Raw genomic sequence first — 57,671 nt, forward strand, 5'->3', positions numbered from 1 at the left:
ACAAACAATCGAAAAGATGAAACCTCATTTTGAAAAGATTTCGAATAATCCTTACTTGAGAGCGATTAGAGATGGCTTTATCAGCCTTATACCAGTGATTCTTTTTTCAAGTTTCTTTTTGTTAGCTGCTTATGTTCCAAATGCTTTCGGTTTCCATTGGGATACATCAATCGAAACGATTCTAATGAAGGCTTACAACGGATCAATGGGTATTCTAGGTTTGCTTATGGCAGCTACTGTGACAAAAAGTTTGACGGAGACTTTTAATAATAAACTACCTAAAACCAATCAAATCAATCCTACTTCAACGATGATCGCAGCATTTATTGGATTTGTGATTATTGGCGTGGATGCGATTGAAGGCGGTTTCTCTTCTGATTTTATGGGAACAAAAGGATTGTTGACAGCTTTTGTAGTCGGATTTATTGTCCCAAACGTCTATCGTTTCTGTGTCAAAAACAATATCACTGTAAAAATGCCTGAAGAAGTTCCAGGGAATATTTCGCAGACATTCAAAGATCTTATCCCAATCACGTTAGCAACTGTCTTTTTTTGGTTATTCGACTTAGGGTTCAGGCATTTAGCAGGAACAGGATTCTCAGAAAAGATTATTGAATTGTTCCAGCCAATTTTTAGTGCTGCAGATGGATATTTAGGACTGGCATTGATTTTTGGGGCAATGGCTTTTTTCTGGTTTGTCGGTATCCACGGACCTTCTATCGTAGAACCTGCAGTTGCGGCAATCTATATTACAAATGTTGAAGCGAATCTTCAGCTCTATCAAAGTGGTGAACATGCACCACGGATTCTTTCTCAAGGGATCCAATATTTTGTCGCTACTTTAGGTGGTACAGGGGCTACGCTTATCCTAACATTCATGTTTGCTTTTTTGGCAAAGTCGAAGCAAATGAAAACGATTGGTCGTGCTTCTGCTATCCCTGTGTTATTTGGTGTGAATGAACCGATCCTATTTGGTGCACCAGTTGTTTTGAACCCGATTTTCTTTATTCCTTTTGTGACTGCGCCAATCTTAAATGTGTGGATTTTTAAGTTTTTCGTTGATACTTTAGGGATGGATGGATTTATTTATAATTTGCCATGGACAACGCCTGGACCAATTGGTTTGATTTTAGGAACAGGATTTGCTGGATTAGCAGTTTTATTAGTCATACTATTACTGATCGTTGATTTTTTAATATATTTTCCATTTTTCAAAGCATATGACAATGAATTAGTGGCAAAAGAAACCCTTGAGGAAGTAAAGGCTGAACCGATTTTTACAGAAGAACCTCCTATAGCTGAACAAGTGACTACAGGGTTAATGGAAGAAGGTGGTCAAAAAAATGTATTGGTTCTATGTGCAAATGGTGCAACAAGTTCTATGTTGGCTAATGCAATCAAAAAAGGTGCTAAAGCTCGAGCTATCGATATTGAATCTACAGCAATGGCTTATGGGCAACACAAAGATTTAATCAATGAATTTGATTTGATCGTTTTAGCTCCACAAATGGCTTCAATGTTTAAAGAATTGGAAGAAGATGTAAAAAATTACAAAACAAAAGCTGTTTCTACTAGTGGAGCGGAGTATGTGGCTTTAGCGAAAGCGCCGAATCAAGCAGTAGATTTTGTTTTTAAGAATTTAATTTAAGGAGGTAAAGAATGAATAAGTTTCCGGAACATTTTGTTTTTGGTGCTGCGACAGCTGCTTTTCAAGCAGAAGGTGCACTATTAGAAGGAAATCGAGGGAAGAATTATTGGGATGATTATTTAAAAGAGCAAGGTATGTTTGATCCAAGTCTAGCAAGTGATTTTTATCATAAATACCCAGAAGATCTAGAATTATGCCGTACATTCGGTATCAATGGTCTTCGTATTTCTATTGCTTGGTCACGGATATTTCCTTCAGGTGTCGGAAAATTTGATCCATCCGGTGTCCAGTTTTATCACAAATTGATTGATGAATGTATAGCTAATGGAGTGGAACCCTTTGTTACCTTGCATCACTTTGACACCCCTTTATCTTTGTTCGAAAAGGGCGATTGGCTTTCTCAAAAAACGATTATTGCTTATGTTGATTTTGCGGAGTTTTGTTTCAAAGAATATGGGAACAAAGTAAATTATTGGATCACGTTCAATGAGCCTTGGTCTGTAGTAGCTGGTCAATACATTATTGGTCATTTTCCACCGAATATAAAATACGATCTTCCAAAAGCAATCCAAGCTATGCATAACATGATGGTTGCTCATGCAAAAGTAGTTGAAAAGTATAAAAAGGCGGAGTACCTAGGAGAAATCGGTATTGTCCACATCTTGGAATCAAAATATGGTATCACTAATCATCTTGAAGATACACGTTCTGCAAGAAAAGAACATATTTTAGCAAATCAATTTTTATTAGATGCTACTTATAGGGGACATTACGCTGAAGATACTTTGGAGAACATTGAAGAAATTCTTCGCGAAAATAAAGGAGTGTTGAAGACTACACGTGAAGAATTTGAGATGTTAGCTTATGCAGCTGATCAAATTGATTTTATTGGAGTCAATTATTATGCTAGCCATTTCGTAAAAGCTTATATTGGTGAATCTACTATCCATCACAACGGTACGGGAGAAAAAGGAAGTAGTCGTTTTGCATTGAAAGGGGTTGGAGAAAGAGTCAATAACCCTGAAGTTCCAACAACAGACTGGGATTGGCCAATTTATCCGCAAGGGCTAGAGGATATGTTGGTCTTTATCAAGGAACGGTATCCAAACTATAAAAAAATCTATGTAACAGAAAATGGAATGGGCGAAAAAGATGTGTTATGTGACAAGCAAGTGCAAGATGATTCTCGAATCGCTTATATTTTCGTACATTTGAAAGCCATTTTAAAAGCTATTGAGCGCGGGGTAAATGTAGAAGGTTACTTTGTATGGTCATTGATGGACGTGTTTTCATGGACAAATGGCTATAAGAAACGCTATGGTTTATTTTATGTCGATTTTAAAAATCAAAATCGATATGCGAAAAAAAGTGCCTATTGGTATAAGAAAATCAGCAACAGCAAATTGCTTGAATAAGGAAGAGAGGTAAGAAGATGCGTATAGTAATCGGTTCGGATAAAGATGGAATGCAACTGAAAGAAGTGATCAAGAAAGATCTAATCGAAAAAGGATTTATGATAGCAGATAAAAGTGAGACACCTTCTGAAGATTTTGTAGCATCTGCTTTAGCCGTCGCGAATGATCTAATGAATAATGAAGGAAGTTTAGGTATTACAGTAGACGGTTACGGAGTAGGAAGCTTCATCTCAGCAACAAAAGTCAAAGGGATGATTGCAGCAGTAGTTTCAGACGAACGTAGCGCTTATATGACTAGAGAGCACAATAATTCTCGCATGATTGCTCTTGGGTCGAAGATCGTAGGAGAAGAGTTAGCGTTATCAATCGTAAAGGAATTTTTACAAGCAACTTACGCAGGTGGTAGACATCAAGTTCGTGTAGATATGTTGAATAAAATGGCATAAAAAAGGAGAAAGTATGAAAATCGCAATTGGTTGTGACCACATCGTCACAGATACTAAAATGGCTCTATCAGATTTTTTGAAAGCAAAAGGACATGAAGTATTAGACATAGGAACCTATGATTTCACACGGACTCATTATCCTATTTATGGAAAAAAAGTAGGAGAAGCAGTAGTGATGGGAAAAGCAGATCTAGGGGTCTGTTTATGTGGGACCGGGGTAGGAATCAATAATGCAGTAAACAAAGTTCCAGGTATTCGGAGCGCATTAGTGCGTGATATGACAACAGCTATCTATGCAAAAGAACAATTGGATGCAAATGTGATCGGGTTTGGCGCTCGGATTACTGGAGAATTTTTGATTTGTGATATTCTTGATGCTTTCATTCAGGCAAAATATCAAGAAACGGATGAGAACCAGCAACTGATTGCTAAAATCAAACAAATCGAAAAAGCTAATGAGTATCAAATTGATCCGAATTTTTTTGATGAATTTATCGAAAAATGGAATCGCGATGAATACCAAGATTGTGAGGCTAATCAATGATTCTAACGATTACGATGAATCCTTCAATCGATGTTTCTTATCCATTAACAGAATTTAGTTTAGATGCAGTCAATCGTGTGAAAAATGTGAAAAAAACAGTCGGTGGGAAAGGATTGAATGTCACACGCATTTTGAAACAATTAGATGCAGAAGTGATGGCGAGTGGATTAATTGGTGGGGTTTTAGGGGAAGAAATCAAAGAGAGGTTAACACAAGATAATATCCTTCATGAATTTTTGTCCATCAAAAGCGAAACACGAAATTGCATCGCTATTTTACATGAAGGTCAGCAGACGGAAATCTTAGAAAGTGGACCAATTGTTTCTACACAAGAGGCTTCTGACTTTCTCAATCATTTAGGAAAATTGGCAGTAAAAGCTGATGTTATTTGTTTTTCTGGTAGTTTGCCTCAAGGACTTCCGATAGATTTTTACCAGCAAATGATACAAGTCTGCAGACCCAAGCCGGTCATGTTAGATTGTTCTGGCGAAGCATTGATGACAGTACTTAAAGGAGAGTCTAAACCGTATTTGATTAAGCCAAACATACAAGAACTAGCGGAGTTATTAGATCAGCCTATCACTACAGATGTGAAGCAACTGAAAGTAGCTTTATCGGATCCGTTATTTGCTGGTATTGACTGGGTTGTAGTCTCGATGGGTAGAAAAGGTGCATTTGCTAAACATTCGAATCGATTCTATCATGTGATGATTCCTTCAATCAAAGCCGTAAACCCTGTAGGTTCTGGTGATGCAATGTTAGCTGGTTTAGCGGTTGCTATTGAAAAAGAAAAATCAGTTGATGTGGTGCTGAAGCAAGGAAATGCTCTGGGAATACTAAATGCACAAGAAGAAACCACGGGTTATATTGAGTTAGTAAATTATCATACATTAATTAAGCAGATACAAATAAAAGAAGTCTAGGAGGATATCAATTTGAATGAAGAAAAACGACGATTTATCAATCGCTTATGTAGTAGCGAGGGGATAATTGGTGCTTTAGCAATCGACCAACGTGGTGCATTGAAGAAAATGATTGCTCAATTCAAGGGAAGTGAAGCAGAAGACACAGAGATTGTAGAATTTAAGAAAATCGTTGCCTCTGAATTAACGGAATATGCATCATCTATTTTATTAGATCCAGACTACGGGCTACCTGCTGCTGATGTAAAGAACGAAAATTCAGGATTATTGTTAGCTTATGAGAAAACCGGCTATGATACCTCCACTCCTGGACGCCTCCCAGATTTGTTAGCTTCTTGGTCAGTCAAGCGCTTGAAAGAAGCTGGTGCGGATGCATGTAAAACCCTGCTATATTATGATATTGATGAATCTGAAGAAATCAATCATCAAAAGCACGCCTTTATTGAACGAATTGGTTTGGAGTGCCAAGCAGAGAAGTTACCATTCTTTCTAGAATTGCTGTCTTATGATGCAACCATTCCTGATTCAACATCGAAAAAATATGCACGCGAAAAACCCCATAAAGTGATTGAAATGATGAAAGAATTCTCTAAAACACGTTACGGGGTGGATGCACTAAAAGTAGAAGTGCCAGTCAATATGAAATATGTCGAAGGGTATGGGATAGATGAAGCTATTTATACAAAATCAGAAGCAGCAGCTTTTTTCAAAGAACAAGCTGAATCTACTCCTCTGCCTTACGTTTTTTTGAGTGCTGGTGTAACCTCTGGATTGTTCCAAGAAACCTTACATTTTGCAAAACATGCCGGTTCTACTTTCAACGGTGTTCTTTGTGGTCGTGCCACTTGGGCTGATGGAATCAAACATTATGTCCTTGATGGAAAAGAGGCAGCAATTGAATGGATGAATACACAAGGACGAGCAAATATCGAAAGCTTAAATACCGTATTGAAGGAAACCGCGACACCTATTGATTTTAATAGGTTCTAATATTTTTTCTGTTATTACTACGGGAGCGATGGAATATCATCAACGACAAAGAAAATCCCTGTTAATTATAAGGATAAGTAAGAGCAGTAGATCCATTTATTGTGGATATGCTGCTTTTTTGCTGTGAAGAATAGTCAGCGAATGTTTATTTGATCGATCGATTCATAACATAGGGAGTACTAGATGCAAGCGTTTATTCTTTTTTTATCTGATACTGTCAAAAAATAATATAATATGTATTTTTTATTTACTTATAATAACTATTGATTGCAGTCTTGACAGTCAAGTCATATTTGATGGATGGGGGTGTGAGATGTACAAATGATTTTAAAGACTATGACAGCTACAGTTCTAATTTTAATTGCATCAAGCGGCAATAGAAAAATAAGAATCAAAACGGACTGATAATCATCTAACAACTAATCGACATATATGAGCAGATACGGAACGATATTCTTCTCTCTCATAAGTTCCGTAAAGCAAACATGTGCTATGGATCGATTGTATATTTATTAAAAAAGAAAGAGGAATGGCAATGATGAAAAAAGAAACTATATTAGTGGCAACGATGTTATTCAGTATGGCAGTAAGTACGACTTTCGTCTCTGCAGCTGAAGTATACCCAAAGGAATATAACACAGACGGAACAATCACATTTGAAGCAGGAGATGAGGGAATAACTCCTCCAGTTGATCCGGAAGATCCTGATCCCAACGTCCCTGTCGATCCAGTAGACCCTCCAAGTCCTGGAACAGGAGGAGCATTATCGATTGACTATGGATCAAAATTCAAATTTGGGACTCAAAAAATTTCTACTGCAGATAAAACGTATTATGCATCTGCTGATGAAATGACTGATGGTTCTAAAAAACCGACATATGTCCAAGTGACAGATAAAAGAGGAACACTATCTGGGTGGAAATTAAGTGTAGCCCAACCAGAACAATTTAAAACTGCCAGTGGGGACGAACTAGTTGGAGCACAGCTGAAGTTTACGAAAGGGCAAGCTGTTTCTTTGGTTGATCCAACATATACACCTGAAACGGTCAATTCTGAATTAACGCTGACACCAGGAGGAAATAATACGTTAGCAATCAATGCTAAATCAGGAACAGGTGTGGGGACTTGGGTCTATCGATTTGGTGCGAATGAAAATGAAAATAAAGATGCGGTACAGCTTTCGGTACCTGGTACATCTGTCAAGTTAGCGCAACAATATTCTACTAAATTAATTTGGACATTAGAAGATACACCCAATAACTAGTTTACTTACAAGAACAGTTGAAAATAAGCATGCAGTCAAACGGTTTTGTGAAGACAATCTAAACAAAGGTTGGTAAAGGCCAAGCTATATTAGTTTGGACAGGAACAGTTCATCTGGGAATTCAACAATCAGGAGGAAAAGATATAGTGAAAAAGAGAAGGATCGTGCTCATTTTAAGCAGTCTATTAGCGACTAATATCTTTCCGATTATAGGGTATTCTTTGGAATCGAATCAGTTGGTCAGTGATAATAGAAGAGTCGAAGAAAGCAAAGAGACTTCGACACTCGATCGTTTAACAGAATCCAGCCAGATCCAAGAAAGCAGTGAGAATTCAAGTACTACTGACAGTAAAGAGACCACTGACAAAGAAGAATCTGAAGAGTTAATCAAACAGCCATTGGAGAATGCCCCGACTTATCGAGTGGGGCTGCCTGATGATCCCAATATTATTTCTATTGATAAGATTTTTCAACAACCTATCGGTACCAGCACGTCCATATTGGAAAACGGGAAGCTATTGCAACTGAATCCAGCAGAGAGGTCTCAAAGAGGAGCTATTTGGTCAAACAATAAAATCGATTTACGCTCAGATTTTACATTTAAATGTTATTTATATTTAGGAAATCAACGAGATAAAGCAGGAGATGGTATGACTTTTACATTGACTGGTGATTCTAGAATGGCTAATGATCCCAGTCAAGTTATCGGTTCCCCAGGTATGGGAATTGGTTCTTATTCGACTCGATCAGGACAGCCTTATGTCGCAAATGCACTCTCGATTGAGTTCGACACATATAAAAATAGTGGTTCTTCTGATCGAATGGATCGTGAAATAACTGCCGATAATAAGGGACATGGGCATGTCGCCTTTGTCACTCCTAAACCAAATAACAACAATTATTCCGGAGAGCATACTGGCGTAACAGTAGCACCTACCTTTCTCTCTGATGGTACATGGCGTACATTAATCATTCAATGGGACGCGTCTCAAAGAAGTCTCACCTATGATCTGGAAGGTGTCGGACGCTCTTCTCACATTGTACCTGATCTCATCAGTCAATTCGGTTCTACACAAGTAAATTGGGGATTTACTTCTTCAACAGGTACATTTTTTCAAGAAAACGCTATTGCTATGACGCAACTTCCATCTAATGTGTCATCAACAGCTGATGTAAAAGTCAATGATAGTGATTATGGGGCCATCGCTGAAGTTGAAAGAAACGATAAGATAACTATCAGAAATACATTGAAAGTTACTGGGAATTTTCTTGAAGATAAGAAATTGGAGACTAGTATAGACCTAGCACAAGAATTAAATATTCCTGAGCGTATCTTGATCAACGGAAATCAAGTTGATACCAAAGATATCCTGATAACAGGAAACCGAGTCACACTCAATCTAGGAGATTATTTTGTTCTTGGAGATACATTGATTATTGAGTTGGAAACAGATTTGCGAGAAGCCATTCCCGAAAAGGTACTCACTATGCACTTTGAATATCTTGAGGATGCAAAGTTAATTGAGCAGTCAAATGATATAAATCTGACGATTGCGAAGCTGAAGGAAATAGATGTCCATGTTTACTATAAAGAGAAAGAGAGTCAAAATGATCTCGCAGAAATGAAAACAATCACTGGAAAAATCGGAGAGAATTATAAAGAATTTCCTATTGATATTGAGGGATATGTTTTTGACTCTGATTCAGCGAATACAGAAGGTGTCTTTTCCGAAAATACAGCGGATATCTATTTTTATTACAGAAAAGGAAAGCTTTATCTTTCAGCGGCTCCTCAGTATGTTGATTTTGGGCAACACAAAATATCTAATAAACCATTAAGTGTATTTGGGCAGTTCTCAGGTGGATTGAAAATCATGGATGAACGGGCTTCTGGAGGTTGGACATTACAACTGAAACAAGAAAAAGTTCTTACAAATGGAACGTTTGAACTCCCGGAAGCTCTTTCGTTTGTTACTTCTGAAGAGACAACGGTTATAGGGTCATCTGCTGTTACGATTTTTGAAAGTGACCAAAAAGGCGAAAGTGATTTGTCTGCTATTTTAGATTCTACATCTCAACATGGAATCAGAATAGATATTCCTGTAGAAAATCAAAGGATTGGAACATTTGAGGGGAAACTATCCTGGATTCTTGCAGATGTTCCAGAAAATTAATAAAAAGAGAAGATGAGGACAAAAGCATGGTGCACCAAGGACAACAGGAACCATAAATACTTATTTCCTGCACAGCTTAAAATGGCAGAGACACGCTTTTGTTCCCATCTTTTCTTACATATGATGAAAGGAGCGATTTACTTGAAACCAAAACAGCAATTATTTGTAACACTCCTAGTTATTATAGGGACACTTTTTAACCATTTACCAGTGACAGCTAGTGCATTCAATTTTTCGGTGACGCCAATAACTTCGGAGAATCAAATCGATAAAAGAAAAACTTATTTCGATCTCCAACTTGTTCCAGATCAGGAAGTAGAATTAAAAGCAGAATTGAGAAATGATACGGAAAAAGAAGTGAAAATCGACATTTCTGTGAATAGCGCAACGACTAATTCAAACGTGATGGTTGAATATGGAAAAAATGAGATTGAAAAAGACGAAAGTCTAATCTTTGATCTGATCGACTATGTGAGTTATCCAGAGACAGTGACACTGGAACCTAAAAGCGTTCAAACCGTGGTTTTTCATGCTAAGATGCCAAAAGATCGATTCGATGGTGTATTGGCCGGTGGGATCACATTCAAAGAAATTGTGACGGAAAAGGATCAAACAGAAAACAAGGATCAAAGCTTATCGATTGAGAATGAATACGCCTATACTGTTGCCTTGTTAATGCGACAGACACTGAATGAAGTTGCTCCTAACTTAGTTCTCCATGAAGTTAAACCTGATCAAATCAATGCAAGAAATGTCATTTTAGCAAACGTTCAAAATGATCAAAAAACCTATATCAATCAGGTAGTTATTGAAACAAAAATTACAAAAAAAGGGCATTCTGAAGTTTTATATCAGGAGGAAAAAGAAGGATTGCAGATTGCGCCGAATACAAACTTTTCTTTTCCAACAGCTTTGAATGGTCAGCCACTAACTCCAGGCGAATATCATCTCACAATGACCATTCTAGGAAATGAAAATGAAAACGGAAAATTCTCAAGAAAAAAAGAAAATACCATCATCAACTATACCGACCAATGGATATTTGAAAAAGCGTTTATGATAGACGAGAAAGAAGCCAAGGAATTGAATACGAAGGATGTGACGATTAAAAAGGCCAATAATTGGATCTACATCTTAGAAGCGCTGATTTTCTTGTTGTTCGTTTTAATACTTATCCTTTGGTTTATTTTGAGAAAGAAAGAAGAGAAAGAAAAGTAAGATCAAAATAATAAATATTTTCCTTATTGCGTGATATTTACGTTCTTTTTCGATAGTATAAAACGCTTTTGTATTAGCGTAGATGCCTATAAGTAAATGATATAATCATTATAATAGGTCTAACAGCAAGAATGGTCAATAAACGGATCCTCCAGTTTGTGTAGCGTACAGTTGGGACGATGTAGGAAATACGAATAAGAAGGGATAGTAGCAGTGAAGGAATGGAAACAGCAATATACGTAGAAAGAGCTGATCGCTAATGAATTATGAGTTTTTTTTAAGCAAGGAAGATTATAGAAGTTATTCATTACTTAAATATTTAGAAGCAAGCTCAAATTTATCAGAATCAATCTCGGATATTCAAGAGAAACTATCGTTATCGACATTTCTCTTGAAAAAAACTATCGATAAGCTAAAACATGATTTACAAATGTTCGATTTAGAGAAAAACTTTCGTCTAACTGTTAGTGAATTGGTGATATGTTTGGAAATCAATGGTAAAAGTTCTAGTAATGCCCTATTATCTCGCTATATAACAGATTCTTTATCCATGAAAATGGTATTGGCTTTCTTTCAGGAAAAATATATCTCAATAGAAAATTTTGCTGAACAGCATCATGTGAGTTATTCTGTGGCTTATAAAGTATTGCAAGGGCTGAAAAGAAATCTAAAAAAGTATCAAATTTTTTTTGAGAAGAGAAAGTTGACAGGAAATCCTAAAAACATCCGCCTTTTTTTATATAATCTTTTTAACTCAACAGAAATAAGTGTTGAAAAGTTGTATGCGCTACCTATAATTATAAAAACAGAAAAAATGGTAAAAAATTTAAATCGGTATTATCCTCTTTCCGCTTATGAAAAAAAGAAATTATTCCACTTTTTAGCAATCAATCTATTGTCTGAACAAGAAGATTCTTTAGATATTGCCAACAATCAGCCGCTGTTTTTCTCAGATATAGGATTTTTCTATCTAAAAGGAGTACTGGAGACAGAATCAGTTGTTTTTATCTGTAAGACACTCTCGTGGCTTTATCTCCATGATAAGTTAGATCAAAAGTATTTGAGGAAAAAAGAAGATGAAACAATCGAATGGTTGAATGAGCGGTTCATTGAAAGTTTTGAAAAACGGTTCAAACGGTTACCGAAAGAAACGAGAAAATCGATCCAAAATGAGTTAACCAAAATACATTTTAAACTTTTGCATTATACCCTTAATAAATCGGATGAATTTCCACTAGATATTTCTTTTTTTAATCAAAACTATCCTACATTTTATTGCTATCTGTTAGAGTATATGAATGATCTAATGTCAAAACACAAAGAGTTGCTTCAAGATAAATTTTTTCTTTTTTTCAGTTATTTATTGTTATTGATCAATCACATACCCGTTCAACTGGTTTCTGAGCCAGTAAAAATCATTATCGATTTTTCTTATGGTGCTGCCTATAATCGATTTATCAAGAAAAATTTAAGTTTGTATATTAATCTGAATACGGAAGTGATAGAGGCTGGAAAGTCTGATTTTCCGGATGTTATAATCACGAATAGAAACAATTTATATGAAGAAAGTGTGTCCCAAGTAGTGGTTTGGCTTGATCCGCCAAGAGCAGTAGACTGGGGGAACCTTACAAAGATTTTGTTGACTATCCAAGAAGAGAAATACAAAGACAGCAAAATTGACAAGCAAATAGACGATTTTCCTGAAGAAATCATCGACAGGATCGAATAGTGAATTTCTTTTAGAAAGTCCGTCTGCTTTTTCTAAAAATAAAAAAACTTGGTACGCAATCGCTGTACCAAGTTTTTTTATTTAGCTTTTAATTAAGCCATAAATAATAATTTATATAAAAATACTGCTACGACACCAGCACAGATAGGTGCAACAACGGGTACCCATGCATATCCCCATTGAGAAGAACCTTTATGTTTCAATGGAAGTAGTGCGTGTACAAGACGTGGTGCAAAGTCACGAGCTGGGTTCAGGCCAGGACCTGTAGGACCACCAAGTGAAGCAACTAATGTCCATACAAGGAAACCAAGTGCTAAGTGAGCTGTACCAAGGTTATCTTGGAAGAATGGTGCTTTTGTAATACCTAAAGCTCCAAAGAATAAAACGAATGAACCAAAGAATTCATTGACGAAACCATTGAATTTAGAACCAACACTGTTGATTGTTGAGAATGTACCTAACACATGGTTTACATCTTCTGTTTGGTCGTAGTAAGGTTTGTAACAAGCCACTACGATCAATTGTCCGATCGCTGCACCAATCAATTGTGCAATGATATAAGGAACAACTTCAGCCCAAGGGAACAATCCGTTAGACGCTAAGGCGATCGTAAATGCTGGGTTGATGTGGTTACCGCTGATTCCGCCAAAGATCATTGCCGGCATCATAACCCCAAATCCATATCCGACAGCAATCAGCATCCAGTCGCTGCCATATCCTTTTGTACCTTTTAAATCTACGTTTGCTACAGCACCGTTACCTAGCACGATTAGTAATGCTGTACCAATCATTTCCGCCGCAAGACGGGTCATTAGTGAGTAATCCATAAATACCTCCAAATGTTATAAAAATGCAAAAAAAAAAAGAAACATCAACACGAAAAGCCTCGGTGCAGTGTTTCGTGTCGGAAGGATTTCTGCAGTCTTAACAAATGTGAATAAAAAAATGATTTCCATTACGTATAAGAAACCAGACCAACAGCAAAACTCCAACTCTTTTTAAAAGTTCTCCACAAATCACCAAGCTTAACTATAAATATACCAAAAAAAAAACGTTTTTTTTCTCAAAAATTGTATCTTAGAAACAGCATGTTTTGAAACTTTCAGAAAAGGTTTGTTAGTAAAATGAAAGCTATACGTAAGGAGTGTTGTTTGATGAAATTTTTTCAAGAGTTTTTCATTATTATTTTCTTTTCTGTATTAGGAGAAGGTATCCGAATTTTTGCTCATTTACCTATTCCTGGGAGTATCTTAGGTATTCTTTTTTTATTTTTAGCATTTGAAATGCATCTTGTTGATCCTGAAAAAATCGGAGCAACTGGTGATTTTTTATTGAATAATCTAGCTATTTTATTTGTTCCAGCTGGTGTAGGTTTATTGGAATATTTCGATGATATCGCTTCGATATGGCCTATTTTACTGGGGGCAGTCGTCGTGTGTTCCATCGTCACGATGGTCGCAGCGGGAAAAACGGCAGAAGGGGTAGAAGCTTTGCTAGGCTATGTCCGTAAGAAAAAAGCAAGCAGGGTATCTGTAAACGAAATGGAGGAGAATCAAATTGACTGAGTTTTTTGTGAATCCATTATTTGGCTTAAGTTTGACTTTAGGAGTGTACGTATTATCTGACAAATTTTTGCGGAAATATAAACTGCCTGTTTTGAATCCTCTCGTATTATCGATTGTTGTTATTATCTTATTTTTGCATTTTTCTGGCATCAGCTATAAAGAGTATAATATCGGCGGCAATTTTTTGACTATGCTGATTACTCCTGCGACAGTGGCACTTGCCATCCCGCTTTATAAAAACTTCCGTTTGCTGAAAGAAAATTTTTATCCTGTAATGGCTGCGATTTTAGCAGGAATAGTCGCAAATTGCTTGGTTAGTGTAGGGATCGGTTATTTTTTCTCTCTTCATAAAGAGATGGTCATCTCATTACTACCGAAATCTGTAACGACGGCTATTTCTGTCGATTTGTCTCATACGATGGGCGGGGTGAATGCCGTGACTCTTGCAATTGTTGTCTCTACAGGTATTTTTGGCTCGCTGATCGCTACTCATATTTTCCGCTTATTCAAGATTGAAAGTCCCGTTGCTCGCGGTGTGGCGTTAGGAAGTACTTCTCATGCTATCGGTACAGCAAAAGCAATCGAGATTGGCGAAGTAGAAGGGATCATTTCAGGGCTTGCGATATGCGTAAATGGGATATTGACCGTTTTGTTGCTACCGTTATTCTTTCAGCCTTTTGCTGGCTTGTTTTGATGCGAAAACCACTATTTTATGCTACAATAACCAAAACGTTCTAGCATAAAAAAGGAGGGAAAGACGTGTATTTGTCTTCCGAGTATCTTAAACAATTTGATAAAGATCTATATTATAAGATTCTCCTCCTAGAAAGTTTTGAGGATCAAGCTTGGCATACTGCTACACAATTAGCGCAAGTTGTTCAGCTGGATGCCCGCAGTGTGTCGAAATACCTAAACGAGCTGTCTAAAAACTATCAGCAGTTTAGCGGTAAGACGCACCCTTTGTTTACAAAAAATCACCGTTCTGGTTATAACTTTTATGATGCGCTCGATTCGATTGAACATGAGCGTTTTTTGATCTATCTCGTGCAAAGTACGCTGAAATTCCAGCTGCTGCACGACATTTTTTTTGAAGAATTCCACACGATGTACCAATTTGCGCAAAAGCATTACATTAGTGAATCCACTGCTCATCGAAAAATCAATGAATGGAAACAGCAACTGCAAACTTATGGCATTCGTCTGCAACGAGGTACATATATCGCGCAAGGCGAAGAAGAAATCATTCGACTTTACTTGCATATGACATTCTGGCAGTTGTTTCGAGGGAAAATCTGGCCGTTTGAAACGATTTCTCAAATGGACGTAAAGAATATGGCAGAACATATCATGGCTTTTTTCAACGTTCGTTTGAATGAAATCAAAAAAAGACGTTTGGAATACATGCTAGGTGCCTTTTTTTTAAGAAAATCACAGAAGCATTATGTGGTATTGAATGAGAAAAAAAGACGGCTGATCGCAGACAATCTGTTGTTCCAGCGATTCTGCCAAGTCATGGAGCCGGTATTTCCTAATTATTTTCAAGTAGAAGACGAATTAGGCGCATTATTTCTTGTTCTGATGACGCGTGAAGAATATTATAGTGATCCTAAGATACGGAAGAAAATTTTTGATTTCCATCAACAAGCAGAAACACCGCCTTTTGCAGCTCTTTCTGAAGCAAAAGCAGCTCTTTCTCTTTATCAAGAAGAGCAGGAGTTACCAGCGGAAGATCTGACCTTTGAGGCAGAAAACTATTTGTTCAGTAGTCATTTTTTCGCCTATCTTTTTCCTAACGCAAAAGAAACGATTGATGGAAACAGTAGTGACTTCATTAATCATTTAGTCATTGAAAACAAGGAATTAAAACAATGGTTAGTACGCTTTTTTGAAAGCAGACACAAACAGCCTAATCATCTGGCGTTTAAAAATCATGCGTTTTTGATGGGACGGTATCTGACTGTGTTTAAAACATTAGGAGCCTTTACTCCACAGCTTCCAAAGATCACGATTCTCTTGATGACAGATTTTCCATTATTTGAAGAGCAACTGTTAGAGGAGGGGTTACGGACGTTTTTCCGTAATGATTATCAGCTGATTTTTCTACCAACGGATTATCGGGGAAGAGAAGTAGATCTTCTGATTTCAACAAGTAAAGTTCATCGAAAACCGTGGGCGGATCTTGACTATTTTATTGTGACCGAAGAATTAAAATTGATAGATTACATTCAGCTATCTCAAAAATTTGAAATGATTCAAAAACAATCAAAACAATAACAAAAAAAGGAGAATAAAGATGACATTTGAAGAAATTTTACCAGAATTGAAAAAAGGTGCAAAGATTATTCGTAAAGGATGGAGTGGATTTGAGCTGTATGTTGTTCTCGTATCCGATGATGAATTTGATGGCTGTCCGGTGACGCCTTACTTATTGATCAAAACAAGTGATGAAGGTTTTTCTAGCTTTGCTCCTACAGTTTGCGATATTTTAGCAGATGATTGGGCGATCGTAGAATGAAAAACCGTTATCCAGATTTAGCTAAACAGGTCGTATTTATTACAGGAGCTGCTTCTGGTATTGGTGCCGCGCAAGCCCAAGCTTTTCTGGAACAAGATGCCTTTGTTTTTGGATTAGATCAAAAATTTGGAAAAATGGAAGAACTTTCTTTTCGATTTCCTGAAACTTTTGCCTACGCACTAGGGGATGTCCGACAGAGGAAGGAACTCCAACAAGCGGTATCGAAATGCCAGAATCATTTTGGTGAAGTTACAATTTTATTGAATACTGCGGGGGTACTAGATGCATACAAATCCTTGATGGAAACTGACGAATCGCTGTGGGATCTGATTTATGAAACGAATGTGAAAAGCATGTATCATCTAACAAACATCATCCTTCCTGATATGATCCGCCGAAAAAGCGGAACAATCATCAACATGGCTTCGATTGCGGGTTTGGTTGCTGGCGGAGGTGGGATTGCTTATACAAGTGCGAAACATGCAATCGTCGGTTTTACCAAACAACTCGCTCTGGATTACGCAGAGCAGGGGATCCGAGTAAAAGGAATTGCTCCAGGAGCCATCCAAACGCCGATGAATGCGGCTGATTTTGAAGGGAAAGGTGAGATGGCAGAGTGGGTGGCAAATGAAACACCAGTCAAGCGATGGGCACAGCCGGAAGAAGTAGCGGAGCTGACATTATTTCTTGCCTCTCCTCAAGCAAGCTATATACAAGGAACGATTATTCCAATCGATGGTGGCTGGTTGCTAAAATAACCTTGTGTTTTTTTCAAGCTTCTGTATGATAAGAAATAAAGAGAGAACCAAATGGTTGATGATAAAAGAAAGTCGATGATTGTTCCCGGCATTTGATGTCAGACAGCTTTTTCACAACCTTCTAATATAAACAGTGTTCAAAAGCTTGCAACTGCGGTAATAAGTCCAACCAAATGGAAAATAGGAGGAGCTATTTTTATTTGACTGTTCTTATTACTTGTTGCAGGGCAGCTTTTTCACAACCTTCTGCGGCACTTCAGTTGGAATTTTCTTCCCATCCTTTGGTCGCAGTCATTACCAAGATAAAATTATCTTGCAAAGGAGAAATAGAACATGGAAAAAAATAATACCCGTTCAGCCAAACGCTGGACAACGACAGATGTGACTTGGATGGCGCTAGTCACTGGTTTATATGTGGCAGTGACGCTGGTTTTGTCTGTTTTTAGCTTTGGAGTGATTCAGATTCGTCTCTCGGAGATGTTCAACTATCTGTCCTTGTATAACAAAAGATACATCGTTGCGGTAACAGCAGGAGTAGCTTTGGCTAATATTGCTTCTCCTCTTGGACTGATAGATGTTGTAGTAGGAAGCGTCAGCACGCTGATTGTATTGCTTATCAACTATAAAATCACTAGTCGCATCAAAAACATGAAAATCAAAATGGCTGTGACAGCATGCGTATTCGCTTTTTCCATGTTTACAGTAGCTGGTCAGCTAACGATTTTATATCAACTACCTTTTTTCTTGAATTGGTGGGTGATTGCTTTAGGAGAATTGGCATCAATGATTGTCGGTGGGATAATTATTTATTGGATCAGTAAAAAAGTAGATTTGACAAAATAAAGATCTGTTTAAATTAAAATATGGCAGCGTGGAAGAGACCGGATGTTGAGTCTTCTTCCATGCTGCTTTTTTGTTCAATTCGTTCGAAGAAATCGATTTAGCCGTTTCTTCAACAAGACACCGATATAGGCTGCTCCAGTTGCTTTGATTGCTTCCGGCAGTAAAAAAGGCAGCAGCCCACTGGCAAATGCAGTTGTAAAAGTAAGGTCGCCACTTATCTTCAGCCAGATCGTCCCACAGACTAATGCGGCAAGAGAACCCATTAGATTGGCAAAGATTGCGTACAAGTAATGAGCGTCTGTTTTTTCGATCATCCAGCCAGTTAGCCATGTTTGAAAGAGAAATCCAATCAAATATCCGCCAGTTGGACCAAATAAAACAGCTATGCCGCCAGTCATCCCTGAAAATACAGGAAGACCGATCAAACCCAGTAAAAGATAAACCGTAACAGATATCAATCCCAGTTTTCTTCCGAGAAAAGTGGCTGTCAGTCCAATAGCAAATGTTTGCCCTGTCAAAGGAACCAAACCAAAAGGAATGGTCATCTGAGAAAGGACAGAAATAATCGCGGCAAATTCCGCAGCAAGTATCAATTCTTTCAATGTTCGGTTCATAATGCCCTCTTTTCGTTAACTTAATATTTTTTCTTGGTTAACGAAATTGTAAAACAAAGTGATTGCTTTGTAAATAGAAAATAAAAAAAAGACCAGCTATCCAATAGATAGCGGCCTTTTTCAAGAAAGCTTTTGAAATTATAAGCTTTGGTTGTAGTATTCAACGACAAGAGCTTCGTCGATTTCTGGATATAGTTCGTCACGTTCTGGTAAACGAGTTAATGAACCTTCCAATTTTTCAGCGTCAAAGCTTACGAATGCTGGACGTCCAACAGTTGCTTCTACAGCTTCTTTTACTGTTACGATGTTTTGTGATTTTTCACGAACTGAGATCACTTGACCCACTTCTACGTGGTATGAAGGGATATCAACGCGTTTGCCATCAACTAAAATGTGACCATGGTTAACTAATTGACGTGCTTGACGACGAGTCGTTGCAAGTCCTAAACGGTAAACAACATTGTCTAAACGTTGTTCTAGTAAGATCATGAAGTTAACACCGTGTTTACCTTCTTTGATTTTGCTAGCTTTTACGAACAAGTTACGGAATTGACGTTCGTTCATTCCGTACATGTGACGAAGTTTTTGTTTTTCAGTTAATTGCATGCCGTATTCTGATTGTTTGCCACGGCTGTTAGGTCCGTGTTGACCTGGTGCGTAAGGGCGACGTGCTAATTCTTTTCCTGTGCCTGACAATGAGATGCCTAAGCGACGAGAAATTTTCCATGATGGTCCTGTATAACGAGACATTAAAATTTCCTCCAATGAATATAAGTTTTTGGAGTAAAATAATCCGTTGAAAAATTCATAATCATATAGTTTGTTCTTCAATCTTCACCTTTGCAGCCGCGGTTACACAATCGAACCCGAGACGGGGCAACAAACTAGGGATGAGTTATTATTTTTCTGCTGCATTATTTTACACAAACTACAGTATATGATAGATCATCCATGAATGTCAAGATAATTAGTATGTAAAAACGCTTTACAAACCTAGGCTCTCTTTATAAAATGAGAAGGTATGTGCAAATGGAAAAAAGTGAAGGAAGTTTAAGGAGAAAATCAATGAATCCGGTATCACCATTATTTGAGAAAATCGATGCTTCAATTGAAAAGAAGGCGAACCTTTTTGAAAACAGCTTTTCACGTTACGCTGTTCGAGCGGTTCTTGCCTGTTTGTTTTTGACTTTAGGAACGGCTGTGGCATTTGCGATTGCGATGAAGGGGGAAGATATCGCGCACGGTCTAGGAAAGATTTTATACGCATTTATGTTCAGCTGGGGGCTGGTCATGATTCTATACATGAACGCCGAATTAGGAACATCGAATATGCTTTATATGACCGTGGGTGTTTTTCGGCAGAGACTTGCTTTAAGTAAGGCAGCCAAGATTCTATTTGCCTGTATTTTTTTCAATATGATTGGCGGTATGTTATGTGGATTTCTTATTTCTATGACTACGCCATTTCAAGATTTAACGTTGGACAACTTTATGTTAGAATCAATAGCAGTAAAACTAGCAAAACCTGCAACAACGATTTTGGTGGAAGGGATGTTTGCGAATATCGTTGTCAATACCGCTGTACTGATTAGCATGCGGATGAAAGAGGATGCTGGGAAAGTAATCACGGTCGTATTCATTATTTTCATTTTTGCTTTTTTAGGATATGAACACGTGATAGCGAATTTTCCTGCCTTTACGCTTGCTTACTTTGCTTCTCATGGTCAGATGGATGGAATGACAGCCAGTAATGTGTTACATAATTTGTTTTTTGCTTTGGCAGGGAATTATATTGGTGGCGGTTTAGTGATGGGACTGGGTTATGCTTGGCTGAATCAATCAAAATCATCCTATGTGGACTAAAAAGTCGTTCATTAAGGGAGGAAATACTATGGAAGTGTTAGTTTTTCCAAAAAATGAAGAAAAAGCGTTACAAATGGAAAAGTACATGAAAAATCTCTTTCCTTTTGCTGGAGTACCTAAGCCGGAACGCGCTCTTTTGCAACAGCCGTTATTGGATGAAAGCAAACATTTATCTGTTTCTGAAGTTTTAGCTTTTGTTCATTACTATTATGAACAAATCGAAAGAGAATATCAGTATGTGGCGATCGATTTAGTCCAAAAAAACATCAAACGGTTTACCTTTGAAGAGCTAGTTACATTGTTACCACTAGTCCAGAAAAAAGAATGGTGGGACAGCATCGATTCTTGGAGAAAAGTATACAGTACATGGTGTAAAGTCCATCCAGAGCAACGTAAAGAAGTCTTTCAGTTGTTCGAAAAAAAGGAAGATTTCTGGTTGCGTCGAATAGCAATCACGTTGCAATTAGGTTATAAACAGCAAACAGACACAGCACTATTGATTCGAGCAATAGACGAAGACCGTCAAACAAAGGAATTCTTTATCCAAAAAGCAATCGGTTGGGCATTGCGTGATTATAGTAAGACCGATGCTGCTTGGGTAAAAAGTCAGCTGACAACAGATTTGAGCAAGTTAGCTGTTCGAGAGGCAAGCAAGTATTTATAAGAAAGCGAGACGACAAGAGATGAGACGCAAATTATTTGCTTTTGATATTGATGGAACGTTGTTAGATTCAAATAAACAAGCTTTAGATAGCACGAGAGAAGCATTGGAAAAATTACGCAAAGCCGGTCATCTGGTCACGATTGCTACAGGGCGGAGTCGATTCCATGCGCAAGAAGTCATTCGAGATCTGGATTTTACGAACTACATTTTATGTAATGGAGCGGCCGGTTTTTTAGACCATGAACAAGTATATAAGAATTTACTAGATCGCGAACAGTTAGATGCATTCGTCCAGGAAGCGCATCATGAACAGATCGACACAGCTTTTGTCAGCTTAGACAATATCAAACGTTCTTCTTCCAATGATGTAACGGTGATGGAAGAGGCGATGCATTCTTTCGGCGCTGTCTTGCCTGAACTAGATCAATTTTTTGCAGAGGAACAAGAAATCTATCAAGCGTTAGCATTTTTCGATCAAACCTATGATGGAAAATTCTCTTCATATGATAAGATTCGATTTGTCCGTTGGCATGAGAACAGTGTAGATGTCGTTCCCCAAAATGGTTCTAAAGCGGCGACGATCCTACACTTAGCAGAACAAGTAGGTATCCCGCATGAAGATATTATCAGCTTTGGTGACGGACAAAATGACCGTGAAATGTTGCGTATGTCAGGAATCGGAATAGCTATGGGGAATGCTGTGCCAGAAGTACAAGCAGAAGCCAAGATGGTCACTGATACAAATGATCAAGATGGCATCTGGAAGGCATTGAAAGAGTTAAGTGTGATTTAAAAGAGGTTGTGAAAAAGCTGTCCTGCATCAAGTAATAAGAACAGCCAAACAAAAATAGCTCCTCCTATTTTTCGTTTGGCTGGGCTTATTACCACCGCAGATGCAAGCTTTTGAACACCGTTTAAGAAAGATGGTGTTACAGAAGTGGTCAGTTTCAAGTAATAAGAAGAGATTTATGAAAATTGTTTCTCAAATTTTTGAAAAATTTCGGCTTATTTCTGAAGAAGCAGCAGATGGAACAACGTTTATTCGGGAAATGGGACTGTGACAAGATTTTTGCCACAGTCCCATTTATTTATTTTATTTTTCAAATCTAAGAAATATCAGGAAAGTGTTCCTTTTGTTTGACCTTTTCTTTCTTATTGAAAACAACTATAATATAGAGTGATGTTAAAAGAGAAGAGGAATTTAGTGTGCGGGTATTGTTTATTGGTGATGTAGTAGGTTCAATGGGACGAGAGATGATTACTGAATATCTTCCTAGGTTGAAGAAGAAGTATCGTCCGCAAGTAACGATCGTAAATGGTGAGAATGCCGCTTCTGGACGTGGAATCACAGAAAAAATCTATAAAAAATTTTTGCAAGACGGTGTAGATGTCGTGACGATGGGAAATCATACGTGGGACAACCGCGGGATTTTTGAGTTTGTAAATGAAGCCAAAAAGATGGTTCGGCCGGCAAATTTTCCGGAAGGGACGCCTGGACAAGGGATGGTCTTTGTCAAAGTGAATCAGATCGAATTGGCAGTAATCAACATGCAAGCTCGTTCTTTCATGGTGGACTTGGATGATCCTTTTCGTAAAATGAAGGAACTAGTAGAAGAAGCTAGGAAACGTACGCCAATCATTTTTGTAGATTTTCATGGAGAAACAACAAGTGAAAAACAAGCGATGGGCTGGTTTTTAGATGGGAAAGTTTCAGCAGTGGTCGGTACACATACACATGTCCAGACAAATGATGCGCGAATTTTGCCAAAAGGTACAGCGTATCTGACAGACGTTGGGATGACAGGACCCTACGATGGTATTTTGGGTATGCGCAGAGAACCTGTGATCGAAAAGTTTCTGACCGCATTACCAAAACGTTTTGAAGTTGTCGAACAAGGCCGATCGATTTTAAGCGGCTGTATCTTAGAATTGGATGATACGACAGGTCATGCAAAAGAAATCCAGCTGATTCAAATTAATGAGGATCGACCGTTCATGGAGTAGAAAGAGAGGCAGTTTTTTGCAGCAGGAGCCGGAAATTCAAAAAGAAGTAAGGAAACTGACAAAACTTTTAAGAGAAAATGAAACGATCATTCGCTACAAAGCACTTGAAGAAAAGATCCAGCAAAACCAGTATTTAGCTGAGTTGAGAGAGAAAATCAAACAAGCGCAAAAAGAAGCTGTTCATTTTGCCCACTATGACAAACCAGCAGCAGAACAAGAAGCAATCAAGCGAGCGGATCAATTCATGAAAGAATTTGATCAGCATCCGCTTGTTATAGCTTATAGAAAACAGCTGTTGGAAGCAGATGATCTGCTTCATCATTTAACAACGATGATACAAGAAGAAATCAATGGACAAATAGAGGAGGAAAAACATGCCTCAAAAAACTAAAAACACTCCTATGATGGAACAATATCTAAGCATCAAGGCACAATACCAAGATGCTTTTTTGTTCTATCGTTTAGGAGACTTTTATGAATTATTTTATGAAGATGCGATCAAGGCATCACAGCTTTTGGAATTAACGTTGACGAGCAGAAATCGAAATGCAGAAGAACCTATTCCTATGTGCGGTGTACCTCACCATGCAGCACAAGGATATATCGATACCTTGATTGAAAAAGGCTATAAAGTAGCAATTTGCGAGCAGGTAGAAGATCCAAAGACGACTAAAGGGATGGTCAAGCGCGAAGTGATTCAGCTAGTCACTCCTGGTACAGTCATGGACAGCAAAGGATTGTCGGCAAAAGACAACAATTTTTTAACAGCTGTAGTTAGTCAAGGAAATGAATTTGGCTTTGCTTATGCCGATCTAAGTACGGGAGAATTGAAGACGGCTCGGTTGCATGATGAAGAAGCTGTTTTAAATGAAGCCTCTGCATTGCAGACAAAAGAACTCGTATTAGGTAGTGAGATCACTGATACCCTTCGTGAACAGCTAAGCGGGCGTTTAGGGCTAGTCTTTTCTCAACAAAATGAAATGGAAGAAAATGCCGAATTTAGCTTTTTGACAAGTGAACTAGTCGATCCGCTGGAAAAAGAAGCAACTGGTAAACTATTGACTTATTTAGCGGTGACACAAAAGCGGAGTTTAGCTCATATCCAAAAAGCAGTAGAATACCAACCAGATCATTTTTTGAAAATGGATTATTATTCAAAATTCAACCTAGAATTAAGCCAATCTATTCGGACTGGGAAAAAGCACGGCACCCTTCTATGGTTATTAGATGAAACAAAAACAGCAATGGGTGGCCGCTTACTAAAACAATGGCTAGACCGTCCGCTTATCCAGGCAAAACAAATTAAAGCAAGACAAGAAATGGTCGCTTCTTTGCTAGACAGTTATTTTGAACGTATCGATTTGCAGTCAGCATTAACGAAAGTCTATGATCTGGAACGCCTAGCAGGTCGAGTAGCTTTCGGTAATGTCAATGGGCGAGACTTGATCCAGTTGAAAACTTCTTTAGAACAAGTGCCAATGATCAGAGGGTTGATTGAAGGAATTGATCAAGGTCAATGGCAAAGTCTGCTTTCAGAAATGCAACCGATGGACCATCTCGTCCAATTGATTGACCAAGCTATCCAAGATGATCCGCCGTTACAAATAACGGAAGGAAACATCATCAAAGATGGATTCAATGAGCAGCTCGATACGTACCGTTCTGCTATGAGAAACGGAAAGAAGTGGCTAGCAGAACTTGAAGCAAAAGAGCGTCAAGAAACAGGAATCAAGAACTTAAAAATCGGATTTAACCGCGTTTTCGGTTATTATATAGAAATCACAAAAGCAAATCTTGGGAATGCAGAACTGGAGAAGTATGAACGAAAACAAACCTTAGCAAATGCAGAGCGTTTCATCACACCAGAACTAAAAGAATTGGAGACACAAATCCTCGAAGCAGAAGAAAAATCTGTTGATTTAGAATATCAGTTGTTTTTAGCTGTGAGAGAAGAAGTCAAAAAGGCTATCCAACCGCTACAAGTACTTGCAAAAGCAATCAGCGCAGTAGATGTGCTACAAAGTTTTGCAACAATCAGCGAACGCTATCAGTATGTTCGGCCAGAACTTGTCAGTGACAAGCATCAGCTTCTGATCAAAGACGGACGACATCCTGTAGTAGAAAAAGTATTAGGACATCAGGAATATATCCCTAACAGCGTAGAAATGGCAGAAGACGAAATGATTTTGCTGATCACAGGACCGAATATGTCTGGTAAAAGTACGTATATGCGCCAGTTGGCATTAACTGTTCTGATGGCGCAAATGGGCTGTTTCGTTCCGGCAAAACAAGCAGTTTTACCTATTTTTGATCGGATTTTTACCCGAATTGGTGCAAGTGACGACTTAATTGCTGGACAAAGTACTTTTATGGTAGAGATGATGGAAGCCAATCAAGCCCTACGTTATGCGACGCCAAACAGTTTAATTTTGTTTGACGAACTCGGGCGAGGAACAGCAACCTATGACGGAATGGCGTTGGCCCAAGCAATCATCGAATATATCCATCGTCATGTACAAGCAAAAACACTCTTTTCTACCCATTATCATGAACTGACGGTACTTGAAAAAGAACTTCCGCAGCTTAAAAATGTCCATGTTGGAGCTGTTGAAAAAGACGGAGAAGTTGTCTTCTTGCATAAAATGATGGATGGACCTGCGGATAGAAGCTATGGTATACATGTGGCAAAAATCGCAGGATTGCCTGCCAATCTACTTGAGCGAGCAGCAGATATCCTGCATACGCTAGAAAATGGCGATAACGGACACCATACTGTTCCAGCTGAAATAGGAGAGAAGACTAAAACAGCCAAACAGGAGCAAATAAAACCACCTGCAGAAAAAGTAAACCAAGACCCTATACAAGACAGCGTCAAAGAAGAAACCCAACAACTTTCTTTATTCGGTGAATTATCCGAAAATGAAACAGAAGTCATTGAATCACTGAAGCAAATAAATTTACTAGAAATGACGCCAATGGATGCACTAAACACATTATATGAATTACAAAAACAACTGTAGGAAGAAGGCGGATATCGATGGCCAAAATCCAAGAATTATCTGAACGTTTAGCTAATCAGATCGCTGCGGGAGAAGTAGTGGAACGACCAGCTTCCGTCGTGAAAGAATTAGTGGAAAATGCAATTGACGCCGGTAGTACTCAGATTGATATCTTAGTTGAAGAAGCGGGACTGCGGACGATCCAAGTGATTGATAACGGAGAAGGCATTTTGGCAGACGACGTAGTGAATGCCTTCAAGCGGCATGCGACAAGTAAGATCCATAATCGTGACGATCTTTTTCGCATACGAACGCTGGGCTTTCGAGGGGAAGCTTTGCCAAGTATTGCCTCTGTTTCTGAGATGACTCTGGAAACGGCGAATCAGGAAGAAAAACAAGGTACTTATCTTTCGCTCAAAGGCGGCGAGGTCATGGAGCATCGGCCAGCACCTCTGCGTCAAGGAACGAAGATTACCGTCAGCAACCTGTTCTTCAACACGCCAGCCCGCTTGAAATACGTGAAAACACTGCATACAGAATTAGCGAACATCGGGGACATCGTCAATCGTCTGGCATTAAGTCATCCAACAATTGCTTTTCGTTTAGTACATGATGGAAACAAAATGTTGGCAACTGCTGGAAATGGCGATTTGAAACAAACGATTGCGGGAATCTACGGATTATCTACCGCTAAAAAAATGTTGAAAATCGAAGGAAAAGATCTAGATTTTGAGTTATTTGGTTATGTTTCATTGCCAGAGGTGACTCGTGCCAGTCGGAATTACTTATCGACGATCATCAATGGACGTTTTATCAAGAATTTTTCCTTAAATAAAGCAATCGTTGCAGGTTATGGATCAAAATTAATGGTCGGCCGTTTTCCTATTGCTATATTGGAAATCAAGATGGACCCGCTTTTAGTCGATGTAAATGTCCATCCGACGAAGCAGGAAGTCCGGTTGTCGAAGGAAAAAGAACTAACAGAGCTAATTAGTAACGCCATTCAAAAAGCATTGTCACAAGAAAACCTGATTCCAAGTGCCGCGGATAATCTACGGTTCAAGAAAAAAGTACCAGATCAGCCTAAAACGGAACAAATCGAAATCGATTTGTCCTATGCTTTTGAAGAAGAAAAACCTAAAAAGCCAAGTAGTTTGAATTTTGACCGAGAGACAGGAACCTTTTTTGTAGAAGAACCAAAGAGCACATTTGTTGACAGATCTGTTGATAAGTCTGTGGAAAATGTTGAAAACTTTTCTGGCTTTTCTGAAGGAAACACTAGTTATCCAGAAAAAACAGCGAAAACGGTGGATAAGTTTGGTGAAAATGTTGATAACTTTGTAGAAAAAACAGTGGAAAAATCTGAAAAGAAAGAAATTCCTACTGTGGATAACACGAAAGAAACAAATAAAGAACAGATAGATATATACTTAGAAGAGGATGAACAGATTTACGAGGAAGAATTGACACTGCATCCTGAATTTGATTTCACTCACGGAAACGACAAAACATTAGAACAAGCGATCAAGAAACTAGAAACGGAAACACCAGTTCAACGTTTTCCTCAATTGGAATATTTTGGACAGATGCACGGAACGTATCTTTTTGCTCAAAGTAGCGACGGATTGTACATCATCGATCAGCATGCTGCTCAAGAGCGTATCAAATATGAATATTTCCGGGAAAAAATTGGGGAAGTATCTGATGATCTACAAGAATTACTTGTTCCATTTGTGTTGGACTATCCAAACAGTGATGCTTTGAAACTAAAAGAGCAAAAGCATTTGCTAGAAGATGCAGGGATTTATTTAGAAGAATTTGGTCAAAACAGCTTTATTGTACGGGCTCATCCTACTTGGTATCCCAATGGTGAAGAAGAATCGATTATTCGCGAGATGATCGACATGCTATTGACGACAGGAAGTGTGAGCGTAAAAAAATTCCGTGAAGCAACAGCAATCATGATGAGCTGTAAACGATCGATCAAAGCCAACCATTATTTGAATGAAGCACAAGCACGTGTGCTGCTGAAAGATTTAGCACAATGCGAAAATCCATTCAATTGCCCCCATGGCCGCCCAGTATTGATTCACTTTACCAACTCGGATATGGAAAGAATGTTCAAACGGATCCAAGATCCGCATTAAGTCAGAGAGAAGAGGGAAACATGAAGATTATACTAGCGTCCCAATCACCAAGAAGAAAAGAGTTATTGGCTCACATCGTTTCAGAATTCGAGATCGAACCTGCTGATATTGATGAAACGCCATTTCCAGACGAACTGCCAGTCGATTATGTACGCAGAATGGCTGAAGAAAAAGCACGAACTGTTTGGGAACAAAAAGAAAAGAAAGACAGCTTAGTGATTGCTAGCGACACGACTGTTGTTCTCAACCAGGAGATCATGGGTAAACCAGAAGATATGGCTGAGGCTGAAGTCATGTTGAAAAAATTAAGCGGGGAAACACATACTGTATACACAGCAGTTGTTTTAAAAACAAAGGAGCGAGAAGAACGAATACTAGCAGAAGCACATGTCACTTTTTATCCACTGACAGATGAAGAAATCAATCGTTACTTGGAGACGGGAGACTATGCGGATAAAGCAGGGGCATACGGCATCCAAAATGCTGCCAGTGTATTCGTCAAAGAAATTTCTGGAGATTACTACAGTATCGTAGGGTTTCCGATTGGTGCTGTCAATCAGGCACTGAAAACATTCAATTAAACAAAAAAAGCGGACTATCTGATTTTCGATTGAAATCCATGATAGCCCGTCTTTTTTATTGAAAAGATTACTTATCTACTCTGACTAAGATTTTACTTCAGCGTTACCGACTGCTTCGCCTGGGCGAACAAGTCCTGATTGGTCAAGGGATAGACCAGCAACTTTTTCGTTATTAGTTAAAGCAACAATAATGTCAGTTTTCTTACCAGCTTGTTCTATTTCTGGCAATTCCATTTCAGCAATCAGAGTTTCTGGTGTGACAAGATCTCCTTCTTTCACGAATACAGTGAAAGGAACGCCTTTTAGTTCAACGGTATCTAATCCCATGTGAACGAGTACTTCCAGCCCCTCATCAGAAAGAATACCAATGGCATGTTTTGTTTCAAAAACACTCGTCACTTTACCATTTACTGGTGCATAGACTTTGCCATTTGACGGTTCGACAGCATAACCGTCACCCATCATTTTTTGTGAGAAAACTGGGTCATTTACTTCAGTAATTTCCTTGATGTTCCCAGCAGCCACTGCGAATAATGTTTCTTTTGTTGCAACTGCCGTACCAGTTGCTGAAACAGGTTCAAAAGACTGTGGCATTGCTGTTGCACCATTCGCTGTTTGAAGCTGTACATCAGCAGCATTTTCAGGAACAGCAGGATCAATCTTATTCAAGATTCCCTGGCGTCTAAAGACGATCGTCAAGCCAAATGGAATGATGATAGCGATGATCATTGCGATGATGAAAGGTACCCATGTTTCTGCTTGGATAGCTAGTATTCCTGGTAACCCACCTACTCCGATCGCGTTTGCTCGAACATCCATCAAGTTGGCAAACATGCCAGCTAATCCAGAACCGACCATTGCTGCGACGAAAGGATAGACGTATTTCAAATTGATCCCGAACATAGCAGGTTCAGTTACGCCTAAGTAACAAGAAATCATTGCTGGAATCGAGATTTGTTCTTCTTTTTTGTTTCCACGATGCAAGAAGACGATGGCTAAGACTGCAGAGCCTTGGGCGATATTTGATAAAGCAATCATCGGCCATAAATTCGTTGATCCGAAATCTGCAATCAGCTGCATATCAATCGCATTGGTCATATGGTGGAGACCAGTAATTACTAAAGGTGCATACAGGAACCCGAATACAGCACTAAACAACCAGCTGATAGAAGACGTCAACCCGGTATTTACGATAGTTGAAATCCAGCTTCCGACTGTCCAACCGATAGGACCTAAAATAACGTGAGCAGCTAAAACAGTTGGTAACAATGAAAACAATGGAACAAAGATCATTGAAATCGACTGAGGGATATATTTGCGGAAGAAGATCTCTAGATACGCTAACATAAACCCTGCCAGCATAGCTGGAATAACTTGTGCTTGATAACCGATCATTTGGACTTGAGCAAAACCAAAATCCCAAAATGGAATATCTGCTGCAGCTGTGGAAGCTACACTATAAGCATTTAATAATTGCGGAGAAACTAATGTAATTCCTAAAACGATTCCTAATATTTGTGTAGTACCCATCTTTTTCGCAATACTCCAAGTGATACCTACTGGAAGAAAATGGAAAATTGCTTCACCTGGCAGCCATAAAAAGGCATTGACGCCATTCCAAAATTGCGAGTGTTCAACGATCGTTCCACCAAGACTTTCAAACTGGATACCTTCAAGTACATTTCTGAAACCAAGGATCAATCCGCCGACGATAATTGCAGGAATCAGTGGTGTAAAGATTTCTGCCAAGACGGCAATGGCGCGTTGTACGGGATGAAGGTTTTGTTTTGCTGCTGCTTTTCCTTGTTCTTTAGAAACCCCTTCAACTCCGGATACTGCAACGAAGTCGTTATAAAAAGTAGAAACATCATTTCCTATGATGACTTGGAACTGCCCAGCATTCGTGAACATCCCTTTCACACTAGGAATATCTTCGATTGCTTTTTGATCTGCTTTTCCAAGATCATTTAGGACAAAACGCATACGAGTTGCACAATGACTAACTGCAGCAATATTTTCTTTTCCGCCGATATCATGTAGCAGTTTCTCGGCATCTGCTTGATACTTTGCCATATCAATAAACCCCTTTCTTTTAACTTGTCTATGCAAGTTATTTCTTCGTTTACTATACTTTTTTTTAGGAAGAATTGCAAGCGTTTTATACAAAAACATCCAGAAAAATGATATCGTTTTAAAAAGCATAAAATAAGCTTTTCTTAAAAAGAGGAACATTGAAATACAAAAAGAGCTGTAGTATAGTGAAGAAATGATGGAAGAACGAGTGAGGGAAAAAACATGAACAAGTTCAATGAAATTTTTTTAGATTTGGAACAGAAAATTTTAGCGAAAGAATATCCTCCGCATTCGCTTTTGCCTAGTGAGAACCAATTGATCAAAATCTACGGTGTTTCACGAGAAACAATTAGAAAAGCACTGAATCTTTTGACGACGGAAGGATATATTCAAAAAAAACAAGGAAAAGGGTCGATCGTACTAGATCGAAACCGCTTTGATTTTCCTATTTCTGGACTGACAAGCTATAAAGAGCTACAGGAAACCCAACGTATTCCAAGTGAAACGATCGTTCATACGTTAGAAGAAACAGAAGTAACAAAAGCACTGAATGAGATTACTGGCTGGGAGATTGGTGCACCTGTCTGGCATTTGATACGCGAAAGAAAAATCGATGGTGAAGTGGTTATATTAGATACTGATTATCTATTAAAGGAGATCGTTCCTCATTTAACCCCAGTACAAGCACAAGGATCGATCTATGAATATTTTGAAAATGAGCTTTCTTTAACGATTGCTTACGCACAAAAGGAAATCACAGTAGAAGAAGTAACAGATATCATGAAAACAACGATGGATCTTCACGATGATACTTACGCAGTAGTCGTCAGAAGTCTTGTTCATTTGGAAGATACCCGCTGTTTTGAGTATTCTGAGTCGGTACACCGATTAGATAAATTCCGTTTCGTTGAGTTTGCCCGGCGCCGAAAAGTGTAAATGATTCGAAAGAAAGCAAATTGTTGGCATCTGTCTGCTTTGGCGCTATGATAGGATCACAAAGGGGGCATTTTTAATGGATAAACCAACAAGACCAGAAAAAGAAGAACTGAAAGAAAAATTATCACCGATGGCTTATGCAGTCACACAAGAAAATGCAACAGAACGTCCATTTACCGGAAAATACGATGATTTTTACGAAAAAGGGATCTACGTCGATATCGTCAGCGGCGAACCGTTATTTAGCTCTGCGGAAAAATATGACGCTGGTTGTGGCTGGCCATCATTCAGCAAACCAATAGCGAAAAGACAAGTACGTGAAAAAGCCGATTTTTCTCATGGCATGCATCGAATAGAAGTCCGAAGCAAAGAAGCAAACTCTCATCTCGGACATGTATTTACCGATGGCCCAGTAGATAAAGGCGGTCTGCGTTACTGCATCAATTCTGCCTCACTAAAATTCATTCCCTATGAAAAGATGGATGAACTCGGTTATGGCGAATACAAATCACTGGTAGAATAATGAAAATACAAAAAGAGCGGTACAATACGGGGATTCACTCGATCGTCCGCTCTTTTTTATTCAAGCGATTGCTATTTGAAAGAAACGCTCCCCAGACTCCTTTTTTCACAAGGTGAAATGTGCTACAATAAAGGGAACGTATGTGTGCAAAAGAAAGAGGACTAGAATATGTATGAATATCTGACAGGTGTGGTTACCTTTATCAACCCCTATTACATAGTAGTAGAAACCAATGGTATCGGCTACCAGATCGCACTAGGAAATCCTTACCGCTACAGCAGCAAACTAAATCAAAAAATAAAAATTTATGTCCATCAGGTGATCCGCGAAGATGCACATCTTTTGTATGGATTTGATTCTTTAGAAGAAAAACAACTGTTTTTGCGATTAGTCAGTGTTTCAGGAATCGGTCCAAAAAGTGCTCTTGCGATCATGGCAAGTGAAGACCACTCCGGTTTGATCCAAGCAGTGGAATCCAGTGATGTCACTTATTTGACAAAATTTCCAGGGGTAGGGAAGAAGACGGCGCAACAAATGATCTTGGATCTAAAAGGAAAATTTGGTGAGCTGAGTATCGATACGCCCTTCAGTCTATTCGATGAAGCAACTACAAAAGACGCTACCGCTCTATCTGAAGCAATGGAGGCTCTCTCAGCTCTTGGTTACAGTGATAGAGAAATCAAACGTGTAGAAAAACAATTAAAAGAAGTCGATAATCAGACAACGGATGAGTATTTACGCCAAGCACTCAAGCTGATGATGAAAAAATAAGGAGGAGACCAAATGACAGATGAATACTTGTTATCACCAGAAACTGGCGAAAATGAACTGAGTTTGGAAAAATCTCTTCGTCCGCAGTTGCTTTCTCAGTATATCGGGCAGAGAAAAGTCAAACAAGAGCTTCAGATCTACATCGAAGCTGCCAGAAATCGGGAAGAACCATTAGATCATGTTCTGTTGTATGGGCCTCCTGGATTAGGGAAAACGACGATGGCTATGGTCATTGCTAATGAGATGAACGTGAACATTCGTACGACAAGCGGCCCCGCTATCGAACGTCCGGGTGATTTAGTAGCGATCTTAAATGAACTGGAAGCAGGGGATGTCCTATTTATCGATGAGATCCATCGATTGCCTAGAGTAGTAGAAGAGATGCTTTATTCGGCCATGGAAGATTTTTATGTAGACATCATGGTAGGACAAGGACCAACCGCACATCCGGTCCATTTTCCTCTTCCTCCCTTTACTTTGATTGGGGCGACGACGCGAGCAGGTATGCTTTCTGCACCTTTACGCGATCGATTTGGCATCATTTCACATATGGAATATTATGACGAACAGGATCTGCAGGAGATCGTTTTACGTTCTTCGGATATTTTTCAAACAGAGATCATTGAAGAAGGGGCATTGGAAATTGCTCGCCGATCGCGAGGAACGCCTAGAATCGCGAATCGCTTACTCAAACGGGTTCGTGATTTTGCGCAAGTTCAAGGAGACGGGAAAATCGATCGTCCTATAGCAGATCAGGCTCTTACTTTGCTACAAGTCGATCAAGCTGGTTTGGATTATGTTGACCAGAAATTGTTACGGACGATGATCGAATTATATGGCGGCGGACCCGTAGGATTAAGCACGCTTTCCGTAAATATAGGAGAAGAACGAGAAACAGTCGAAGATATGTATGAACCGTACTTGATCCAAAAAGGATTTTTAAAGCGTACACCTAGAGGGCGAATGGCTACGGCTTATGCTTATGAACATTTCGGCTACGACTATCATATGTGATTTTTGCTTTTAGATTGGAGGAAAATGAATGAGTGATACAACACGTACGAAACAATTGATCAAAAACGTATTGATTGATTTGTGCCAAACACAATCTTTTCGAAAAATCAGCGTCCAAAAAATCGCAAATGAAGCAAAAATCAATCGTCAAACATTTTATTATCATTTTACAGATAAATACGATTTGCTTCGTTGGGTCTATTGTGAGGATGCCTTGCATTATTTAGACCCGCAATGTCTTACTCTTGATAATTGGGAAGAGCAAGCATTGAAAATGCTGAAAGCAATTGCTGAAAAGAAAGAGTTTTACGCAAATACTGTGCTTTCTGACCAAGAAATTTTACAAAAAGAATTCTCTCAACTAATCCAAAAATCTTTTATCAAGATTTTTGAGCAAATGGATGAAGAAAGACAGCTTTCTGCAAAAGATAAACTATTTTATGCTCGTTTTTTTTCTTACGGTTGCAGCGGCGTGTTAGTCAATTGGATCACGAATGAATATGAAGAAACACCGATGGAAATCGCTATGCAGCTTTTCCGTTTAGCCAAGGATACGGAATTATACTCTTATCGTCTTTATGCAAAAGAAGAGTTGGAAGAACAGTAATAGAAATAATCTTTCGTTGAAAAAGCCATGATCGTTAAAAGGAGATGGGAAAATGACAAAAATTTTATTTGTTTGTTTGGGAAATATTTGCCGTTCACCAATGGCAGAAGGCTTGTTGAAGAAACGAATAGCATCAGAAGGAAAGGAAGCAGAATTTTTTGTGGATTCTGCTGCTACAAGTACGTATGAAGTTGGAAAGACACCGCACCCTGGAACGAAAAAAATATTGAACCAAGAAAATGTGGATATGACGAATATGGTTGCTCGTCAAATCACACCCCACGATTTTGAAACTTTTGATTGGATCATTGGCATGGATCAAGAAAATGTAGAAGAACTGAAAAGAAGAGCACCACGCTCAGCACAGGAAAAAATCCATTTGTTTTTAAGTAGCATCCCTGGAAAAGAAAAAGAAAATGTTCCCGATCCATACTATACCAATAACTTTGATGAGACATATCAATTGATCACAGAAGGGTTAGATCATTGGTGGAACATTTGGATGGATGAAAATAAAATAACAAACAGTTTATACAATTAGCGCTTTCTTTTTTTAGAGACGTTAGAGCATTTCCTTGTTTTTTTGTAAAATGTTAGGTAAAATAAGATTAATTAAGTAACACTTTCTTAGCTAAAGGAGGAGTCCATTCGATGAACGAAGAGACAGTATCACCAATGAAGAAGCTTACGAAGTTAGTTACTCATACCTCGTATCAACTTTTTGATTCTTTTGTAAATGACACTGAAGAACATGCTAAGAATGTACGATTGCAAGGAAAGTTTATTCTTGAGCTGCAAAAAGCTGCGACTGAACATAGTTTAGTTATCTTACAAGTAAGAGCGAATCGTTTGAGTAGCAAGTATGAAACGATCTCAGGTTGGGTGGCGACAAAAACGGTCGAAAAAGACCGAGTAATGATTCGCCTACAAAACGAAGAGCAGCAGATCCGCATGGTTCCCGTAGAACAAATTGAAAAAATAACAATCCTTTCGCCAGCAGGAGAACAGGAACGGTTATCAAAATAATTTATACCAGATAGAAAAGCACGTATGAGCTTGTACCATCAATCATTACTAATCAAAAATAACCGAATGCTTTAAGCGGATACCGATAAAACGAAACGTTTTACGATGAGTATCACAGCATGACAGCATTCGGTTGATTAGTTGAATCGATTGTATGGGACAAGTTTTTTTGATAAAAAAAGGTCCTGCTAGCCGGGGAGCCAGCAGGATAAGGAGTTAAAAATGAAAAAGTGTTGTTAGGGTTGTTTGTTGGTATGCTTATATAATAGTCATTAGTTGTGAATATTTTGTGACGAAAGTTTTCGAAAGTTGTTAAGTTTTTTTGCGAAATTTATTTTTATATCATGTATTTGTCTAAAATTTTATACTATAAAAAGACACGTTGTGCAATCAGCTACCCTTTGGTATTAGTTCAAAAAACGGTAAAATAGCTCCTTATATTTTGCTGTTTTGCTTTTCTAATACTTAAGCCAAGGCGCTGATTTCACAGCCTTTTTTTACAAATCCAGCGATTCCTATGAGTCAAGAACTATTTTTTCTTCAAAAAGAAATAATAGGAATAGAAGCCTTGATAGTTGCGATAAAATAAAAATGGATAGATAAAATTCGAGAGAAACATGTATTGACGTGGCAGATGAAAGGGTCAGATTTGTTAGTGTATCAGGAGTGCCGTTAGAAGAACACAAGGAGAGAAAAGATGGAACTATTAGAAAAAGAAAGTATTGATTTTTATTTGGAGCGTGCTTGGACTGTGTTACGGTATGCTTTTTTCAAGGAAGAAGAGTATGACGGACTAAATAGTCATCAGGAGGCAGTTTTAGAATTTCTCAATTACTCAAATAGATTGCGTACTGCCAGGTTATGGTGGAGCAAAGAAGGGCTTATAGTTTCTAAAAAAATATATGCACAAAAACTTTACGAATTCAGAGAAGAAAAAATCAACTATACGGATATCCAATTTTTTGACAAGATGAAAGAGTATCCTATTTATGTGAATAAAGAAATGATGAAGGCGAAAGAATCACGCCTGAATCATTCTGGGCTGAGGATGGTATCTATCGGGCTTCTTTTCTTGATGCGCCTCAAGGAGCGGCAGGAACGGAAGAAGAATTTAACCAGTTGAATGATCGTCTTTTCTCAGATAAAGATCATCTGCATATTTACCTTTGGAATAATGAATTTACGAATTATTATAATAACGGTCGTTATTGGAATGGTGCTTATGTGTGGTCAGTGTATGACGAAAAAAGAAAGCGATTTACTGTTTTTGATGCTATATTGGTATTGGATTGAAGAAAGAGGAGCCGCCCTTGGCGGCTCCCCCTTTTTTATCAATCCAATACTTCTTCTTTCTTAGCGAAACTCCAAATCAGGCCGATAACAAAACCGATAACTGCTGGCACGATCCATCCCATCCCCAATTTGAAAAACGGCAAGTAGTTTTCCGCAACATGTAAAAGATTTTGAACGATAGGGGTTTGCTTGATAGATTCTGGGCAGGCATTCAACCCATCAAAAATCGAAGCAATCAATGTAAAATAGGTAGTCATCCGATAAACAGCTGTACGCTGCTTAAACAAAGGACCAACCAACACTAACAGAATCAATGTCATTGCTAATGGATAGATGAACATCAAAACAGGCAACGAAAATTGAATGATATTCGTCAAGCCTACATTTGCCGCTAAACAGGGAAGGATACTGGCAAGTGCAACAAAAAAGGCGTAATTTCTTTGCGGGAACAAATCCGTGAATGTTTCTGCAAAAGCTGTAATCAAACCAATACCAGTCTTCAAACAAGCTAATATAACGATGAATGCTAATAAGATACTTCCATAAGTGCCTAAATAATGATCAGCAATCTGAGCCAGCGTGATTCCGCCGTTTTCACTTAGAGCAAAGCTACCTAAGCTCATAGCACCTAAATAAGCGAGCAAAGTATAAATGATTCCCATCAATATAATGCTGATCGCACCAGATTTGATCGTGTCTTTAGCAATTTCAGCAGGTTTTGTTACACCCATGTTTTGAATCGTCGTAACGATGATGATCCCAAATGCTAAAGCAGCAAGCGCATCTAATGTGTTATATCCTTGAGTAAATCCTGTGAAAAAAGCATGGTCTTGGTAATTTGGCTGAATAGGCGCTTGATTGACAGAGCCTAATGGATTCAAAAAAGCAAGGAGAAGCAATGCCCCTAATAAAACCAAAAATGCAGGATTCAGGAATTTTCCAACATAATCTAATATCTTTGTCGGTTTTCTTGAAAACCACCAAGCCAGCACAAAAAATACAATACTGAAAATTGCTAGATATAGCGTCTGTCTGCTAGGATCGATAAATGGTGCTAAACCAATCTCGAAAGATGTGGTCGCAAGGCGAGGTAAAGCAAAAAACGGTCCGATAACTAAGTAAAGCAAGATGGTAAAAACCATAGCATATGTTTGATTTATCCGTTTTGCTAATTCATATACACCTGAGCTTTTCGATACACCAATGGCAATCACCCCTAAGAAGGGAAGACCGATACCGGTAACCAAGAAACCTAGATTCGCCCAAAAGGTAGCAGCGCCTGCTTCTTGACCCAAATGAACGGGAAAGATAAGATTTCCAGCACCAAAAAATAGACCGAAAAGCATGGAGCCTATAAAAAGATAGTCTTTAAATGATAATTTTTTTGTCATACATAACTCCTTTACGGTTTTTTTAAAAGTAACAAAATTTCGAAAAATATGCAACAATTTTCAGAAAATTTCCTATATAAAACGATGGTTATTTAATAACATAAGTGATAAAATAAAAGCGCTGAATCATCTGAGGAGGAATCATCGTGACAAAGTCGAGATTAGAAGCATTTACTGATGGAGTAGTGGCCATCGTTTTGACAGTTCTTGTATTAGACATCAAGATTCCTGATCCATCTGGTTTTCATTCTTTGTGGGTCATCCGAAATACATTATTAGCTTATGCAATCAGTTTTATATTTGTTGCGGTAATCTGGGTGAACCATCATCGTATATTCCAGATGGCAGAACGCATCAATTACCGAGTGGTCTGGTCGAATATCTTTTGGCTCTTCTGGCTGACCTTATGTCCTTCCGTTACTAGTTGGGTCGGGCGTAACCCTGAAGCTTTTTGGCCTGAGATGGCTTATGTCTTAGTATACACGATGTGGAGTTTTTCTTTTGGTATATTGATGAGGCAAATCATGAAAGCAAATAAACCAGATTCCCATGTCGTGAGAGTTTTGTCAAAGGACCATCGAAGTTTTATCTCCATGTTTATTAACTTATGTTTGATTGCCGGTATCCTTTTTGTACCGATGATTGGGTTATTCGGACGTTTTTTCGTATCTGGTATTTGGATTTTTTCCTATAAAAAAGCAGATGCCTATTATCAGCGGTTGTTTCCGGGGAAATAAAACATACTAAGATTAGAGGGGAACATCATTGACGAATGATGTTCTCCTCTATTTTCTATTTTTAGATTATAGTGAAGAGTGAAAGAAAGTTCGAACAAAGCCTTGAGGACTACGAGTCCCTATCAAAAACCGAACTTCTTTACTGTCATTTTAGAATCAGGTTTACGTATGTTGGGGCCATGAGCCCGTGTATAGGAAATTGGAATCGAAATGAAGCAGTAAAGTTCTTTCAAAACTTAAAAAGGAGGAAAACAAATGCCTTACATTCTTGCATTAGATGTTTCAATGGGACACAGCTACAGTGTCCTATACAAAGACGACACCTGCTTATTTGAAGACGAGATCGAACACACTCAAAGAGGATTTCATGCATTACTCGAAGAGATCCAGCACTTGCCTGAACGTCCATTGATTGTTTTTGAAGCAACGGGGATTTATTCCAGACCAGTCGAAAAGTTCTTTCAAGATCATCACTTTTCTTACTGTTTGTTAAACCCGTTAGAAGCGAAAAAGCAGATGGAAGAAAACACCTTATGCAGTTGGAAAACAGATAAATCGGATGCCCATCGGATCGCACAGACTCATCTTAAAAATCAACGTCAGCCAAAAGAAGTACAAAGCAATTTTTACTTAGAGATGCGCGATTTAGCCCGTTTTTATCAAGAAATTGAGAAGAAAATCACTCGTCTGCGCATGGATTTACACAACTGCCTTCAGTTGACTTTTCCAGAGCTTGAACAGTTCTTTTCAAACAGGCTGACCCCTTACGCATTGACATTGATCCGTCTTTTTCCCCATCCAGATTTTGTATTGGCATCTACTCGGACAAAAATAAAAAATAAACTGATCAACGAAACACGGAAAAAAATCTCCGCGAATCGTGCCGAGCAAAAGGCAGATCAAATCATCCACTATGCACAGTGTGCCTATCCAGCTGTTCAAAAAGACAGTATCCACTGTCAAAAAACGATCTATTACGCCGAACTTCTCCAAGATTTACTCGAACAAAAAGAAGCACTGGCGACACAAATGATCAAAAAAGCCGAAGGCTCTCCTTGCTTTTTGTTGTACCAAACGTTCCCTGGGATTGGCGCACTCACAGCCGCTTTATTGCTCGGTGAATTAGGAGATATCACACGATTTGAAACCCATAAACAATTGAATGCCTTTGTCGGAATCGACATCCGACGGTATCATTCAGGTAAGTATACTGGCCAAGACCGCATCAATAAGCGTGGTAATCCCAAAGCACGGAAAATTATTTTCTTCACCATTCGAAATATGATTCGCCAGCAACGCGCAGCTCCTAATCATATTGTCGATTATTACTACAAATTAAAAAAGCAACCTATCCCTAAGAAAGATAAGGTTGCCACAGTTGCTTGTATGAACAAGCTTCTGAAATGTATGCACGCTATGGTTAGGGCACATACAGAGTACGACTATGCGTACGCGGTCTCAGTGGACCATTAACTAGACCACTTACAGTATACCACTTCTTTGCCCAGATCGAAAATTTTTTTACGAACGGGGCTTTATTTGGTGTGCCTTGATTTTTTCGCTTTTGTTTACGAGCTATTTTTATTACATCTTTTACTTGACTAATCGTAGGAAAAGGCTGTGACAAAAATCTTGTCACAGCCCTTTTTCCGAATAAACGGTGTTCTCCTGCCAACTCCTCGGTCACAAGTCACAATATTCAACAAACATGAGAAGCTGTTTTTTTGAAATTGCTCCTTGTGACTCAGAGTGAAACGGCAGGCTCACGACCTCTTTCTTAAACGGTGTTCAAAAGCCAGTTTCTCGGTACTAAGCCAAATCTATGCAAAAATGTGGAAAGCCATTTTCACAAAATTTTTCTTACTACTCGAAACTAAGCGTCTTTTTCACAACCTCTGGTTCACGGTGTTCCAGAAGTAGCTTCTTTGAAATAAGCTGAAATTTCACAAAAATTTAAGAAGCAATTTTCGTCAATTCCTTCTTATTTCTTGAAGCTGACCACTTCTGTCACAACCTCTTTCTTACTTCTTACGTTCATATTTCATATGATAGATCAGTAAGAGAAGCAAGAACCACGCAGGTGTCAGTAATAAAGCGATTCTCGTATCTTTTCCTAGGAACAAGACGACACACACAAAGGCCATATAAAGAAAGACCAAATAATTACTTAATGGATACAGCGGCATTTTAAATGAATGTGCTTTTTTGCCGATGATACTTTTACGATATTTCATATGCGTGTAGACAAGCATACTCCAAATAAACAAGAAACAAGTAGTGGCAATACTGCTTACGAGTGTGAATACTTCACTAGGCATCACGTAATTCAAGATAACCGAAATGAAAATAACGATCGTAGAAAATGTCAAAGCATTCCCTGGAACATGATGTGTTGTTAACTTTTTGAATTTTTTAGGAGCACTGCCTTCTTGTGCTAAAGAACGAAGCATACGTCCTGTACTGTATATGGCACTGTTGCAGGCAGAAGCTGCTGCACTTAATACGACTAGATTGATCAAGGATGCAGCAATCGTGATCCCAATTTCCGAAAATACCTCTACAAATGGACTATTATCTGGATTCAAGCTATTCCATGGATAGATGGCCATAATGACAAAAAGAGAACCTAAGTAAAATAAGATGATCCTGATAGGAATATTATTGATAGCTTCCGGCAACACTTTTTCAGGATTCTCTGTTTCTCCAGCGACTAATCCAACTAATTCGATCCCAGCAAAAGCAAAGGTCACCATTTGAAAAGCCAAGATGAATCCTTTGGCACCAGTCGGAAAGAATCCGCCATGAGACCATAGATTCGTGATGCTGGCTGTGCCAATATCTGTCGTATAGTGGGTGAGGATCATATAAGCACCTACGAGGATAAAGGCAATGATCGCTACAACCTTGATCAAGGCAAACCAAAACTCTAACTCACCAAACAACGAGACAGCCACCATATTCAAGCAAAGAAGAAGACCTAATGCAATCAGTTCAGGAAGCCACTGAGGAACACCAGGTGCCCAATAGCGTACATACATCCCGATGGCTGTTAAATCTGCCATTGCAATCGATACCCAGCAGAACCAATACGTCCAACCAGTGATGAAAGCCGCTTTTTTGCCAAGATATTCTGCAACAAAATCCAGAAAAGAATGGTTATTAGTGTTTGATAACAGAAGTTCGCCTAACGCACGCATAATGAAAAAACAGATGCATCCAGTGATGAGATAGGCGAGCAATATCGAAGGGCCAGCTAGCTGGATGGACTTTCCGGAACCTAAAAACAGCCCCGTTCCAATCGCTCCGCCAATAGAAATCAGTTGGACATGTCTATTTTTCAGTCCACGCTGCAGTTCTTGCTCTTCATTCATTTTTAAATCATCCTAACTAAAAAAGTTTATATTACTTCCATATTAAGAGAGTTTTCTGAAAAACACAACTAAGATTCCAAAATTTTCAGAAATTTACCTTTTACGAGTAGGCGCAAAAAAAGAACTGCGGTAAACACCGCAGCTCTCTGTCCCAATCAGCTATTGATCCTAAGCATTTAAAATACGTGAAAGGAACTCTTTTGTACGTTCTTCTTTCGGATGGACAAAGATATCTTCTGGTGTACCTTCTTCTGCAATCACACCTTTATCCATAAAAATGACACGGTCAGATACATCTTTTGCAAATTCCATCTCATGCGTCACGATAAGCATCGTCAAGCCAGTATGTGCTAAGTCTTTGATCGTATTAAGCACTTCACCAACCATTTCAGGGTCTAACGCCGAAGTAGGTTCATCGAATAACAATACATCTGGATTCATCGATAATGCCCGAGCAATTGCGACACGCTGCTTCTGCCCGCCAGACAATTGTGCTGGTTTAGCTTCGACATAACGATCCATACCAACTTTTTCCAGATTTTCGATTGCTACTTTTTTGGCAGTTTCTTTATCTCGTTTCAGGACAGTTGTTTGTCCAGACATACAGTTTTCCAAGACGTTCATATTGTTGAAGAGATTGAAGGATTGGAAAACCATACCTAGATTCGTTCGATATTTAGGTAAATTATATTTAGGAGCTAATACATTTTCTCCATTATAAATGATCTCGCCGCCTGTTGGTTTTTCTAGTAAATTGATACAGCGCAAGAAAGTAGATTTACCAGAACCAGAAGAACCGATGATCGTCACAACTTCGCCTTTGTTGACTGTCACGCTGATATCTTTCAATACTTCATTTTCACCGAAGCTTTTTCTTAGATGGTTGATTTCAATAATTTTTTCACTCATGATTCTTCCTCCTTATTCCTGCAAATTTGAATTGTCGATTTCTTCAAGCTTTGTGTAAGCAGAAGGGCCATCGATTTTCTTTTCTACCGCACGCAGGATTCTGGTGATCGTAAAGGTCATGACTAAGTAGATGATCCCGACGATCGTAAATGTTTGGAAGAATTGGAAATTCGCACCGGAAGCAGAGTTCCCTTGGAAGAACAAATCAGCTACGCCGATTACACTTAAAACGGCTGTATCTTTGATATTGATAACAAATTCATTCCCCGTGGCCGGCAAGATATTCCGTAAAACTTGTGGAATAACAACTTTTCTCATCGTTTGGCCATGGGTCATACCAATGGCTTGCGCAGCTTCGAACTGTCCTTCATCTACTGCAAAAATCCCCCCGCGGACGATCTCTGTCATGTAAGCTCCAGTATTGAGAGAGACGATAAACAAAGCGGCAATCGTTCGATTCAACGAAATACCAAAAGCGAGTGCCAGACCGTAGAAGATGACCATTGCTTGTACCATCATCGGTGTTCCGCGGAATATTTCGACATAGATAGATAGAAGTGCATTTCCGATTTTTTGGAAGAAGCGAGTCAGTGCATTTCCTGATTCAGGTACCGAACGGAAGACACCAATCAGTAATCCAAGTGTGGTACCGACAACTGTCCCGATTAATGCGATGAACAAGGTAAGTCCAGCACCTCGTAAGAACATATTGCCATATTGTTTCCAAATCGTAGTGAAGTCAGAAATGATGCCGGTTTTTTCTTCACTATCAGTTGCAGCAGGCTGGTCTTTGACTGCTTGGTCCATGATTTTTGTTCGTTCATCGTTAGAGATGCCAGAAAGAATCTGGTTTACTTTTTGGATATCCGGGTCGCCTTTACGCATACCAACAGAAATCTGAACATCTTCCGGGTTTGTCTGGAAGCCATCTGCACCGCTGAATTCGAGCATTTCCAAGTCTTTGTTCACACTAGTTGCTGTTACACCTTCCGGACGTTCGCTGACATAACCATCGATCATTCCAGAAGCTAACGCTGTTCTCATGGCTGAGAAATTATCCATTGCTTGTTGTTTCTGCACATCCGGTATCTGATCGATCACAGTATAATGGAAGGTATTTAGCTGAGCAGTGATCTTTGCTCCAGAAAGATCTGCTAAACTTTTTGCCTTTGCGTATTTGCCATCTTTCTGGACTACTACTACTAATTGTGATTCATAATATGGATCGGTAAAATCAATTTCTTTTCGTCGTTCAGCAGTAGGGCTCATTCCGGCGATGATCGCATCGATCTTGCCTGATTGAAGGGCAGGAGCCAGACCATCCCATTTTGTTTGGACGATGACTAATTTTTTCCCTAAACCATCTGCTACTTTTTTAGCGATTTGAACATCATAACCGCCGGCGTAACTATTTTGGCCTTGGATTGGCAAGGCGTTATTCTCATCTGTTTGTTGAGACCAGTTGAAGGGTGCATACCCAGCCTCCATACCTACGCGAAACTCATCGCTCGGTGTTTTTTCATCTGCATTTGCCAGAGATCCCACACTGAATAGTGAGAAGACAAAAGCAAATAGTACGGCAACTGAAACCATATTTTTTTTCATTTTTTTCTCCCTTTCTGATTATATGATACACGAGCGGTCTAGATGAAATGCGGTAAAGCTTTATCTGAAAAAATAAAAAGCGACCGATTTATAGATATAAAAAGGCCGCTAAAATTCCATAAGGTGATAAACCTCTCACAAAACATAGCGCAACTTAGCATCACTGCTAAGACAGTCCGCAAGCTCTTAACTTGCGTCCCAACATACACTTCAAGCAAAAAAGTGTACATTTCGGCGATCCTCCCTATTCCTGCTTCTCCATGTTTGCTTCACTCCACAGGGTTAATGATTCTCGCGACCTCTACCTCATTGATTGAGGCATCTCGTATTCAGTTATTTATACAAAAAAAGTTTACGATACTCGAGAGGCTTTGTCAATCTATAACTGCTGTTTTTTGAAAAAATACTGATAAATATAGAAATCTTTACTTTTACCGAAAAAACAATCACAATGTGAATCATCTATCCATTACAAACAATAGTATAATTATACACAAAAATGTATGTAACACAATAAAAAAAGAACTGAAACAGAAAATTTTCTGCATCCAGTTCCACCTCGATTATTTAAGCAGCCGCTTTCTTTGGCTCGCGTCCTAGGATCGCTTGCAAAAGAACAACGACACCGTAAATGGCTAATATTAGATAAATCAAACTTGAGTATTGAGTGATTCCCCAGCCCCATGTTCGATAAACGGCTAATGTAATGGCTAAAACAATGGCGGCAATCACGTTGAATAAAGCAAAAGCCCAAAGATTTCCATTTTCTTTGCGTACAAGGTAAAAAACAGAGAAATAAACACTTAACGCTAACCAGGCGATGCAAGCCAGAATAACGCCCCAGTAAATAAAGAATGGTAACATATCGATTCACCTCACTTTTATACAGCAGTATTGTAACACGTTTTCATTCTTTTGTCAGTGAGGATTGTGATAAATTGTTCAAATGTCCCTCACACTTTTTTATTCCTATTTTTCACACTTTTCAACAATAAATTTGTTTGAGTATGGGCTATAATGGAAAGTGAGGTGACAAAACATGAAACAAGGAACAGTAGACGAAGCAGCAAAAGAGATATTGACTCATCAGAAAATCACGTTTTTGACCGGTGCTGGGGTATCCACACCTTCTGGAGTGCCAGATTATCGATCACTGACAGGAATCTACCACGGAATGGAACAGCCGGAATACTTGCTGAGTCATCAAGCAATGGTAAATGAACCAGATAAATTCTATCAATTTGTCAAAAAGATTTATCATCCTGAAGCAAAACCAAATATTATTCATTTAGAAATGGCACAGCTAGCGAAAGAAAAAAATGTCTGGGTCGTTTCGCAAAATATTGACGGGTTGCACGCAAAAGCTAAAAGCCCGCAACTCGTCAATTTTCATGGAAGTTTGTATCAATGTCATTGTCGAAAATGTAAGCAAACAGTAGACTGGAAAGAATATCTTCACAGCGACAAACATCAAGCATGCGGCGGACAAATACGCCCGAACATCGTGTTATATGGTGAAGGATTCCAAGATGAAGTCATTGAGCAGGCGGCTTACGCCGTCAGCCAAGCAGAGCTGGTCGTCATTGTTGGAACGAGTTTTCAAGTTCATCCATTTTGTGATCTGGTACAATTTCGCCAACCGTCAGCCAAAATTTTAGTAATCAATCAAACGCCTGTTTATTTAGCGGAACCTTATACGTTTGTTCAGGAAGACGGAGCGGTTGTTTTCAAAAAAATACAAGAATTAGGAGTAGACTATGACTGAATTCAAAACAGAAAAAGAAAAAATGATTGCAGGCGAGCTTTATTTTGCCAATGATCCTGAGCTGGTTGCCGACCGTATGTTTGCAAGAAGTCAAAGCCAAATCATCAACCAAGCCGAATCAGCGGAACTGCGATCCCAATTGTTGAAAGAGACATTTGGTCGTACAGGGAAAAAAATCTATATGGAGCCAGTTATCAATTTTGATTACGGATATAATATATTTGTCGGTGAGAATTTTTATGCAAATTTCAACTGTACATTTTTAGATGTCAGCACAATCGAAATCGGTGATAACTGCATGTTCGCTCCCAATGTCCAGCTGTATACGGCAACACATCCGTTACATCCAGTGAAACGTAACAGTGGTTTGGAGTACGCAAAACCCATAAAAATCGGTGATAATGTTTGGTTAGGCGGAGGCGTTATCGTCACGCCGGGTGTCACGCTAGGAAACAATGTAGTGGTCGGCGCAGGTTCGGTCGTGACCAAATCTTTCCCCGACAATGTAGTGATTGCAGGAAATCCTGCTCGTATCATCAAGACAGTAGAGGAAGAACCGTTAGAAGAGTCTCTTGAAACATTACGTCAAAAGATCGATACGATCGATCGAGAATTAGTTGCTTTATTAGAAAAAAGAATGGATACAGTAACTAAAATAGGACAAGTAAAAAAAGAAGGAAACAAAGCAGTTTATGATGAAAAAAGAGAGCAGCAAGTATTGGATAAAGTGGCTAAACTGCTGAAAAATAAGGGATACAAGGAAACAATAACAGACACATATGTTGATTTGATGAAACACTCGCGCGAATACCAAAACAAAATGAAGGAGGAATAAGTGTGATCGAAGGAGAGGCACGGCGAAAACAAATCATGCAAACCTTGGCAAATACAGAAAAACCAGTGAGTGCTAGCAAGTTTGCGAAAACTTTTGGAGTCAGCCGTCAGATTATTGTCGGTGATATTGCTTTACTACGAGCGGCAGGTAAAAGTATCGTGGCAACAGCAAGAGGTTATATCCTTGAAACAGAAGAAACCAATACTGGACATATCAGTAAAATCGCGGTCCAGCATGGAAAAGATCAAACAGAAGAAGAGTTGAGACTCATCGTTGAAAATGGCGGTGAAATCATTGATGTGATCGTAGAACATCCGCTTTACGGTGAATTAACAGGCACGTTGCACATTAAAACGCCACAAGACATCGATTCATTTATGAGACGTTATCAAAAAAGCAATGCTTCTTTATTATCCGAACTCACAGGAGGAATCCATCTGCATACGATCCGCTACCCAGAAAAGCATATGCTGAAAACAATCAAGCAAGAACTAGCTGAAGCAGGTATCTTATACGAAGGATAACAAGCTCCATAAAAAAATAACACCGAAGAACTGGCGGAATTTAAACGCCAGTTTTTTTATTTTCAAGAAAAAGCAGTTCTTTTTGTTTAAGTAAACTGTTCTATACTTTTTAACAAGTCAGAAAAAAGGAGATGTTCAAGATGGACACTGATAAACAGAAAGAACAAAAAATCAGCTTATATATTGACAAAGGATTGGAATTTGATCAGTACAAAGAAAAACATTACACTAATTATTTAACTGCTATAACAGATACTGTGTTTAAGCATGCACCACAGATTTCTGATAAGAACATTCAACAGCAATTCTTTGAAAACTTTACGGCATATCTTTCCCCTGAAACAAAAGAATGGGCTTTATGGGAGGATTTCCAAAAGGTTAGCAGAAAGTTTGAAGAACTTAAATTAGAGAATATCTGTAAAAATCTGAATATAACTTTTGATAGTGAATCAATCGATTCTGAAAAAAAAAATTCGATGATTATTTGTACAACTTGAGAGGACAAATAGCCGTGGAAGTAGCAAAAACAAGCCCAGTGGTTGAGTTGAACCTTTACTATGATCCAGAATTTTTACATGCAATGGATGCAGCTGATGGTGGTGTGGATGCTACTGAATTAATAATGATAGTAGAAGATTGGCAAGAAAGTGTGTACGAGATGGAATGTAACATTGCTAATGGAGTGGAAGGAAGCTACTCTAGTCAAGTACTCCGATATGTATATCACAACAATGAAGGATTAGAGGGGAAGATTTATTTATATAACGAGCAAAAAGAGTTCGTTGAAAAGATGCCTTGGGAAAGAGACGAAGATCTTGCTACGGTGTGGCAAGAGGAATGTCAAACAACGTGTCTTACACTAGCTCCAACTCAAGTAGCTAAGAAGGAACCCACCCAACAACTAAAAGACCTATCCAATGAGCAAAAGCATTCAGTGATCACTCGGCAACAAGAGGCTTCTGATACAAAGGCAGAACGTGAGACTCCGCTGGAAAACATCAATTTTGCTACATCAGAACAGACAAAGCCTTTCTCGAAAGAAAGAGATGAAAGCATAGACAAGAAAGATGATAAAAAGATGTATATGGATAGGAACCCTGAATTATGGAAAATATCTGTCAACGACTTTGGCATGGACCTAAGACCAGTGGGACAGTCGACTCAGTCAAAAGGGTTACATCCAAACAAGTCAGCGCAACTAACTGATTTAGCTTCTCGCCATCACCAAAAGCCGCTGTCAGATTTCATAACAGCAGCTAATGTACAACATAAAGCGGATGATCAATTAAACAATCGGCAACCAAATAGTCCAACAAAACAAAACGTGCGTATGAATACACGAACAGAAAAACCGTTGGTAAAAGTAGATTCTTGGGAAAACAGAGAGGGATTGAAGCAAGAGACCGATAAAAATCAAGGGAAGAAGCGAGTGGGACAGTTAATAAAGTCATGGGAAAATCGGCAAGACAGTAACTCAGGACAGGTTCTAGACAATCGCACCCAAACAACGGGCATAGCAACACTAAATTCAAGAAAACAGAGGTTAAACCAACTCCAAGAAGGCGCAACGAAACATAAAAGCTATCTTTTAGGAGATAAAAAACATATAATCCCCAATAAAAATTTATCTCTATCCAAGACACAGCCGTATGCTGAATTTTGATTTTAGTAATTTTGATTTCAGTCAGTGACAAAACATAAAAAGGGAAGTGACGATTTTCTGTCACTTCCCTTTTATAAAGCTTTCTTATGCCATAGAATCGAAGGATCAATCCAAGTCTCTACTCGATCACCAATACGCCTTCTTTTAATGCAAATGGATTTTGATCGTTGATGTGGTCATAGAACATCACACCGTTGATATGGTCGATTTCATGTTGAACGACGATCGATTCATAATTCTTCAAACGAATCTTGTGTTTTTCACCATTCATATCATAATAAGACACAGTGATTTTGGCATGGCGAACGACATATCCTGGTACTTCTCGGTCAACAGATAAACAGCCTTCACCTTCCCCTAAACAAGCATCTTGAACAGAATGGCTCAAAATTTTAGGATTATACATAACAGTACTTAGAGAAGGTTCATCTACCTCTGGGTCTGCACTTGGTACGTGAACAGCAATGATTCTTTTAGAAATATCTAATTGAGGTGCAGCTAAGCCAACACCGCCTCGTAAGTGCAATTCTTCAGCTTTGATTGGATCTTGGCTGTTTTTTAAGAACTCAAGCATCTCTTTTCCTAAAGAGATATCTTCTTCGCTTAATGGAAGAGAAACTTCTTCTGCTACTTCGCGTAAGGTCGGATTTCCTTCACGAATGATATCATCCATTGTAATCATGGAATATGTACCCCTTTCTTAAAAGACTATATTCAAGTCTATTTTCGCATTATAGTTTACCACAAAAATGGAAAAGTAGTAGTAAGATTGTTTGAAAACTACTTTTTCTTAATGATTAACCACTTGATTTCCAGCCCGGTTTCAGGTAAAGTATAGCTGTGTGCTCTAGGCGCACGGCCTGCCACTTGGTTAAGCGAATCACCAACGTTTTACTCAGTCGCAGGGGAATAATCGAAAGAGGTGAAAGAAATGGCAATTTCAAAAGAACGCAAGAATGAAATCATCAACGAATATGCTCGCCATGAAGGGGATACTGGTTCTCCAGAAGTACAAATCGCTGTATTAACTGAAGAAATCAACCACTTGAATGAACATGCACGCGTGCACAAAAAAGACCATCATTCATACCGCGGCCTAATGAAAAAAGTTGGTCACCGTCGTAACTTGTTAGCTTACTTACGTAAAACTGACGTTCAACGTTACCGCGAATTGATCAAACGTTTAGGCTTGCGTCGTTAATTTTAGTCAAAAAGAGTGGGATTCACATGAATCTCACTTTTTTTACTCGTATATCAATTAAGCAAAATTCCGTGATCAAGCTAGATGGACTCCTACTAACCAAATGAAAGCTGCTCAAAAAACGGCTTTCAGCAGTTTTCATTTGTTTAGTAGCGTCTTGCTTTCACGAGAAGGAAAAGGAGAAGTTATGTCAGAAAAACAAGTATTCAAAACGACATGGGGCGGCCGTCCCTTACAAATCGAAGTCGGTCAGCTAGCAAAACAAGCAAACGGAGCCGTTTTAGTCCGTTATGGAGATACAGTGGTCTTAAGTGCAGCTGTGGCCTCTAAAGAAGCAAAAGATACAGACTTTTTCCCATTAACGATCAATTATGAAGAAAAAATGTATGCAGCAGGGAAAATCCCTGGAGGTTTCATCAAACGAGAAGGTCGTCCAAGTACGGAAGCAACATTGACTGCCCGTTTGATCGACCGTCCGATTCGCCCGATGTTTGCGGAAGGCTTCCGTAATGAAGTCCAAGTAACGAACATCGTGATGAGTGTAGAAACTGACTGTTCACCAGCTATGGCAGCGATGTTAGGTTCTTCTTTAGCATTATCGATCTCAGATATCCCATTTGATGGTCCGATTGCAGGTGTAGAAGTTGGTCGTGTAAATGGTGAGTATGTCTTGAATCCAACGGTAGAGCAAGCAGAACAAACAGATATCGAATTGACTGTTGCTGGTACGAAACAAGCGATCAACATGGTTGAAAGTGGCGCGAAAGAAGTTTCAGAAGAAGACATGCTTGGTGCATTGCTGTTTGGTTTTGACGCTATCAAAGAATTAGTTGCTTTCCAAGAAGAAATCGTTCAAGCAGTAGGAAAAGAAAAAATGGAAGTCACTTTACTGCAAGTTGATGAAGTATTGAAAAAAGAAATCTTTGATGCTTCTTACGCTACAATGAAAGCAGCAGTAATGACCGAAGAAAAACTTGCTCGCGAAGAGAACATTGAGCAAGTGAAACTCGATATTCGTGAAGCTTACGCTGAGAAATTTGCAGGTCACGAAGATGAAGATCACTTATTGAAAGAAGTCAAACAAATCACGGAAGATTTGGAAAAAGATGTCGTACGTGAATTGATTACCATCGATAAAATCCGTCCTGACGGGCGTAAATTGGATGAAATCCGTCCATTGTCATCAGAAGTCAGCTTATTGCCACGTGTACATGGTTCAGGATTGTTCACACGAGGACAAACACAAGCTTTATCTGCTTGTACACTCGCACCTTTAGGAGAGCACCAAATCATTGACGGTTTAGGGGTTGAAGTCAGCAAACGATTCATCCACCACTACAATTTCCCTCAATTTTCTGTTGGTTCTACAGGACGTGCAGGATCTCCAGGTCGTCGGGAAATCGGACATGGCGCATTAGGAGAACGTGCATTGGCACAAGTAATCCCTTCAGAAGAAGAATTTCCTTATACGATCCGCTTGGTAGCAGAAGTATTGGAATCAAATGGTTCTTCTTCCCAAGCAAGTATCTGTGCTGGCACGTTAGCATTGATGGATGCAGGAGTACCAATCAAAGCACCTGTTGCCGGTATTGCGATGGGACTTGTTTCTGATGGTGAGAACTATACGATCTTAACAGATATCCAAGGGTTGGAAGATCATCTTGGCGATATGGACTTTAAGGTTGCCGGTACAAAAGATGGGATCACTGCTTTGCAGATGGATATCAAGATCCAAGGAATCACAGAACAAATCCTAACTGAAGCATTGACTCAAGCAAAACAAGCACGTATGGAAATCTTAGAAGAATTGACTTCAACGATTGCTGCTCCACGTGAAGAATTAAGCCAATATGCACCAAAAATCGAAATGATCCAGATTGAACCTGCTAAAATCAAAGACGTCATCGGTAAAGGCGGAGACACGATCAATGGAATCATCGATGAAACGGGTGTAAAAATCGATATCGATCAAGATGGAAAAGTAAGTATTGCTTCTGCTGATGCAGAAATGATCAAAAAAGCCATCAAGATCATCGAAGATCTGATAAAAGAAGTCAAAGTCGGTGAAGTTTATCTAGGGAAAGTTGTCCGTATCGAAAAATTCGGTGCATTCGTCAACTTGATCAAAGGAAAAGATGGACTTGTCCATATTTCTCAATTGGCAAACGATCGTGTCAATAAAGTCGAAGATGTTGTTAAACTAGGTGATGAGATCCTTGTGAAAGTAACTGAAATCGATAAACAAGGACGCGTAAATCTGTCAAGAAAAGCAATGTTGAATGAAGATGATTCAACGAAAAACGAAGCAAAATAATTTTAATTCTTATGAATATTGTGTCTTGTGATCAAGAAATTGGCAGGAGAACAACAATTATTCGAAAAAAGGGGACTGTGACAGTTTTTTGTCACAGTCCTTTTTTTGCGAATAAACGGTGTTCAAAAGCTTGCATCTGCGGTAATCAGTCCAGCCAAGTTAAAAACATTAGGAGCTGTTTTTACTTGGCTGTTCTTATTACTTGATGCAGAACAGCTTTTTTACAACCTCTCCAATAAACGGTGTTCAATCAGCTGTCCCTCGATATTAGCTCAAAAAACGGCAAAATATGAGGAACTATTTTTCCGTTTGTTTCTCTAATACTCAGGTCAAACCGCTGATTTCACAACCTCTGATTCACGGTGTTCCAGAAGCAGCTTCTACGGAAATAAGCTGAACACTTTTGTCACAACTTCTTTTTTTCTGGAGTTTCTTGGTGCATATTTTTGGAGTCCTTCTAAATAAAGCGTAAAATAAAAGTGAGATAAAGGGACGAAGGAGGGGAAGGCTATGCTGAACTTTTTATGGTCGTTGTTTATCGGCGGTGTGTTAGGTTTGATAGCTGGTGCCATTTTGGGAAAGGAAGTCCCAGGTGGTGTATCTGGAAATATCATTATCGGCTTTTTAGGCAGCTGGCTTGGCGAATTTTTACTAGGACCGCTTGGACCGGAACTTGGCGGTTTTTATTTGATCCCAGCATTATTGGGTGCAATTTTTTGCCTTGCTCTTTATTCATTTGTGGCAAGACGCATCAGGGAACGACCAAAGAAAGAATAATTTTATTCAAATAAGTTGACACTTCAGTGTGTTACTTGGATAATTAGAAGCAATTTAGGAAAGCGGGTGTCATGGATAAGAAGATCGTCTATCATTCAAGCTTACCTAAAGGACATCCATATAACAAGAAATGAGGGAAAAACGTGGCAACAACGCACAATACCAAAAAGATATCAATGGCTGGCCTGCTTGTAGCGATGGGAGTCGTCTACGGAGACATCGGGACAAGTCCGCTTTACGTGATGAAATCGATTGTTGAAGATAATGGCGGATTGACAGGAATCAATCCTGATTTTGTTATCGGATCAGTCTCATTGATTTTTTGGACATTGACTCTACTAACAACGATCAAATATGTCGTGATTGCATTGAATGCAGATAACCATGGGGAAGGTGGAATTTTCTCACTCTACACACTTGTCCGAAAAGGTGGGAAATATTTGATCATTCCTGCAATGATCGGAGGAGCTGCCTTATTAGCAGATGGGGTATTGACCCCTGCTGTGACAGTAACGACTGCGATTGAAGGATTGCGGGGAATTCCGCAGTTTTTTGACCGGTTCGGTAATAACCAGAACGTGATCGTCATTATCACTTTAGTTATTATTTTTGTCTTATTCATGGTCCAACGCTTTGGGACAGATATTGTCGGAAAAGCATTCGGACCAATCATGTTCGCTTGGTTTACTTTTTTAGGAGTAATGGGGTTGCTGAATTTTAGCCAGGATTGGACAGTTATCCGTGCATTGAACCCTTATTACGCAATCCAGCTGCTTTTTAGTGCAGATAACAAACTAGGCTTGTTCATTCTTGGAAATATTTTCTTGGCTACGACAGGTGCAGAGGCGCTTTATTCCGATCTTGGACATGTCGGCAAACGAAATATTCGTTTGAGCTGGCCTTACGTCAAAATTTGTTTGGTTATCAATTATTTTGGGCAGGCTGCATGGTTATTGAATATTTATCAAAACCCTGAAGCACAGCAAATCAAGAACCTGAATCCATTCTTCCAAATGATGCCTCAAAGTTGGATCGTGATTGGCGTTGCTTTTGCAACAGTTGCTGCGGTGATTGCTTCGCAAGCATTGATTACAGGCTCGTTTACGCTGGTTTCGGAAGCCATCAAGTTGAAACTGCTGCCTCGATTAAAGATCATGTATCCTGGAAACAGTATCGGGCAAATGTATATCCCAGCAGTCAATCTGATTCTATGGATCGCCTGTTCTCTAGTGGTTGTCACATTCCGAACTTCCCATCATATGGAAGCTGCTTATGGTCTGTCAATCACGGTGACCATGTTGATGACGACGGCACTGCTTTACTTTTATCTTATCCAAAATGGGCATTCTCGTTGGTTTGCATATTTAGTTACCTTTTTCTTTGGTGCAATAGAAGTTGTTTTCTTTATCTCAAGTGTCGTCAAATTCTTCCGTGGCGGTTTTGTAGCCGTTCTGATTGGTTTGATCATCTTAGTTGTGATGTTCATTTGGGAACAAGGAAACATCATCCGCGAATCGTCAACTGAGGATGTGTCTTTGAGAGATTATATCCCTCAGCTTAAAGAATTACGTGATGATACTTCTTTACCAATCTATCAGACGAATGTAGTCTTCTTAGTGCCTGATATGGCTGAAGACAAAGTGGGACGACAGTTCATCTATTCGATTTTAGATAAGCGACCTAAAAGAGCACGAGTTTATTGGTTTGTTCATGTGGAAGTGACGGATGAGCCATATACGAAAGAATATCAAGTAGATATGATGGGCACCGACTTTATTGTCCAAGTGAATCTGTTCTTAGGTTTCAGGGTCCAACAGGAAATCAATGTATATGTTCGCCAAGTCATCCATGATTTGATGAAACAAGGCCGTTTGCCAAAACAGCCACAAAGATACTCTCTGACACCAGGACGGGAAGTTGGCGATTTCCAATTTGTCCTGATTGATGAAGTAGTCTCCAATGTGACAACTCTAGGAAAATGGCAGCGTCAAATCATGCAGGCAAAACTGGCAATCAAAAAAATCGCTACCTCGCCAGAAACATGGTTTGGGCTAGAGTACAGTGAAGTAAAACATGAAACTGTTCCGCTTATCATTGGAAATACTCGGAAAACATGGTTGAAAGAGCGATTGTGAAAGTAGCGCTTTGATCTGAATTCAGCTTTTGAATACCGTTTTTATCAGAAATCATGAAAAAGCTGTTTAGCAACAAGTAATGCAATGCTTTTGAGTAAGAAGGAGATGTGGCATTTTTCAGCCATATCTCCTTTTTTATTCCTAATATAAATACGCATTATTTTCAATCTTTTTGTAGAAAAAGGGTACAATAGAAAAAGAGAAAGGCGGGAGAATATGGTTATCAATTTCATTATTTTATTTTTGATGATCGCAATTACTTCATTTTTTGTAGCAAGTGAATTTGCTTTAGTGAAAATCAGACGATCAAAATTGGAACAACTAGAAAAGGAAAACGTGAAGAACGCCAAGCTAGCTCTTCATGTTACACACCATTTAGATAATTATTTATCAGCTAGTCAATTAGGAATTACGCTAACCGGTCTGATCATCGGGTGGGTCGGTGAAGGCTCTGTCGCGGCTCTACTGGAACCAGTGATTGGTAAACTACCTTTCAGTTCGGCTATCAGCAGTACAATCTCTGTGGCGCTAGGATTTATTTTAGTGACGTATATCGATGTGGTTATTGGCGAACTGCTTCCTAAGAGCTATAGTATCGTCAATACGGAGAAGGTCGTCTTGTTCGTAGTCAAACCGCTTCATTATTTTTATAAAGTAATGTTTCCTTTTATTTGGGTATTGAATCATTCGGCAGCGGGTCTAGGAAAGCTTTTAGGTGTGCGCCTCGTATCTGAAGGAGAAGAAACCTTGTCTCAAGAAGAGCTGACATTAGTCGCATTGAATTCTTATGAAAAAGGAGAGTTGACCAAAGAAGAATATCATTATTTGGAAAACGTGTTTGAATTTGATGATACCTTGGCAAAAGATATACAAGTAGATCGTACGTCTATGCAAGTATTCGAAGCTTCAGAAACAGTAAAAGAAGCGATAAAAGCTTCGATCGAGCAAGGACATACTCGCTATCCAGTGATTTTAGAATCCAAAGACAATGTTCTAGGTTATGTTACCTTACCAGATTTGATCAAGCAATCTTATAAAGATGACCAACTGACAGTAGAACATTTGATTAAAGAGCCAATCGTCACAACTGAAACGATCCCTATAAAAAAATTATTGACGATCATGCGAAAAAAAGGAAAACATATTGCTATCTTAAAAGATGAATATGGAGGGACAAGCGGCTTAGTGACGATTGAAGATATTTTAGAAGAAATCGTCGGGGAAATCCGGGATGAGACAGATTTGGACGAAGCGTTGATAGCGGAACAGTCAGATGGCTCTTATATCGTCTCCGGCA

Annotated in this window: 52 protein-coding genes, 2 pseudogenes and 1 riboswitch (2 of these 55 cut by a window edge); of the genes and pseudogenes, 44 read left to right on the plus strand and 10 right to left on the minus strand. The window is 38.9% G+C overall.

The window, feature by feature from the left end:
• The 10 genes from IGK53_RS00590 to IGK53_RS00635 form a co-directional block, all read left to right on the plus strand.
• A protein-coding gene (locus IGK53_RS00590) for a lactose-specific PTS transporter subunit EIIC (RefSeq protein WP_002329749.1) crosses the window boundary here: on the plus strand, positions 1 to 1,648 show its 3' portion. 14 nt of this gene lie to the left of the window's left edge; 1,648 of the gene's 1,662 nt are visible here — the last part of the coding sequence; the start codon falls outside the window, past its left edge; its stop codon occupies positions 1,646 to 1,648.
• 11 nt (positions 1,649 to 1,659) lie between these two features.
• A complete protein-coding gene (lacG, locus tag IGK53_RS00595) occupies positions 1,660 to 3,063 on the plus strand; it encodes a 6-phospho-beta-galactosidase (RefSeq protein WP_002312373.1) in 1,404 nt (467 codons plus the stop codon).
• A 17-nt stretch (positions 3,064 to 3,080) separates the two neighbouring features.
• The gene (lacA, locus tag IGK53_RS00600; RefSeq protein ID WP_002312375.1) at positions 3,081 to 3,509 is read left to right on the plus strand and encodes a galactose-6-phosphate isomerase subunit LacA; all 429 of its coding nucleotides are present in this window, start codon (positions 3,081 to 3,083) and stop codon (positions 3,507 to 3,509) included.
• A gap of 13 nt (positions 3,510 to 3,522) precedes the next feature.
• Entirely contained in the window at positions 3,523 to 4,053 is a 531-nt protein-coding gene (lacB, locus tag IGK53_RS00605) for a galactose-6-phosphate isomerase subunit LacB (protein WP_002329748.1), read from the plus strand.
• Positions 4,050 to 4,976: a tagatose-6-phosphate kinase gene (gene lacC, locus IGK53_RS00610; protein WP_002309811.1), complete on the plus strand. Its 927-nt coding sequence runs from the start codon at positions 4,050 to 4,052 to the stop codon at positions 4,974 to 4,976. Before lacB ends, lacC begins: the two co-directional genes overlap by 4 nt.
• Positions 4,977 to 4,988: 12 nt before the next feature.
• On the plus strand, positions 4,989 to 5,966 hold the full coding sequence (gene lacD / locus IGK53_RS00615; RefSeq protein ID WP_002309810.1) for a tagatose-bisphosphate aldolase: 978 nt from the start codon (positions 4,989 to 4,991) through the stop codon (positions 5,964 to 5,966).
• 535 nt (positions 5,967 to 6,501) lie between these two features.
• On the plus strand, positions 6,502 to 7,230 hold the full coding sequence (locus IGK53_RS00620; protein ID WP_002320687.1) for a WxL domain-containing protein: 729 nt from the start codon (positions 6,502 to 6,504) through the stop codon (positions 7,228 to 7,230).
• Between the two features lie 146 nt (positions 7,231 to 7,376).
• Positions 7,377 to 9,404, plus strand: a complete 2,028-nt coding sequence (locus tag IGK53_RS00625; RefSeq protein ID WP_002329746.1) for a lectin-like domain-containing protein — start codon at positions 7,377 to 7,379, stop codon at positions 9,402 to 9,404.
• Between the two features lie 120 nt (positions 9,405 to 9,524).
• On the plus strand, positions 9,525 to 10,622 hold the full coding sequence (locus IGK53_RS00630) for a DUF916 and DUF3324 domain-containing protein (RefSeq protein WP_029680886.1): 1,098 nt from the start codon (positions 9,525 to 9,527) through the stop codon (positions 10,620 to 10,622).
• Positions 10,623 to 11,052: 430 nt separating this feature from the next.
• The gene (locus tag IGK53_RS00635; RefSeq protein WP_136653320.1) at positions 11,053 to 12,351 is read left to right on the plus strand and encodes a helix-turn-helix domain-containing protein; all 1,299 of its coding nucleotides are present in this window, start codon (positions 11,053 to 11,055) and stop codon (positions 12,349 to 12,351) included.
• A gap of 92 nt (positions 12,352 to 12,443) precedes the next feature.
• Here IGK53_RS00635 and IGK53_RS00640 read toward each other — a convergent pair whose 3' ends face one another.
• Positions 12,444 to 13,178: an MIP/aquaporin family protein gene (locus tag IGK53_RS00640; protein ID WP_002290500.1), complete on the minus strand. Its 735-nt coding sequence runs from the start codon at positions 13,176 to 13,178 to the stop codon at positions 12,444 to 12,446.
• A gap of 327 nt (positions 13,179 to 13,505) precedes the next feature.
• Between IGK53_RS00640 and IGK53_RS00645 the strand changes: the two genes are divergently transcribed.
• The 6 genes and pseudogenes from IGK53_RS00645 to IGK53_RS00670 all read left to right on the plus strand — a co-directional run bounded on the left by IGK53_RS00645 (position 13,506) and on the right by IGK53_RS00670 (position 18,032).
• A complete protein-coding gene (locus IGK53_RS00645; protein WP_002312390.1) occupies positions 13,506 to 13,916 on the plus strand; it encodes a CidA/LrgA family protein in 411 nt (136 codons plus the stop codon).
• Positions 13,909 to 14,610 (plus strand): LrgB family protein, encoded by a 702-nt coding sequence (locus IGK53_RS00650; RefSeq protein ID WP_002309803.1) that lies wholly within the window; start codon positions 13,909 to 13,911, stop codon positions 14,608 to 14,610. Before IGK53_RS00645 ends, IGK53_RS00650 begins: the two co-directional genes overlap by 8 nt.
• Positions 14,610 to 16,190, plus strand: a pseudogene (locus IGK53_RS00655) (helix-turn-helix domain-containing protein). Before IGK53_RS00650 ends, IGK53_RS00655 begins: the two are co-directional and overlap by 1 nt.
• Before the next feature lie 19 nt (positions 16,191 to 16,209).
• Positions 16,210 to 16,431 (plus strand): DUF2829 domain-containing protein, encoded by a 222-nt coding sequence (locus IGK53_RS00660; protein ID WP_002290506.1) that lies wholly within the window; start codon positions 16,210 to 16,212, stop codon positions 16,429 to 16,431.
• Positions 16,428 to 17,189: a 3-oxoacyl-ACP reductase gene (locus IGK53_RS00665; RefSeq protein ID WP_002312393.1), complete on the plus strand. Its 762-nt coding sequence runs from the start codon at positions 16,428 to 16,430 to the stop codon at positions 17,187 to 17,189. The genes IGK53_RS00660 and IGK53_RS00665 overlap by 4 nt, the downstream gene beginning before the upstream one ends.
• Positions 17,190 to 17,522: 333 nt before the next feature.
• Positions 17,523 to 18,032 (plus strand): QueT transporter family protein, encoded by a 510-nt coding sequence (locus IGK53_RS00670; protein WP_002309800.1) that lies wholly within the window; start codon positions 17,523 to 17,525, stop codon positions 18,030 to 18,032.
• 74 nt (positions 18,033 to 18,106) lie between these two features.
• Here the strand turns inward: IGK53_RS00670 and IGK53_RS00675 are convergent, their stop codons facing one another.
• Both IGK53_RS00675 and rpsD read right to left on the minus strand, forming a co-directional pair.
• A complete protein-coding gene (locus tag IGK53_RS00675) occupies positions 18,107 to 18,646 on the minus strand; it encodes a biotin transporter BioY (RefSeq protein WP_002309798.1) in 540 nt (179 codons plus the stop codon).
• A gap of 138 nt (positions 18,647 to 18,784) precedes the next feature.
• On the minus strand, positions 18,785 to 19,396 hold the full coding sequence (rpsD, locus tag IGK53_RS00680) for a 30S ribosomal protein S4 (protein WP_002294265.1): 612 nt from the start codon (positions 19,394 to 19,396) through the stop codon (positions 18,785 to 18,787).
• Between the two features lie 261 nt (positions 19,397 to 19,657).
• On the opposite strand from rpsD, the gene IGK53_RS00685 reads away from it, so the two are divergent.
• The 8 genes from IGK53_RS00685 (at position 19,658) to IGK53_RS00720 (ending at position 28,904) form a co-directional block, all read left to right on the plus strand.
• Positions 19,658 to 20,509 carry a formate/nitrite transporter family protein gene (locus IGK53_RS00685; protein ID WP_002316577.1) on the plus strand — a complete coding sequence of 284 codons (852 nt, stop codon included), beginning with the start codon at positions 19,658 to 19,660 and terminating at the stop codon, positions 20,507 to 20,509.
• A 28-nt stretch (positions 20,510 to 20,537) separates the two neighbouring features.
• The gene (locus IGK53_RS00690) at positions 20,538 to 21,173 is read left to right on the plus strand and encodes a DNA alkylation repair protein (protein WP_002312395.1); all 636 of its coding nucleotides are present in this window, start codon (positions 20,538 to 20,540) and stop codon (positions 21,171 to 21,173) included.
• Positions 21,174 to 21,192: 19 nt separating this feature from the next.
• Positions 21,193 to 21,966, plus strand: coding sequence for a Cof-type HAD-IIB family hydrolase (locus IGK53_RS00695; RefSeq protein WP_002309794.1), 774 nt, complete (start codon positions 21,193 to 21,195; stop codon positions 21,964 to 21,966).
• A 413-nt stretch (positions 21,967 to 22,379) separates the two neighbouring features.
• Positions 22,380 to 23,177: a TIGR00282 family metallophosphoesterase gene (locus IGK53_RS00700; RefSeq protein WP_002290518.1), complete on the plus strand. Its 798-nt coding sequence runs from the start codon at positions 22,380 to 22,382 to the stop codon at positions 23,175 to 23,177.
• A complete protein-coding gene (locus IGK53_RS00705) occupies positions 23,152 to 23,568 on the plus strand; it encodes a YlbF family regulator (protein WP_002348044.1) in 417 nt (138 codons plus the stop codon). The genes IGK53_RS00700 and IGK53_RS00705 overlap by 26 nt, the downstream gene beginning before the upstream one ends.
• Positions 23,552 to 26,197, plus strand: coding sequence for a DNA mismatch repair protein MutS (mutS, locus tag IGK53_RS00710; protein WP_002309792.1), 2,646 nt, complete (start codon positions 23,552 to 23,554; stop codon positions 26,195 to 26,197). The genes IGK53_RS00705 and mutS overlap by 17 nt, the downstream gene beginning before the upstream one ends.
• Before the next feature lie 17 nt (positions 26,198 to 26,214).
• Entirely contained in the window at positions 26,215 to 28,323 is a 2,109-nt protein-coding gene (gene mutL, locus IGK53_RS00715) for a DNA mismatch repair endonuclease MutL (RefSeq protein WP_002329742.1), read from the plus strand.
• Positions 28,324 to 28,343: 20 nt separating this feature from the next.
• Positions 28,344 to 28,904 (plus strand): Maf family protein, encoded by a 561-nt coding sequence (locus tag IGK53_RS00720; protein ID WP_002290524.1) that lies wholly within the window; start codon positions 28,344 to 28,346, stop codon positions 28,902 to 28,904.
• Between the two features lie 84 nt (positions 28,905 to 28,988).
• On the opposite strand, the gene treP is transcribed toward IGK53_RS00720, so the two are convergent.
• A complete protein-coding gene (gene treP / locus IGK53_RS00725) occupies positions 28,989 to 30,977 on the minus strand; it encodes a PTS system trehalose-specific EIIBC component (protein ID WP_002329741.1) in 1,989 nt (662 codons plus the stop codon).
• A gap of 222 nt (positions 30,978 to 31,199) precedes the next feature.
• On the opposite strand from treP, the gene treR reads away from it, so the two are divergent.
• The 8 genes and pseudogenes from treR to IGK53_RS00765 all read left to right on the plus strand — a co-directional run bounded on the left by treR (position 31,200) and on the right by IGK53_RS00765 (position 37,147).
• Positions 31,200 to 31,913: a trehalose operon repressor gene (gene treR, locus IGK53_RS00730; RefSeq protein ID WP_002290526.1), complete on the plus strand. Its 714-nt coding sequence runs from the start codon at positions 31,200 to 31,202 to the stop codon at positions 31,911 to 31,913.
• Between the two features lie 76 nt (positions 31,914 to 31,989).
• Positions 31,990 to 32,436 (plus strand): peptide-methionine (R)-S-oxide reductase MsrB, encoded by a 447-nt coding sequence (gene msrB, locus IGK53_RS00735; RefSeq protein ID WP_002309788.1) that lies wholly within the window; start codon positions 31,990 to 31,992, stop codon positions 32,434 to 32,436.
• Between the two features lie 168 nt (positions 32,437 to 32,604).
• Positions 32,605 to 33,207 (plus strand): Holliday junction branch migration protein RuvA, encoded by a 603-nt coding sequence (ruvA, locus tag IGK53_RS00740; protein ID WP_002309787.1) that lies wholly within the window; start codon positions 32,605 to 32,607, stop codon positions 33,205 to 33,207.
• A 12-nt stretch (positions 33,208 to 33,219) separates the two neighbouring features.
• Positions 33,220 to 34,221, plus strand: coding sequence for a Holliday junction branch migration DNA helicase RuvB (ruvB, locus tag IGK53_RS00745; RefSeq protein WP_002309786.1), 1,002 nt, complete (start codon positions 33,220 to 33,222; stop codon positions 34,219 to 34,221).
• 28 nt (positions 34,222 to 34,249) lie between these two features.
• A complete protein-coding gene (locus IGK53_RS00750; protein WP_002290530.1) occupies positions 34,250 to 34,828 on the plus strand; it encodes a TetR/AcrR family transcriptional regulator in 579 nt (192 codons plus the stop codon).
• A gap of 52 nt (positions 34,829 to 34,880) precedes the next feature.
• Positions 34,881 to 35,369 carry a low molecular weight protein-tyrosine-phosphatase gene (locus IGK53_RS00755; protein WP_430604873.1) on the plus strand — a complete coding sequence of 163 codons (489 nt, stop codon included), beginning with the start codon at positions 34,881 to 34,883 and terminating at the stop codon, positions 35,367 to 35,369.
• A gap of 110 nt (positions 35,370 to 35,479) precedes the next feature.
• Positions 35,480 to 35,854, plus strand: coding sequence for a hypothetical protein (locus IGK53_RS00760; protein WP_002289815.1), 375 nt, complete (start codon positions 35,480 to 35,482; stop codon positions 35,852 to 35,854).
• A 697-nt stretch (positions 35,855 to 36,551) separates the two neighbouring features.
• A pseudogene (locus tag IGK53_RS00765) lies at positions 36,552 to 37,147 on the plus strand (hypothetical protein).
• Positions 37,148 to 37,185: 38 nt separating this feature from the next.
• On the opposite strand, the gene brnQ reads toward IGK53_RS00765, so the two are convergent.
• Positions 37,186 to 38,538, minus strand: a complete 1,353-nt coding sequence (gene brnQ / locus IGK53_RS00770) for a branched-chain amino acid transport system II carrier protein (RefSeq protein ID WP_002329739.1) — start codon at positions 38,536 to 38,538, stop codon at positions 37,186 to 37,188.
• 146 nt (positions 38,539 to 38,684) lie between these two features.
• On the opposite strand from brnQ, the gene IGK53_RS00775 reads away from it, so the two are divergent.
• Positions 38,685 to 39,275, plus strand: coding sequence for a TMEM175 family protein (locus IGK53_RS00775; protein ID WP_002329738.1), 591 nt, complete (start codon positions 38,685 to 38,687; stop codon positions 39,273 to 39,275).
• Positions 39,276 to 39,530: 255 nt separating this feature from the next.
• Complete coding sequence (locus IGK53_RS00780; RefSeq protein WP_430604875.1) at positions 39,531 to 40,748, plus strand: IS110 family transposase; 1,218 nt, start codon at positions 39,531 to 39,533, stop codon at positions 40,746 to 40,748.
• A gap of 548 nt (positions 40,749 to 41,296) precedes the next feature.
• Here the strand turns inward: IGK53_RS00780 and IGK53_RS00785 are convergent.
• The 4 genes from IGK53_RS00785 to IGK53_RS00800 all read right to left on the minus strand — a co-directional run bounded on the left by IGK53_RS00785 (position 41,297) and on the right by IGK53_RS00800 (position 46,024).
• Positions 41,297 to 42,646, minus strand: a complete 1,350-nt coding sequence (locus IGK53_RS00785; protein WP_002329736.1) for an amino acid permease — start codon at positions 42,644 to 42,646, stop codon at positions 41,297 to 41,299.
• Positions 42,647 to 42,814: 168 nt separating this feature from the next.
• Entirely contained in the window at positions 42,815 to 43,555 is a 741-nt protein-coding gene (locus tag IGK53_RS00790; protein WP_002293446.1) for an amino acid ABC transporter ATP-binding protein, read from the minus strand.
• 12 nt (positions 43,556 to 43,567) lie between these two features.
• A complete protein-coding gene (locus IGK53_RS00795; protein ID WP_002329735.1) occupies positions 43,568 to 45,160 on the minus strand; it encodes an ABC transporter permease subunit in 1,593 nt (530 codons plus the stop codon).
• A gap of 137 nt (positions 45,161 to 45,297) precedes the next feature.
• Positions 45,298 to 45,472, minus strand: a riboswitch (Lysine riboswitch).
• 255 nt (positions 45,473 to 45,727) lie between these two features.
• Positions 45,728 to 46,024 carry a hypothetical protein gene (locus IGK53_RS00800; RefSeq protein ID WP_002293448.1) on the minus strand — a complete coding sequence of 99 codons (297 nt, stop codon included), beginning with the start codon at positions 46,022 to 46,024 and terminating at the stop codon, positions 45,728 to 45,730.
• 175 nt (positions 46,025 to 46,199) lie between these two features.
• On the opposite strand from IGK53_RS00800, the gene IGK53_RS00805 reads away from it, so the two are divergent.
• The 5 genes from IGK53_RS00805 to IGK53_RS00825 all read left to right on the plus strand — a co-directional run bounded on the left by IGK53_RS00805 (position 46,200) and on the right by IGK53_RS00825 (position 49,947).
• Positions 46,200 to 46,925 (plus strand): NAD-dependent protein deacylase, encoded by a 726-nt coding sequence (locus IGK53_RS00805; protein ID WP_002329733.1) that lies wholly within the window; start codon positions 46,200 to 46,202, stop codon positions 46,923 to 46,925.
• A complete protein-coding gene (locus IGK53_RS00810; RefSeq protein WP_002329732.1) occupies positions 46,918 to 47,760 on the plus strand; it encodes a chorismate mutase in 843 nt (280 codons plus the stop codon). Before IGK53_RS00805 ends, IGK53_RS00810 begins: the two co-directional genes overlap by 8 nt.
• Before the next feature lie 2 nt (positions 47,761 to 47,762).
• A complete protein-coding gene (locus IGK53_RS00815; protein WP_002329731.1) occupies positions 47,763 to 48,284 on the plus strand; it encodes a transcription repressor NadR in 522 nt (173 codons plus the stop codon).
• Positions 48,285 to 48,424: 140 nt separating this feature from the next.
• Positions 48,425 to 48,781 (plus strand): hypothetical protein, encoded by a 357-nt coding sequence (locus tag IGK53_RS00820; RefSeq protein ID WP_002293452.1) that lies wholly within the window; start codon positions 48,425 to 48,427, stop codon positions 48,779 to 48,781.
• A gap of 14 nt (positions 48,782 to 48,795) precedes the next feature.
• Complete coding sequence (locus tag IGK53_RS00825; RefSeq protein WP_002293453.1) at positions 48,796 to 49,947, plus strand: hypothetical protein; 1,152 nt, start codon at positions 48,796 to 48,798, stop codon at positions 49,945 to 49,947.
• Positions 49,948 to 50,065: 118 nt separating this feature from the next.
• On the opposite strand, the gene def is transcribed toward IGK53_RS00825, so the two are convergent.
• On the minus strand, positions 50,066 to 50,629 hold the full coding sequence (gene def / locus IGK53_RS00830; protein ID WP_002293455.1) for a peptide deformylase: 564 nt from the start codon (positions 50,627 to 50,629) through the stop codon (positions 50,066 to 50,068).
• Between the two features lie 249 nt (positions 50,630 to 50,878).
• On the opposite strand from def, the gene rpsO reads away from it, so the two are divergent.
• The 5 genes from rpsO to IGK53_RS00855 all read left to right on the plus strand — a co-directional run.
• Positions 50,879 to 51,148, plus strand: a complete 270-nt coding sequence (rpsO, locus tag IGK53_RS00835) for a 30S ribosomal protein S15 (protein WP_002289282.1) — start codon at positions 50,879 to 50,881, stop codon at positions 51,146 to 51,148.
• 187 nt (positions 51,149 to 51,335) lie between these two features.
• A complete protein-coding gene (gene pnp, locus IGK53_RS00840; protein WP_002329729.1) occupies positions 51,336 to 53,462 on the plus strand; it encodes a polyribonucleotide nucleotidyltransferase in 2,127 nt (708 codons plus the stop codon).
• A 510-nt stretch (positions 53,463 to 53,972) separates the two neighbouring features.
• Positions 53,973 to 54,239, plus strand: coding sequence for a GlsB/YeaQ/YmgE family stress response membrane protein (locus IGK53_RS00845; RefSeq protein WP_002293441.1), 267 nt, complete (start codon positions 53,973 to 53,975; stop codon positions 54,237 to 54,239).
• A 143-nt stretch (positions 54,240 to 54,382) separates the two neighbouring features.
• Entirely contained in the window at positions 54,383 to 56,374 is a 1,992-nt protein-coding gene (locus tag IGK53_RS00850) for a KUP/HAK/KT family potassium transporter (protein WP_002293439.1), read from the plus strand.
• A gap of 216 nt (positions 56,375 to 56,590) precedes the next feature.
• Positions 56,591 to 57,671: the 5' portion of a hemolysin family protein gene (locus tag IGK53_RS00855; RefSeq protein ID WP_002293437.1), read on the plus strand. It continues 221 nt past the right edge of the window; the window shows 1,081 of its 1,302 coding nt (coding positions 1–1,081); its start codon is at positions 56,591 to 56,593; its stop codon lies off the right edge, out of view.

Origin of the sequence: Enterococcus sp. DIV1224 (genome assembly GCF_050555455.1) — a bacterium.
Taxonomy (GTDB): Bacteria; Bacillota; Bacilli; order Lactobacillales; family Enterococcaceae; genus Enterococcus_B; species Enterococcus_B lactis.

Excerpts from the sequence above, each read along its gene's own strand:
- IGK53_RS00845 (WP_002293441.1), top strand. The coding sequence starts at position 53,973 with ATGCTGAACTTTTTATGGTCGTTGTTTATCGGCGGTGTGTTAGGTTTG.
- IGK53_RS00695 (WP_002309794.1), top strand. The coding sequence starts at position 21,193 with ATGAGACGCAAATTATTTGCTTTTGATATTGATGGAACGTTGTTAGAT.
- IGK53_RS00785 (WP_002329736.1), bottom strand. The coding sequence starts at position 42,646 with ATGAATGAAGAGCAAGAACTGCAGCGTGGACTGAAAAATAGACATGTC.
- lacA (WP_002312375.1), top strand. The coding sequence starts at position 3,081 with ATGCGTATAGTAATCGGTTCGGATAAAGATGGAATGCAACTGAAAGAA.
- treP (WP_002329741.1), bottom strand. The coding sequence starts at position 30,977 with ATGGCAAAGTATCAAGCAGATGCCGAGAAACTGCTACATGATATCGGC.
- IGK53_RS00750 (WP_002290530.1), top strand. The coding sequence starts at position 34,250 with ATGAGTGATACAACACGTACGAAACAATTGATCAAAAACGTATTGATT.
- def (WP_002293455.1), bottom strand. The coding sequence starts at position 50,629 with ATGATTACAATGGATGATATCATTCGTGAAGGAAATCCGACCTTACGC.
- mutL (WP_002329742.1), top strand. The coding sequence starts at position 26,215 with ATGGCCAAAATCCAAGAATTATCTGAACGTTTAGCTAATCAGATCGCT.
- IGK53_RS00645 (WP_002312390.1), top strand. The coding sequence starts at position 13,506 with ATGAAATTTTTTCAAGAGTTTTTCATTATTATTTTCTTTTCTGTATTA.
- IGK53_RS00795 (WP_002329735.1), bottom strand. The coding sequence starts at position 45,160 with ATGAAAAAAAATATGGTTTCAGTTGCCGTACTATTTGCTTTTGTCTTC.
- ruvB (WP_002309786.1), top strand. The coding sequence starts at position 33,220 with ATGACAGATGAATACTTGTTATCACCAGAAACTGGCGAAAATGAACTG.
- IGK53_RS00670 (WP_002309800.1), top strand. The coding sequence starts at position 17,523 with ATGGAAAAAAATAATACCCGTTCAGCCAAACGCTGGACAACGACAGAT.
- IGK53_RS00690 (WP_002312395.1), top strand. The coding sequence starts at position 20,538 with ATGGAAGTGTTAGTTTTTCCAAAAAATGAAGAAAAAGCGTTACAAATG.
- IGK53_RS00705 (WP_002348044.1), top strand. The coding sequence starts at position 23,152 with ATGAGGATCGACCGTTCATGGAGTAGAAAGAGAGGCAGTTTTTTGCAG.
- IGK53_RS00620 (WP_002320687.1), top strand. The coding sequence starts at position 6,502 with ATGATGAAAAAAGAAACTATATTAGTGGCAACGATGTTATTCAGTATG.
- IGK53_RS00805 (WP_002329733.1), top strand. The coding sequence starts at position 46,200 with ATGAAACAAGGAACAGTAGACGAAGCAGCAAAAGAGATATTGACTCAT.
- lacC (WP_002309811.1), top strand. The coding sequence starts at position 4,050 with ATGATTCTAACGATTACGATGAATCCTTCAATCGATGTTTCTTATCCA.
- lacB (WP_002329748.1), top strand. The coding sequence starts at position 3,523 with ATGAAAATCGCAATTGGTTGTGACCACATCGTCACAGATACTAAAATG.
- brnQ (WP_002329739.1), bottom strand. The coding sequence starts at position 38,538 with ATGACAAAAAAATTATCATTTAAAGACTATCTTTTTATAGGCTCCATG.
- IGK53_RS00630 (WP_029680886.1), top strand. The coding sequence starts at position 9,525 with ATGATGAAAGGAGCGATTTACTTGAAACCAAAACAGCAATTATTTGTA.
- IGK53_RS00780 (WP_430604875.1), top strand. The coding sequence starts at position 39,531 with ATGCCTTACATTCTTGCATTAGATGTTTCAATGGGACACAGCTACAGT.
- IGK53_RS00635 (WP_136653320.1), top strand. The coding sequence starts at position 11,053 with ATGTTCGATTTAGAGAAAAACTTTCGTCTAACTGTTAGTGAATTGGTG.
- msrB (WP_002309788.1), top strand. The coding sequence starts at position 31,990 with ATGGATAAACCAACAAGACCAGAAAAAGAAGAACTGAAAGAAAAATTA.
- IGK53_RS00720 (WP_002290524.1), top strand. The coding sequence starts at position 28,344 with ATGAAGATTATACTAGCGTCCCAATCACCAAGAAGAAAAGAGTTATTG.
- IGK53_RS00685 (WP_002316577.1), top strand. The coding sequence starts at position 19,658 with ATGAGAAGGTATGTGCAAATGGAAAAAAGTGAAGGAAGTTTAAGGAGA.
- pnp (WP_002329729.1), top strand. The coding sequence starts at position 51,336 with ATGTCAGAAAAACAAGTATTCAAAACGACATGGGGCGGCCGTCCCTTA.
- IGK53_RS00660 (WP_002290506.1), top strand. The coding sequence starts at position 16,210 with ATGACATTTGAAGAAATTTTACCAGAATTGAAAAAAGGTGCAAAGATT.
- IGK53_RS00665 (WP_002312393.1), top strand. The coding sequence starts at position 16,428 with ATGAAAAACCGTTATCCAGATTTAGCTAAACAGGTCGTATTTATTACA.
- treR (WP_002290526.1), top strand. The coding sequence starts at position 31,200 with ATGAACAAGTTCAATGAAATTTTTTTAGATTTGGAACAGAAAATTTTA.
- IGK53_RS00760 (WP_002289815.1), top strand. The coding sequence starts at position 35,480 with ATGAACGAAGAGACAGTATCACCAATGAAGAAGCTTACGAAGTTAGTT.
- IGK53_RS00675 (WP_002309798.1), bottom strand. The coding sequence starts at position 18,646 with ATGAACCGAACATTGAAAGAATTGATACTTGCTGCGGAATTTGCCGCG.
- IGK53_RS00800 (WP_002293448.1), bottom strand. The coding sequence starts at position 46,024 with ATGTTACCATTCTTTATTTACTGGGGCGTTATTCTGGCTTGCATCGCC.
- IGK53_RS00820 (WP_002293452.1), top strand. The coding sequence starts at position 48,425 with ATGGACACTGATAAACAGAAAGAACAAAAAATCAGCTTATATATTGAC.
- ruvA (WP_002309787.1), top strand. The coding sequence starts at position 32,605 with ATGTATGAATATCTGACAGGTGTGGTTACCTTTATCAACCCCTATTAC.
- mutS (WP_002309792.1), top strand. The coding sequence starts at position 23,552 with ATGCCTCAAAAAACTAAAAACACTCCTATGATGGAACAATATCTAAGC.
- rpsD (WP_002294265.1), bottom strand. The coding sequence starts at position 19,396 with ATGTCTCGTTATACAGGACCATCATGGAAAATTTCTCGTCGCTTAGGC.
- IGK53_RS00640 (WP_002290500.1), bottom strand. The coding sequence starts at position 13,178 with ATGGATTACTCACTAATGACCCGTCTTGCGGCGGAAATGATTGGTACA.
- IGK53_RS00755 (WP_430604873.1), top strand. The coding sequence starts at position 34,881 with ATGACAAAAATTTTATTTGTTTGTTTGGGAAATATTTGCCGTTCACCA.
- IGK53_RS00810 (WP_002329732.1), top strand. The coding sequence starts at position 46,918 with ATGACTGAATTCAAAACAGAAAAAGAAAAAATGATTGCAGGCGAGCTT.
- lacG (WP_002312373.1), top strand. The coding sequence starts at position 1,660 with ATGAATAAGTTTCCGGAACATTTTGTTTTTGGTGCTGCGACAGCTGCT.
- IGK53_RS00790 (WP_002293446.1), bottom strand. The coding sequence starts at position 43,555 with ATGAGTGAAAAAATTATTGAAATCAACCATCTAAGAAAAAGCTTCGGT.
- rpsO (WP_002289282.1), top strand. The coding sequence starts at position 50,879 with ATGGCAATTTCAAAAGAACGCAAGAATGAAATCATCAACGAATATGCT.